Source organism: Mycobacterium sp. (genome assembly GCF_029961025.1).
Lineage (GTDB): Bacteria > Actinomycetota > Actinomycetes > Mycobacteriales > Mycobacteriaceae > Mycobacterium.
In genome coordinates this window covers 1-54,962 of sequence record NZ_JASBVP010000001.1, presented here as the reverse complement: position 1 = coordinate 54,962, position 54,962 = coordinate 1, and the positions used below count along the sequence as shown (strand labels likewise).

60 protein-coding genes, 1 tRNA gene and 3 pseudogenes (1 of these 64 running past the window's edge) are annotated in these 54,962 nt (G+C 68.0%); 37 read left to right on the top strand and 27 right to left on the bottom strand.

The window, feature by feature from the left end:
• Positions 1-196: the 5' end (the start) of a 1,4-dihydroxy-2-naphthoyl-CoA synthase gene (locus QJR12_RS00320; protein ID WP_300574971.1), read on the bottom strand. It extends 719 nt beyond the left edge of the window; 196 of the gene's 915 nt are visible here — the first part of the coding sequence; the start codon lies at positions 194-196; its stop codon lies beyond the left edge, outside the window.
• A gap of 174 nt (positions 197-370) precedes the next feature.
• Between QJR12_RS00320 and QJR12_RS00315 the strand changes: the two genes are divergently transcribed.
• From QJR12_RS00315 to QJR12_RS00275, 9 genes are all read left to right on the top strand, one after another.
• The gene (locus QJR12_RS00315; protein WP_300574969.1) at positions 371-1,084 is read left to right on the top strand and encodes a VIT family protein; all 714 of its coding nucleotides are present in this window, start codon (positions 371-373) and stop codon (positions 1,082-1,084) included.
• 79 nt (positions 1,085-1,163) lie between these two features.
• Positions 1,164-2,144, top strand: coding sequence for an o-succinylbenzoate synthase (locus tag QJR12_RS00310; protein WP_300575144.1), 981 nt, complete (start codon positions 1,164-1,166; stop codon positions 2,142-2,144).
• 107 nt (positions 2,145-2,251) lie between these two features.
• The gene (locus QJR12_RS00305; protein ID WP_300574967.1) at positions 2,252-2,827 is read left to right on the top strand and encodes a DoxX family membrane protein; all 576 of its coding nucleotides are present in this window, start codon (positions 2,252-2,254) and stop codon (positions 2,825-2,827) included.
• Positions 2,824-3,975 carry a methyltransferase domain-containing protein gene (locus QJR12_RS00300; RefSeq protein ID WP_300574965.1) on the top strand — a complete coding sequence of 384 codons (1,152 nt, stop codon included), beginning with the start codon at positions 2,824-2,826 and terminating at the stop codon, positions 3,973-3,975. Before QJR12_RS00305 ends, QJR12_RS00300 begins: the two co-directional genes overlap by 4 nt.
• Before the next feature lie 35 nt (positions 3,976-4,010).
• Entirely contained in the window at positions 4,011-4,799 is a 789-nt protein-coding gene (locus QJR12_RS00295) for an alpha/beta hydrolase (protein ID WP_300574963.1), read from the top strand.
• Positions 4,800-4,864: 65 nt separating this feature from the next.
• Positions 4,865-6,523: a 2-succinyl-5-enolpyruvyl-6-hydroxy-3-cyclohexene-1-carboxylic-acid synthase gene (menD, locus tag QJR12_RS00290; RefSeq protein WP_300574961.1), complete on the top strand. Its 1,659-nt coding sequence runs from the start codon at positions 4,865-4,867 to the stop codon at positions 6,521-6,523.
• 31 nt (positions 6,524-6,554) lie between these two features.
• Positions 6,555-7,034, top strand: coding sequence for a DUF3592 domain-containing protein (locus QJR12_RS00285; protein ID WP_300575142.1), 480 nt, complete (start codon positions 6,555-6,557; stop codon positions 7,032-7,034).
• A gap of 152 nt (positions 7,035-7,186) precedes the next feature.
• Positions 7,187-8,314, top strand: coding sequence for a glycosyltransferase family 1 protein (locus QJR12_RS00280; protein WP_300574959.1), 1,128 nt, complete (start codon positions 7,187-7,189; stop codon positions 8,312-8,314).
• 61 nt (positions 8,315-8,375) lie between these two features.
• Positions 8,376-9,068 carry a demethylmenaquinone methyltransferase gene (locus tag QJR12_RS00275; protein WP_300574957.1) on the top strand — a complete coding sequence of 231 codons (693 nt, stop codon included), beginning with the start codon at positions 8,376-8,378 and terminating at the stop codon, positions 9,066-9,068.
• A gap of 17 nt (positions 9,069-9,085) precedes the next feature.
• Here the strand turns inward: QJR12_RS00275 and QJR12_RS00270 are convergent, their stop codons facing one another.
• Both QJR12_RS00270 and menJ read right to left on the bottom strand, forming a co-directional pair.
• Positions 9,086-9,430, bottom strand: a complete 345-nt coding sequence (locus QJR12_RS00270) for a DUF732 domain-containing protein (protein WP_300574955.1) — start codon at positions 9,428-9,430, stop codon at positions 9,086-9,088.
• 99 nt (positions 9,431-9,529) lie between these two features.
• Positions 9,530-10,756 (bottom strand): menaquinone reductase, encoded by a 1,227-nt coding sequence (gene menJ, locus QJR12_RS00265; RefSeq protein ID WP_300574953.1) that lies wholly within the window; start codon positions 10,754-10,756, stop codon positions 9,530-9,532.
• Positions 10,757-10,771: 15 nt separating this feature from the next.
• Here menJ and grcC1 point away from each other — a divergent pair, with 15 nt between their 5' ends.
• From grcC1 to QJR12_RS00250, 3 genes are all read left to right on the top strand, one after another.
• Entirely contained in the window at positions 10,772-11,779 is a 1,008-nt protein-coding gene (grcC1, locus tag QJR12_RS00260) for a nonaprenyl/(2E,6E)-farnesyl/geranylgeranyl diphosphat synthase (RefSeq protein WP_300574951.1), read from the top strand.
• A 104-nt stretch (positions 11,780-11,883) separates the two neighbouring features.
• Positions 11,884-12,744 carry a zinc metalloprotease HtpX gene (gene htpX, locus QJR12_RS00255; RefSeq protein WP_300575140.1) on the top strand — a complete coding sequence of 287 codons (861 nt, stop codon included), beginning with the start codon at positions 11,884-11,886 and terminating at the stop codon, positions 12,742-12,744.
• A 69-nt stretch (positions 12,745-12,813) separates the two neighbouring features.
• Positions 12,814-13,842: an LLM class flavin-dependent oxidoreductase gene (locus tag QJR12_RS00250; protein WP_300574949.1), complete on the top strand. Its 1,029-nt coding sequence runs from the start codon at positions 12,814-12,816 to the stop codon at positions 13,840-13,842.
• Here the strand turns inward: QJR12_RS00250 and QJR12_RS00245 are convergent.
• From QJR12_RS00245 to QJR12_RS00235, 3 genes are all read right to left on the bottom strand, one after another.
• Positions 13,839-14,864, bottom strand: a complete 1,026-nt coding sequence (locus QJR12_RS00245) for an NAD(P)H-dependent glycerol-3-phosphate dehydrogenase (protein ID WP_300574947.1) — start codon at positions 14,862-14,864, stop codon at positions 13,839-13,841. The two genes, QJR12_RS00250 and QJR12_RS00245, sit on opposite strands and share 4 nt — an antisense overlap.
• A 71-nt stretch (positions 14,865-14,935) precedes the next feature.
• Entirely contained in the window at positions 14,936-16,453 is a 1,518-nt protein-coding gene (locus tag QJR12_RS00240) for an NAD(P)/FAD-dependent oxidoreductase (RefSeq protein ID WP_300574945.1), read from the bottom strand.
• Between the two features lie 146 nt (positions 16,454-16,599).
• A complete protein-coding gene (locus tag QJR12_RS00235; protein ID WP_300574943.1) occupies positions 16,600-17,091 on the bottom strand; it encodes a YajQ family cyclic di-GMP-binding protein in 492 nt (163 codons plus the stop codon).
• A 140-nt stretch (positions 17,092-17,231) separates the two neighbouring features.
• Here QJR12_RS00235 and QJR12_RS00230 point away from each other — a divergent pair, with 140 nt between their 5' ends.
• Positions 17,232-17,864, top strand: a complete 633-nt coding sequence (locus QJR12_RS00230; protein WP_300574941.1) for a cation diffusion facilitator family transporter — start codon at positions 17,232-17,234, stop codon at positions 17,862-17,864.
• A gap of 54 nt (positions 17,865-17,918) precedes the next feature.
• Positions 17,919-18,001 (top strand) — tRNA-Tyr (locus tag QJR12_RS00225).
• 119 nt (positions 18,002-18,120) lie between these two features.
• Here the strand turns inward: QJR12_RS00225 and QJR12_RS00220 are convergent.
• Positions 18,121-18,324: a cold-shock protein gene (locus QJR12_RS00220; RefSeq protein WP_300574939.1), complete on the bottom strand. Its 204-nt coding sequence runs from the start codon at positions 18,322-18,324 to the stop codon at positions 18,121-18,123.
• Between the two features lie 475 nt (positions 18,325-18,799).
• On the opposite strand from QJR12_RS00220, the gene QJR12_RS00215 reads away from it, so the two are divergent.
• Complete coding sequence (locus tag QJR12_RS00215) at positions 18,800-19,444, top strand: DUF5994 family protein (protein WP_300574937.1); 645 nt, start codon at positions 18,800-18,802, stop codon at positions 19,442-19,444.
• A 2-nt stretch (positions 19,445-19,446) separates the two neighbouring features.
• Here the strand turns inward: QJR12_RS00215 and QJR12_RS00210 are convergent, their stop codons facing one another.
• Positions 19,447-20,010: a sigma-70 family RNA polymerase sigma factor gene (locus QJR12_RS00210; RefSeq protein ID WP_300574935.1), complete on the bottom strand. Its 564-nt coding sequence runs from the start codon at positions 20,008-20,010 to the stop codon at positions 19,447-19,449.
• Between the two features lie 257 nt (positions 20,011-20,267).
• On the opposite strand from QJR12_RS00210, the gene QJR12_RS00205 reads away from it, so the two are divergent.
• The 4 genes from QJR12_RS00205 (at position 20,268) to QJR12_RS00190 (ending at position 24,812) form a co-directional block, all read left to right on the top strand.
• The gene (locus QJR12_RS00205) at positions 20,268-21,755 is read left to right on the top strand and encodes a biotin carboxylase (RefSeq protein WP_300574934.1); all 1,488 of its coding nucleotides are present in this window, start codon (positions 20,268-20,270) and stop codon (positions 21,753-21,755) included.
• Positions 21,756-21,833: 78 nt separating this feature from the next.
• Complete coding sequence (galT, locus tag QJR12_RS00200) at positions 21,834-22,934, top strand: galactose-1-phosphate uridylyltransferase (RefSeq protein ID WP_300575138.1); 1,101 nt, start codon at positions 21,834-21,836, stop codon at positions 22,932-22,934.
• Positions 22,931-24,016: a galactokinase gene (locus tag QJR12_RS00195; RefSeq protein ID WP_300574932.1), complete on the top strand. Its 1,086-nt coding sequence runs from the start codon at positions 22,931-22,933 to the stop codon at positions 24,014-24,016. Before galT ends, QJR12_RS00195 begins: the two co-directional genes overlap by 4 nt.
• 49 nt (positions 24,017-24,065) lie before the next feature.
• Positions 24,066-24,812, top strand: coding sequence for a Mut7-C RNAse domain-containing protein (locus tag QJR12_RS00190; RefSeq protein ID WP_300574930.1), 747 nt, complete (start codon positions 24,066-24,068; stop codon positions 24,810-24,812).
• Here QJR12_RS00190 and QJR12_RS00185 read toward each other — a convergent pair.
• Together QJR12_RS00185 and QJR12_RS00180 are read right to left on the bottom strand one after the other, a co-directional pair.
• Positions 24,764-25,411, bottom strand: coding sequence for an RES family NAD+ phosphorylase (locus tag QJR12_RS00185; protein WP_300574929.1), 648 nt, complete (start codon positions 25,409-25,411; stop codon positions 24,764-24,766). The genes QJR12_RS00190 and QJR12_RS00185 overlap by 49 nt on opposite strands.
• Positions 25,404-25,919 carry a hypothetical protein gene (locus tag QJR12_RS00180; protein WP_300574928.1) on the bottom strand — a complete coding sequence of 172 codons (516 nt, stop codon included), beginning with the start codon at positions 25,917-25,919 and terminating at the stop codon, positions 25,404-25,406. Before QJR12_RS00180 ends, QJR12_RS00185 begins: the two co-directional genes overlap by 8 nt.
• Positions 25,920-26,087: 168 nt before the next feature.
• Between QJR12_RS00180 and QJR12_RS00175 the strand changes: the two genes are divergently transcribed.
• Entirely contained in the window at positions 26,088-27,026 is a 939-nt protein-coding gene (locus QJR12_RS00175) for a class I SAM-dependent methyltransferase (protein WP_300574927.1), read from the top strand.
• An 89-nt stretch (positions 27,027-27,115) separates the two neighbouring features.
• Here the strand turns inward: QJR12_RS00175 and QJR12_RS00170 are convergent, their stop codons facing one another.
• Positions 27,116-29,491: a lysylphosphatidylglycerol synthase transmembrane domain-containing protein gene (locus QJR12_RS00170; RefSeq protein ID WP_300574925.1), complete on the bottom strand. Its 2,376-nt coding sequence runs from the start codon at positions 29,489-29,491 to the stop codon at positions 27,116-27,118.
• 141 nt (positions 29,492-29,632) lie between these two features.
• On the opposite strand from QJR12_RS00170, the pseudogene QJR12_RS00165 reads away from it, so the two are divergent.
• The 4 genes and pseudogenes from QJR12_RS00165 to QJR12_RS00150 form a co-directional block, all read left to right on the top strand.
• A pseudogene (locus QJR12_RS00165) lies at positions 29,633-29,731 on the top strand (type II toxin-antitoxin system PemK/MazF family toxin); the annotation flags it as partial.
• 62 nt (positions 29,732-29,793) lie between these two features.
• Positions 29,794-32,409 (top strand): GH92 family glycosyl hydrolase, encoded by a 2,616-nt coding sequence (locus QJR12_RS00160; RefSeq protein WP_300575136.1) that lies wholly within the window; start codon positions 29,794-29,796, stop codon positions 32,407-32,409.
• A gap of 128 nt (positions 32,410-32,537) precedes the next feature.
• Positions 32,538-32,918, top strand: a complete 381-nt coding sequence (locus QJR12_RS00155) for a nucleotidyltransferase domain-containing protein (protein ID WP_300574923.1) — start codon at positions 32,538-32,540, stop codon at positions 32,916-32,918.
• Complete coding sequence (locus QJR12_RS00150; protein WP_300574921.1) at positions 32,908-33,336, top strand: DUF86 domain-containing protein; 429 nt, start codon at positions 32,908-32,910, stop codon at positions 33,334-33,336. The genes QJR12_RS00155 and QJR12_RS00150 overlap by 11 nt, the downstream gene beginning before the upstream one ends.
• A gap of 50 nt (positions 33,337-33,386) precedes the next feature.
• On the opposite strand, the gene QJR12_RS00145 is transcribed toward QJR12_RS00150, so the two are convergent.
• Positions 33,387-34,925 (bottom strand): serine/threonine-protein kinase, encoded by a 1,539-nt coding sequence (locus QJR12_RS00145; protein ID WP_300575134.1) that lies wholly within the window; start codon positions 34,923-34,925, stop codon positions 33,387-33,389.
• A 175-nt stretch (positions 34,926-35,100) separates the two neighbouring features.
• Here QJR12_RS00145 and QJR12_RS00140 point away from each other — a divergent pair, with 175 nt between their 5' ends.
• Together QJR12_RS00140 and QJR12_RS00135 are read left to right on the top strand one after the other, a co-directional pair.
• The gene (locus QJR12_RS00140; protein WP_300574919.1) at positions 35,101-35,583 is read left to right on the top strand and encodes a hypothetical protein; all 483 of its coding nucleotides are present in this window, start codon (positions 35,101-35,103) and stop codon (positions 35,581-35,583) included.
• Between the two features lie 79 nt (positions 35,584-35,662).
• Positions 35,663-36,142 (top strand): DUF309 domain-containing protein, encoded by a 480-nt coding sequence (locus QJR12_RS00135; RefSeq protein ID WP_300574917.1) that lies wholly within the window; start codon positions 35,663-35,665, stop codon positions 36,140-36,142.
• Positions 36,143-37,021: 879 nt separating this feature from the next.
• Here the strand turns inward: QJR12_RS00135 and QJR12_RS00130 are convergent.
• From QJR12_RS00130 to QJR12_RS00110, 5 genes are all read right to left on the bottom strand, one after another.
• Positions 37,022-37,705, bottom strand: coding sequence for an LppA family lipoprotein (locus QJR12_RS00130; RefSeq protein ID WP_300574915.1), 684 nt, complete (start codon positions 37,703-37,705; stop codon positions 37,022-37,024).
• A gap of 21 nt (positions 37,706-37,726) precedes the next feature.
• A complete protein-coding gene (locus tag QJR12_RS00125) occupies positions 37,727-38,407 on the bottom strand; it encodes an LppA family lipoprotein (protein ID WP_300574913.1) in 681 nt (226 codons plus the stop codon).
• Positions 38,404-39,966, bottom strand: a complete 1,563-nt coding sequence (locus QJR12_RS00120; protein ID WP_300574911.1) for an alpha/beta hydrolase — start codon at positions 39,964-39,966, stop codon at positions 38,404-38,406. The genes QJR12_RS00125 and QJR12_RS00120 overlap by 4 nt, the downstream gene beginning before the upstream one ends.
• Before the next feature lie 2 nt (positions 39,967-39,968).
• On the bottom strand, positions 39,969-40,265 hold the full coding sequence (locus QJR12_RS00115) for a hypothetical protein (protein WP_300574909.1): 297 nt from the start codon (positions 40,263-40,265) through the stop codon (positions 39,969-39,971).
• A gap of 260 nt (positions 40,266-40,525) precedes the next feature.
• Positions 40,526-41,794 carry a DEAD/DEAH box helicase gene (locus tag QJR12_RS00110; protein ID WP_300575132.1) on the bottom strand — a complete coding sequence of 423 codons (1,269 nt, stop codon included), beginning with the start codon at positions 41,792-41,794 and terminating at the stop codon, positions 40,526-40,528.
• A gap of 447 nt (positions 41,795-42,241) precedes the next feature.
• On the opposite strand from QJR12_RS00110, the gene QJR12_RS00105 reads away from it, so the two are divergent.
• Entirely contained in the window at positions 42,242-43,789 is a 1,548-nt protein-coding gene (locus QJR12_RS00105; RefSeq protein ID WP_300574907.1) for a molybdopterin-dependent oxidoreductase, read from the top strand.
• A 4-nt stretch (positions 43,790-43,793) separates the two neighbouring features.
• On the opposite strand, the gene QJR12_RS00100 is transcribed toward QJR12_RS00105, so the two are convergent.
• The 3 genes from QJR12_RS00100 to QJR12_RS00090 all read right to left on the bottom strand — a co-directional run bounded on the left by QJR12_RS00100 (position 43,794) and on the right by QJR12_RS00090 (position 45,511).
• Complete coding sequence (locus tag QJR12_RS00100) at positions 43,794-43,994, bottom strand: hypothetical protein (protein ID WP_300574905.1); 201 nt, start codon at positions 43,992-43,994, stop codon at positions 43,794-43,796.
• A 192-nt stretch (positions 43,995-44,186) separates the two neighbouring features.
• Positions 44,187-44,822, bottom strand: a complete 636-nt coding sequence (locus QJR12_RS00095; protein WP_366526277.1) for an RES family NAD+ phosphorylase — start codon at positions 44,820-44,822, stop codon at positions 44,187-44,189.
• A gap of 2 nt (positions 44,823-44,824) precedes the next feature.
• Positions 44,825-45,511: a hypothetical protein gene (locus tag QJR12_RS00090; protein WP_300574901.1), complete on the bottom strand. Its 687-nt coding sequence runs from the start codon at positions 45,509-45,511 to the stop codon at positions 44,825-44,827.
• 86 nt (positions 45,512-45,597) lie between these two features.
• Here QJR12_RS00090 and QJR12_RS00085 point away from each other — a divergent pair, with 86 nt between their 5' ends.
• From QJR12_RS00085 to QJR12_RS00060, 6 genes are all read left to right on the top strand, one after another.
• Positions 45,598-46,419, top strand: coding sequence for a radical SAM protein (locus QJR12_RS00085; RefSeq protein ID WP_300574899.1), 822 nt, complete (start codon positions 45,598-45,600; stop codon positions 46,417-46,419).
• 14 nt (positions 46,420-46,433) lie between these two features.
• Positions 46,434-46,571: a hypothetical protein gene (locus QJR12_RS00080; RefSeq protein WP_300574897.1), complete on the top strand. Its 138-nt coding sequence runs from the start codon at positions 46,434-46,436 to the stop codon at positions 46,569-46,571.
• Positions 46,572-46,605: 34 nt separating this feature from the next.
• The gene (locus QJR12_RS17670) at positions 46,606-47,526 is read left to right on the top strand and encodes a DUF732 domain-containing protein (protein ID WP_366526276.1); all 921 of its coding nucleotides are present in this window, start codon (positions 46,606-46,608) and stop codon (positions 47,524-47,526) included.
• 293 nt (positions 47,527-47,819) lie between these two features.
• The gene (locus tag QJR12_RS00070; protein ID WP_300574893.1) at positions 47,820-48,059 is read left to right on the top strand and encodes a hypothetical protein; all 240 of its coding nucleotides are present in this window, start codon (positions 47,820-47,822) and stop codon (positions 48,057-48,059) included.
• 617 nt (positions 48,060-48,676) lie between these two features.
• Entirely contained in the window at positions 48,677-48,874 is a 198-nt protein-coding gene (locus tag QJR12_RS00065) for a type II toxin-antitoxin system VapB family antitoxin (RefSeq protein ID WP_300574890.1), read from the top strand.
• Positions 48,871-49,269, top strand: a complete 399-nt coding sequence (locus tag QJR12_RS00060) for a PIN domain nuclease (RefSeq protein ID WP_300574888.1) — start codon at positions 48,871-48,873, stop codon at positions 49,267-49,269. Before QJR12_RS00065 ends, QJR12_RS00060 begins: the two co-directional genes overlap by 4 nt.
• A 126-nt stretch (positions 49,270-49,395) precedes the next feature.
• Here QJR12_RS00060 and tpx read toward each other — a convergent pair whose 3' ends face one another.
• Together tpx and QJR12_RS00050 are read right to left on the bottom strand one after the other, a co-directional pair.
• The gene (gene tpx / locus QJR12_RS00055; protein ID WP_300574886.1) at positions 49,396-49,899 is read right to left on the bottom strand and encodes a thiol peroxidase; all 504 of its coding nucleotides are present in this window, start codon (positions 49,897-49,899) and stop codon (positions 49,396-49,398) included.
• A gap of 155 nt (positions 49,900-50,054) precedes the next feature.
• A complete protein-coding gene (locus QJR12_RS00050) occupies positions 50,055-51,113 on the bottom strand; it encodes a hypothetical protein (protein WP_300574884.1) in 1,059 nt (352 codons plus the stop codon).
• Between the two features lie 79 nt (positions 51,114-51,192).
• Between QJR12_RS00050 and QJR12_RS00045 the strand changes: the two are divergent.
• Both QJR12_RS00045 and QJR12_RS00040 read left to right on the top strand, forming a co-directional pair.
• Positions 51,193-51,321: pseudogene (locus tag QJR12_RS00045) on the top strand (antitoxin); the annotation flags it as partial.
• Positions 51,298-51,593, top strand: a pseudogene (locus QJR12_RS00040) (type II toxin-antitoxin system PemK/MazF family toxin). The pseudogenes QJR12_RS00045 and QJR12_RS00040, both read left to right, overlap by 24 nt.
• A gap of 252 nt (positions 51,594-51,845) precedes the next feature.
• On the opposite strand, the gene QJR12_RS00035 reads toward QJR12_RS00040, so the two are convergent.
• The 5 genes from QJR12_RS00035 to QJR12_RS00015 all read right to left on the bottom strand — a co-directional run bounded on the left by QJR12_RS00035 (position 51,846) and on the right by QJR12_RS00015 (position 53,934).
• On the bottom strand, positions 51,846-52,217 hold the full coding sequence (locus QJR12_RS00035; RefSeq protein ID WP_300574882.1) for a PIN domain-containing protein: 372 nt from the start codon (positions 52,215-52,217) through the stop codon (positions 51,846-51,848).
• Positions 52,214-52,408 (bottom strand): type II toxin-antitoxin system VapB family antitoxin, encoded by a 195-nt coding sequence (locus QJR12_RS00030; protein ID WP_163754111.1) that lies wholly within the window; start codon positions 52,406-52,408, stop codon positions 52,214-52,216. Before QJR12_RS00030 ends, QJR12_RS00035 begins: the two co-directional genes overlap by 4 nt.
• Before the next feature lie 206 nt (positions 52,409-52,614).
• Complete coding sequence (locus tag QJR12_RS00025) at positions 52,615-53,028, bottom strand: type II toxin-antitoxin system VapC family toxin (RefSeq protein WP_163754107.1); 414 nt, start codon at positions 53,026-53,028, stop codon at positions 52,615-52,617.
• A complete protein-coding gene (locus QJR12_RS00020; RefSeq protein WP_300574876.1) occupies positions 53,021-53,275 on the bottom strand; it encodes a type II toxin-antitoxin system prevent-host-death family antitoxin in 255 nt (84 codons plus the stop codon). Before QJR12_RS00020 ends, QJR12_RS00025 begins: the two co-directional genes overlap by 8 nt.
• Before the next feature lie 350 nt (positions 53,276-53,625).
• Positions 53,626-53,934 (bottom strand): hypothetical protein, encoded by a 309-nt coding sequence (locus QJR12_RS00015; protein ID WP_300574874.1) that lies wholly within the window; start codon positions 53,932-53,934, stop codon positions 53,626-53,628.
• Between the two features lie 153 nt (positions 53,935-54,087).
• Between QJR12_RS00015 and QJR12_RS00010 the strand changes: the two genes are divergently transcribed.
• Both QJR12_RS00010 and QJR12_RS00005 read left to right on the top strand, forming a co-directional pair.
• Positions 54,088-54,348: a type II toxin-antitoxin system prevent-host-death family antitoxin gene (locus tag QJR12_RS00010; RefSeq protein ID WP_300574873.1), complete on the top strand. Its 261-nt coding sequence runs from the start codon at positions 54,088-54,090 to the stop codon at positions 54,346-54,348.
• A complete protein-coding gene (locus QJR12_RS00005; protein WP_300575130.1) occupies positions 54,345-54,752 on the top strand; it encodes a PIN domain-containing protein in 408 nt (135 codons plus the stop codon). Before QJR12_RS00010 ends, QJR12_RS00005 begins: the two co-directional genes overlap by 4 nt.
• Positions 54,753-54,962 lie beyond the last annotated feature (210 nt).

The window sequence follows — 54,962 nt, the reverse complement described above, 5'->3', positions numbered from 1 at the left end:
CGTGATCCAAAACGCGGTACAGCTCGTCGACGGTGCGCGGACGAAACGCGTTGCGCACTTCCGGCCGGTTGAAGGCGACCCGCACCGTGGCATCGGTGACATGGCGGTGATAGGTGATGTCGGTCAGGTCGGCGAACCCGGCGTCGAAGTCCGAGACCCGCTTCCAGATGCTGGGATCAAAAGGGTTGTCGGTCAAGGCAGCCCCCATCCCGACGGCTCGACGCCAAGAATCCTCATCGGTCGCGGCAACCATCCCGTCCGCACCGGTTCGCTCATCGGCATACCTGGACGTTACCGTCCCCGTCGGGCACCGCTTTGGCAAGGCTAGGTTTGCTGGCGGGTGAGGTTTCCGGTGTCTAGGTTGGGCTGCGTGTCCAGCTTCTCGCACCGGCATGAACCGCATGTGGGGTCGGTCTCCGCCAGGCTGAATTGGCTGCGCGCCGGCGTTTTGGGCGCCAATGACGGCATCGTGTCGACGGCGGGCATCGTGGTCGGGGTCGCCGCGGCGACCGCGGCCCGCGGTCCCGTGCTGACGGCCGGAATCGCGGGGCTGGCCGCGGGAGCGGCGTCGATGGCGCTGGGGGAGTACGTCTCGGTGAGCGCCCAGCGGGACACCGAGCGGGCGCTGCTGCGCCAGGAGCGTCGGGAACTCCACGAGGATCCCGCCGCCGAGCTGGCGGAGCTCGCCGCGCTCTACGAGGCCAAGGGGTTGTCGGCGGCTACCGCGCGCACCGTCGCCGAGGAGCTCACCGATCACGATCCCGTCGCCGCGCACGCCGAGGTCGAGCTGGGTTTCGACCCGTCGGATCTGACCAACCCGTGGCAGGCGGCGCTGTCCTCGGCGGTGTCGTTCGGGGTCGGCGCGCTGCTGCCGCTGATCGCGATCCTGGTCGCACCGACCGGGGTGCGGATCCCGATCACCGTGGCGGCGGTGCTGCTGGCCCTGGGCGCCACCGGTGTGGTGTCGGCGATCCTGGGCGGGGCACCCAAGAATCGTGCGGTGCTGCGCAACCTCATCGGCGGGGGCCTGGCGTTGGCGAGCACCTACCTGATAGGTCATGTGGTCGGTGCCGCGATCACCTGAGCAGGCCGGGGGCTGTCACCCGGGGGCGCCCGGCCCGGTCGACTCCGCACCATCGGTGACCGGCGCTGACGCCGTCCCGGTGACGGGGGGCGCTGAAGGCCCGCGGCCCGCCCTGGATGAGATTCTGGACCGATTGCACGTGGTGGCGCTGCCGATGCGGGTCCGGTTCCGCGGTATCAGCATCCGTGAGGTGGCGTTGCTCCACGGTCCGGCCGGCTGGGGAGAATTCGGCGCCTTCCCCGAGTACGGCCCGCACGAGGCGGCGCCATGGCTGGCCGCCGCGGTGGAGGCGGCGTACCGGCCGCCGCCACCGGCCCGCCGGGCGAGCATCCCCGTCAACGCCACGGTGCCGGCCGTGCCCGCAGCGCAGGTGCCCGCCGTGCTGGCGCGGTTCCCCGGTGCGCGCACCGCCAAGGTCAAGGTCGCCGAACCCGGCCAGGCCCTCGCCGACGATGTCGCCCGCGTGGAGGCGGTGCGTGCCCAGGTTCCCACGGTGCGGGTCGACGCCAACGGCGGCTGGACGGTCGCGCAGGCCGCCGAGGCCGCTGCCGCGCTCACCGCGACCGGCCCGCTGGAATACCTCGAGCAGCCCTGCGCCACCGTTGAGGAACTCGCCGAGCTGCGGCGCCGCGTCGACGTGCCGATCGCCGCGGACGAGAGCATCCGCAAAGCCGCGGACCCCCTGCGGGTCATCCGGGCAGGCGCCGCCGATATCGCGGTCCTGAAAGTCGCTCCGCTGGGCGGAATCTCGGCCCTATTGAAAGTCGCGGCGCAGATCGACATCCCGGTGGTCATCTCCAGCGCGCTGGATTCGGCGGTCGGTATCGCCGCCGGGCTGAGCGCCGCCGCCGCCCTGCCGCAGCTGCGCCACGCCTGCGGCCTGGCCACCGGGGGGCTGTTCGTCGCGGACGTCGCGGATCAGGTGCCCGTCGACGGCTCGCTGCCGGTCGCACCGGTGACCCCGGACCCCGCGCGGTTGCACGCGCTGGCGGCGCCGCCCGAACGACGGCGGTGGTGGACCGAGCGGGTCACGGCCTGCTACCGGTTGCTGGGCTGGTGACCGGCGCTCCCGCGTGGCCGCGGTGATCGTGGCGGGCGCCGACGTAGGTTTGACCGAGGCGGCACGATCACGCGTGAGCGGGCTGACCCCCGAGAAAGGCAGCTGCGATGAGCACACCCACGGGCACCGGCTGGCGGGATTGGGCCGCCGCGGCGGTGCGGATCATGTTCGGGGTCATCTGGGCGGTCGACGCCTGGCTGAAGTGGCAGCCGGGGTTTCGGGCGACGTTTTTGCCGAACATGATCACCACCGCGGGTGCGGAGCCGCACTGGCTGAAGTGGTGGTTCGATTTCGTTGTCGCACTGGAACGCTCCGCGCCGGCACTTTTCGTGTACCTGGGCGCGACGGTGGAGACCCTGCTGGCGATCACGCTGCTCCTCGGGGTCGGCCGGCGCGCCGTCTATGCGGGCGGCGCCCTGTACAGCCTGTCGATATGGTGCACCGCGGACGGTTTCGGCGCGCCGTACGGCCCGGGGGCCACCGACATCGGGCCGGGCATCGTCTACGCGATGGTGTTCCTCACCCTGCTGGTGATGCTCGAGCACGGCCACAGCGGTCGGCTCGCGCTGGATGCCGCGCTGGTTCGCCGCGCCCCCTGGTGGTCCAGACTCTCCGGACCGGTGGGCGTCGGCGCCGGCCCGATGCCGGTGCGGACGATGGCCGGCGTAGCGTCACCGCCATGACGGTACCCAACGACACTCCGGTGGTTTCAGACCGGGAAAGCGCCCGGGCAACCGAGGAAAACACCGATCAGTTCGTGGCCCGCATGGCCGGTGCCATCGACAGCGCCTGCGTGACAGTGCTGGTCAGCATCGGGCACCAAACCGGCCTGTTTGACACCCTGGCCGAACTCCCGCCGGCCACCAGTGCGCAGATCGCCCAAGCCGCCGGGCTCAACGAGCGCTACGTGCGCGAATGGCTGGGTGGCGCGGCCGCCGGCGGGATCGTCGACTACGACCCGGCCCGGGGGACCTACGTGCTGCCCGAGCACCGCGCCGCGGTGCTGACCCGGGCCGCCGGGCCGAAAAACCTGGCCCGGATGGCCCAGATGATTCCGATGATGGGTGAGGTCGAGCAGAAGATCATCACCTGCTTCCGCAACGGCGGCGGGCTGCCCTACACCGAATACCCCCGGTTTCATGCGATGATGGCCGAGCAGAGCGGCGCGGTGTTCGACGCCGTGCTGATCGACGAGATCCTGCCGCTGGCCGACGACCTGCCGCAGCGACTGCGCGCCGGCCTGGACGTGGCCGACTTCGCTTGCGGCAGTGGGCACGCCGTCAACGTGATGGCGCAGGAATTTCCGGCCAGCCGGTTCACCGGGGTGGACTTTTCCGAAGAGGCCGTGGCCGCGGCCGCCGCCGAGGCGACCCGGCTGGGCCTGGCGAACGCCCGGTTCGAGCGGCGCGACCTGGCCGAACTGGATCGCGCCGAAGCCTACGACCTGATCACCGTGTTCGATGCGATCCACGACCAGGCCCAGCCGGCGCGGGTGCTGGCCAACATCCACCGGGCGCTGCGGCCCGGCGGGGTGTTCCTGATGGCCGACATCAAAGCTTCCAGCCGGCTGGAGGACAACATCGGTCTCCCGTTCTCCCCGTTTCTCTACACGATTTCCACGATGCACTGCATGACCGTCTCGCTGGCGCACGGCGGCGCCGGGCTGGGCACGGTGTGGGGACAGCAGTTGGCCCTGTCGATGCTCGAGGAGGCCGGATTCGCCGGGGTGCGTACGGCGGAGGTCGAAGACGATCCGCTTAACATCTACTACATCGCCCACAAGCACAGCGTTCCGCTCCCCGCGGGCCGAAACCGGGCGGCGGGCGGGTAACCGGGGTGGACCGGCCGGCAGTACCCTTCGTCTCCGTGACCGACTTGGCTTACGACGACCGCGGATCCGGCGAGCCCGTGGTTTTTATCGCCGGCAGCGGCGGCATGGGACGCACCTGGCATCTGCATCAGGTCCCGGCGTTTTTGGCCGCCGGATACCGCGCCATCACCTTCGACAATCGCGGGGTGGGCGCCACCGAGAACACCGACGGCTTCACGACGCAGACCATGGTTGCCGACACCGCGACGCTGATCGAGACCCTGGGCGCGGCTCCGGCGCGCATCGTCGCGGCCTCGATGGGCGCGTTCATCGCCCAGGAACTCATGCTCACCCGGCCCGACCTGGTCAGCGCCGCCGTGCTGATAGCGACCCGGGGGCGCCTGGACCGCGCCCGGGAGTTCTTTCACACCGCCGAGGCCGAACTGTGCGACTCCGGAGTTCGGCTGCCGAACTCCTACGATGCGAAAGTCCGTCTGCTGGAAAGCTTTTCACCGAAGACCCTGAACGACGACAGTGCCGTCGCCGACTGGATCGCGATGTTTACCATGTGGCCGAACAAGCTCACCCCGGGCCTGCGCTGCCAGCTCAACGTCACCCCCCGGGACAACCGGCTGTCGGCCTACCGAGCCATTACCGCGCCGGTGCTGGTGATCGGCTTCGCCGACGACGTGATGACCCCGCCGCACCTGAGCCGCGAGGTCGCCGACGCCATACCCAACGGCCGCTACCTGCAGATACCCGACGCCGGGCACCTGGGTTTCGTCGAGCGGCCGGAGGCGGTCAACGCCGCCGCGCTGCAGTTTTTCGCCGACGCGCCGGGGTGAGTCAGCGCGGCTTCCCGGCGACCCGCCGGGGCCGCGCCCTCGCCGGTGTGTGCCACGCTGGGGTGGTGAACCCGTCCACCACCCAGGCCCGTGTCGTCGTCGACGAGCTGATTCGCGGCGGCGTCCGCGATGTGGTGCTCTGCCCGGGCTCGCGCAACGCCCCGCTGGCGTTCGCGCTGCAGGACGCCGACCGTTCGGGGCGGATCCGGCTGCATGTGCGTATCGACGAGCGCACCGCGGGGTATCTGGCCATCGGGCTGGCGATCGGAGCCGGGGCACCGGTGTGCGTGGCGATGACCTCGGGTACCGCGGTGGCCAACCTCGGCCCCGCGGTGGTGGAGGCCAACTACGCCCGGGTGCCGTTGATCGTGCTGTCGGCCAACCGGCCCTACGAGCTGCTCGGCACCGGCGCCAACCAGACCATGGAGCAGCTGGGCTATTTCGGCACCCAGGTCCGGGCCACCATCAGCCTGGGCCTGGCCGAGGACGCGCCGGAGCGCATCGAGGCCCTCAACGCGACGTGGCGCTCGGCCACCTGCCGGGTGTTGGTGGCCGCCACCGGCGCGCGCACCGCTAATGCCGGCCCGGTGCACTTCGACATCCCGCTGCGCGAACCGCTGGTGCCCGACCAGGAACCCGATCCCGCCGGCACCCGCACCCCGGCGGGACGGCCCGGCGGGGCGCCGTGGACCTACACCCCGCCGGTCACCTTCGACCAGCCGCTTCAGATCGACTTGTCCCGGGACACGGTTGTCATCAGCGGACACGGCGCCGGTGCGCACCCCAACCTGGCGGGCCTGCCGACCGTCGCCGAGCCGACGGCACCCCCTGCGGACAATCCGCTGCATCCCTGGGTGCTGCCGCTGCTGCACCCCCAGCAGGTGATCATGCTCGGCCGCCCGACGCTGCACCGCCCGGTGGCGGCCCTGCTGGCCGACCCGTCGGTGCCGGTGTACGCGCTGACGACCGGGCCCCGCTGGCCGGACGTGTCGGGGAACTCGCAGGCCACCGGCACCCGGGCGGTCACCACCGGAACGCCGAACCCGGCGTGGCTGCGCCGCTGCGCGGAACTGCACCGGCATGCGATCACGGCGGTGCGCTCGCAGCTCAGGGCCCACCCGCTGACCACCGGGCTGCACGTGGCCGCGACGGTGGCCGACGCGTTGCGCCCGGGGGACCAGCTGGTGCTGGGCGCGTCCAACCCGATTCGCGACGTCGCGCTGGTCGGGTTGGACACCCACGGCATCGCGGTGCGCTCCAACCGCGGTGTCGCCGGGATCGACGGCACCGTGTCGACCGCCATCGGGGCTGCGCTGGCCTACGAGCGCGCACCCGGGCGCGGCGGCGTCGCGCCCCGTACCATCGCGCTGATCGGCGACTTGACCTTCGTGCACGACAGTTCCGGGCTGCTGATCGGACCCACCGAACCGGTGCCGCAAAACCTGACGATCGTGGTGTCCAACGACAACGGCGGCGGCATCTTCGAACTGCTCGAGCAGGGCGATCCGCGGTTTTCCGACGTGTCTGCCCGGATCTTCGGCACCCCCCACGATGTCGACGTGGGGGCACTGTGCCGCGCTTACCATGTGGACAGCCGCCAGATCGAGATCGACGACCTGGCGGCCGCCCTCGACGAGCCGTGCGCGGGCATGCGGGTACTGGAGGTCAAGGCGGATCGGTCCTCGCTGCGACGGCTGCACGCCGCCATCAGGGCCGCGCTGTGAGGATGCCGTGAGGATTGGCTCGCTAAAAGTATTGTGGCGCATTCTGATTCATGGGCGCATCGACGGCGCTCACGACACCCCCCGCGTCTTGCGCTGGATCCGGGTCGGGGTGCTGATCGCGGTCGCGCTGGTCACCCTGCAAGCGGTGCTGCTGGTGGCCGGGGCGCGGCGCAACGACCTGGCCATCGAGCACAATATGGGTGTCGCGCAAGCCGAAGTGCTCAGTGCCGGGCCGCGGCGCTCCACCATCGAATTCGTCACCCCGGACCGGGTCACCTACCGGCCCGAACTGGGGGTGCTTTACCCCTCCGAATTATCCACCGGGATGCGGATTTACGTGGAGTACGACAAGCGCGACCCCAACCTGGTGCGGGTCCAGCACCGCAACGCCATGCTGGCGATCGTCCCGGCGGTGTCCGTCGCGCTGGTGGGCTGGCTGATCGCCGGACTGGCGCTGGTTGCTTTGGCGGTGGTCGAGAAGCGGCTGGACCGTGAGGTTGACGGTTCTTAGGGTTTCGGCGGCAGCACCAAGGCTGATCGGGCTAGGCAGTAGTCCGGCGACGACCCAAACGACAATAGCTACCTCGTAGTTGGCGCCCGAAGTTCAAAGGCTGTATGCCGGGCGGCAACCTAATCGACAGCCGGCGCTGACACGGTGATGGCGTGCGCGTCGCCATCGTCGCCGAGTCCTTCCTCCCCGATGTCAACGGCGTCAGCAACTCGGTGGTCCGCATTCTCGAGCATCTGCGCCACACCGGGCAGGAAGCCCTGGTTATCGCGCCCGACACCCCTCCGGGTAAGCCTCGCGCCGAGCGGGTGTACGACGGTATCCGGGTGCACCGCACACCGTCGCGGATGTTTCCCAAGGTGACCACGTTGCCGCTCGGTGTGCCCACACCCCGAATCCTGCGAGTGCTGAACGGATTCGGCCCCGACGTGGTGCATCTGGCGTCCCCGGCGCTGCTCGGCTACGGCGGGATGCTGGCGGCACGGCGCCTGGGGGTGCCGACGGTTGCGGTATTCCAAACCGACGTCGCGGGTTTCGCGGCGAGCTACGGCATTGGGCCGCTGTCGCGGGCGGCGTGGGCGTGGCTGCGCCACCTGCACCGGCTTGCCGACCGCACCCTGGCGCCGTCGACGTCGGCAATGGAAAGCCTTGCGGCCCATGGTATCCCACGGGTGTATCGGTGGGCACGCGGTGTCGACGTGGTGCAATTCGCGCCGTCGGCGCGAGACCAGGCGCTCCGGCGCCACTGGTCGCCGCACGGCAAGCCGATCGTCGGCTTCGTGGGCCGGCTGGCACCGGAAAAACATGTCGATCGGCTGGCGGCGCTGGCGGGCGACAGCACCGTCCAGGTCGTCATCGTCGGCGATGGGGTCGACCGCGCCAAGCTGCAATCGACAATGCCCACTGCGGTTTTCACCGGCGCGCTCTACGGCGACGAGCTCGCCGCGGCGTATGCCAGTATGGACGTTTTCGTGCATCCCGGCGAGCACGAGACGTTTTGTCAGGCCGTGCAGGAAGCGCTGGCGTCGGGGCTGCCGGTGATCGCCCCCGACGCCGGCGGACCGCGTGACCTGGTCAGCCCGCGGCGCACCGGATTACTGCTTCCCGTCACCGAGTTCGAGGCGCGGCTGCCCGCCGCGGTCGCCCACCTGCTCGACCGGCGGACACGCTATTCGGTGGCCGCGCGGCGCAGTGTGCTGCATCGCAGCTGGCCCACGATTTGCGAGGAGTTGCTCGGCCACTACGAGGCGGTGCGAGGCGGCCGGCGGGCCGCGGCCGCCTGATGCGTCGGGTATCCGGGACAAGCTCGGGTAGCGTCGGGATAAACCGGGTAGCGTCGGGGTAATGCGCCGCACGACCCTGGACAAGAATCCCCGCGAGGTGGCGTCGATGTTCGACGCCGTCGCACCCCGCTACGACCTGACCAACACCGTGCTGTCGCTGGGCCGTGACCGCTACTGGCGGCGCGCCACCCGGCTGGCGCTGCGGATCAGGCCCGGGGAAAAGGTTCTGGATCTGGCCGCGGGAACCGCCGTGTCGACCGCCGAACTGGCCAAGTCGGGTGCTTGGTGTGTGGCCGTGGACTTCTCGGTCGGCATGCTGGCCGCCGGCACCGCGCGCTACCTGCCGAAAATCGCCGGTGATGCCACCAGGCTGCCGTTCGGCGACGCGGTGTTCGACGCCGTGACCATCAGTTTCGGGCTGCGCAACATCGCCGACCCACACGCGGCGCTGCGCGAGATGGCCCGCGTCACCCGCCCCGGCGGCCGGCTGGTGGTGTGCGAATTTTCCACGCCGACCACCCCTTTCCTCGCCACCGGGTACAAGGAGTACCTAATGCGGGCGCTGCCGGCGGTGGCGCGGGTAGTGTCCAGCAACCCGCAGGCCTATGCGTACCTCGCGGAATCGATCAGGGCCTGGCCCGACCAGGCGACGCTGGCGGGCCTGATGTCGCGGGCCGGCTGGTCCGCGGTGCGCTGGCGCAATCTCACCGGCGGCATCGTCGCCCTGCATGCCGGCTACAAACCGGAACGCTAGCGGCACGGCCGCCGGAATCAGCCCGGATGCGCCCCGGCCTCTTGCAGCCGCGGTGCCAGCGCGGGGCAGTAATGGCCGATAGCCGCGCCGAGGAACTGCAGCGACTGGCCTTCGGTGGTGCCGCGCGGGAGGTTGTGCTGCAGGAACGTCGCCGATTGGTAGGCATTGGCGTCCACGCCGGTGGCCAGCCTCTCGCAGGCGATCTTGGCCAGCCAGGCGTTGTAGTCCTGGGAGCCGTAGATGCCGAACCGGTTGATCTGGTCCTCGAATTGGGTGTCGTAGTCATCGGCGTGCGCCGGCACCGCCAGCACGACCGCTGCGGCGGCGGCGCTGACGACGGCGGCGAGCCTCGTTGGCCTCATGGGCTGGATCGTACCTCCCCAACGGATCCGGGCCGGCCGGCCGCCCGGAACGGCGGGTGCGGGCGAACGGTGGGCGGCGAATCGGCCTAAAGCCGAGCCTCAGCTGAACGGTGGCCGGCGATCCGCCAACCGCGACACCACCCCGCCGGCCCGCCACACCCGCGCGACCCAGTCGACGTCGTCGTCGTTGACCAGGTTGGCCATCACCCGCACGGCGACCCGCATGATCGCGGGGGAGCGGATCGCCACCGGACCGGTCGTGGGCAGGAAGCGCTGCAAGGTCAGCAACACCGCCAGCCGGCGCGCGACCGAGAACGCCCGCCCATAGTGGTGCGCCAGCACCGCCGGCCACGCCCGCGACAGGTCCCCGGAGCCCAGCAGCTCGGCGGCCAGCCGGCCGGCTTCCAGCCCGTAGTCGATGCCCTCGCCGTTGAGAGGGTTGATGCAGGCCGCGGCGTCACCGACCAGCATCCAGTTCGGCCCGGCCACCCCCGACACCGCGCCGCCCATCGGCAGCAGCGCCGACGACATCGCCCGCGGCTGGCCGGTAAATCCCCAGGTGTCGCGGCACAGGTCGGCGTAGTGACACATCAGCGAGCGCAGCCCCAGGTCGGCGCGCCGCTTCGCGGTCGACATCGCGCCCACCCCGATGTTCACCTCGCCGTTGCCCAGCGGGAAAATCCACCCGTAACCGGGCAGCACCACGCCCGCGGGGGAGCGCAGATCCAGTTGAGCCGTCAACCAGGGCTCGTCGCTGCGCGGGGAGGAAAGATACCCTCGCGCGGCAACCCCGTACACCGTGTCCCGATGCCATCGGCGTCCGAGTTTGCGGCCCAACGGGGAGCGGGCGCCGTCGGCCACGACGAGCTCACCGCAGCTCACCCGCGAGCCGTCGGCCAATAGCACCGCGCTTACCCTTCCTTTCGAATCATGTTGGACACCAATTGCTTTCACTCCCAACTGCATCCGCGCTCCGGCCTCTTCGGCGACTCTGCGGATGCGGTCGTCGAACTCGACGCGGGTAACCGCGCTGCCGGTCGACGGGAATGACGGGCCGGGCCAGTCCACCAGCAGCTCGCGGCCGAATCCGCTCATTTTCAAGCCCCGATGACAAATTCGGGCCCGCAGCCACTCGCTGAGGCCCAGCCGATGCAGTTCCACCACCGCGCGGGGGGTCAGCCCGTCACCGCAGGTTTTGTCGCGGGGGAAGCCGGCCGAGTCGATGACCAGCACGTCGCGGCCCGCCCGGGCCGCCCAGGCCGACGCCGCCGACCCGGCCGGACCGGCACCCACCACGACCACGTCGGCTTTGGTGTCCATGGGCACCAGTATGTTGGTCGGGTGAGGACTCCGGCGACGGTGGTGGCGGGCGTGGATTTGGGTGACGCCGTGTTCGCCGCGAACGTACGCGATGGCGTCGCGCGGATCGAGCGGCTGGTGCGGGCCGAACTGCGCGGTTCCGACGACCTGCTGACCGATGCGGTGCTGCACCTGTTCGAGGCCGGCGGCAAACGGTTCCGGCCGTTGTTCACGGTGCTCTCCGCGCAACTCGGCCCGACGCCCGACGCCGGGGAGGTGGCCGTCGCCGGCGCGGTCATCGAGCTGGTGCACCTGGCAACCCTGTATCACGACGACGTGATGGACGAGGCACAGGTGCGCCGCGGCGCGCCCAGCGCCAACGTGCGCTGGGGCAACAATGTCGCGATCCTGGCCGGCGACTATCTGTTCGCGACGGCATCGCGGCTGGTGGCCCGGCTGGGGTCGGAAGCGGTGCGGGTGATCGCCGAAACGTTTGCCCAGCTGGTGACCGGGCAGATCCGCGAGACCCGCGGGCCCGGCGAGGGAGCCGACCCGATCGCGCACTACCTGCAGGTGGTGCACGAAAAGACCGCCTGCCTGATCGAGGCGGCGGGCCGGTTCGGCGCGATGTTTTCCGGCGCCGACGACGAGCAGGTCGAACGGCTGGGCCGCCTCGGCGGCATCATCGGCACCGCGTTTCAGATTTCCGACGACATCATCGACATCGACAGTGACCCCGACGAGTCGGGCAAGCTGCCCGGCACCGACCTGCGTGAGGGGGTGCACACGCTGCCGGTGCTCTATGCGCTGGCCGAAACCGGGCCGGACGCCGACCGGCTACGCGAGTTGCTGGCCGGCCCCATCGGCGCCGATGCCGTGCTGGCCGAGGCGCTGACACTGCTGCGCGCCTCGGCGGGCATGGCCAAGGCCAAAGACACCGTCGCCCGGTACGCGGAGCAGGCCCGCCGGGAACTGGCCGCGCTGCCCGACGTCCCCGGCCGCCATGCCCTGGCAGCCCTGGTGGACTACACCATCAACCGGCACGGTTGAGCACGGTTGAGTTCGTGGATCTCTGCGGTCGGAACCGCGGCGGTCACCCCGCGCGTTTAACCGCCGAGAGCATGTGGGTTCCTGACGAGAAAGGCAAGCACCTGATGACCTGGCATCCGCATCACAACAGTTTGAAGACGTTCGCGCTGCTGGTCGGGATGTCGGCGCTGATCGTGTTCATCGGGGGGCTGTTCGGCCGGACGGCGCTGTGGCTGGCGGTGCTGTTCGCCGTGGGGATGAATGTTTACACCTACTACAACAGCGACAAGCTGGCGCTGCGGGCCATGCACGCCCAGCCGGTTTCCGAAGTGCAGGCCCCGGTGATGTACCGCATTGTGCGGGAGCTGGCCACCGCCGCCCACCAGCCGATGCCGCGGTTATACATCAGCGACACCGCCGCGCCCAACGCGTTCGCCACCGGCCGCAACCCGCGCAACGCCGCGGTGTGTGCCACCACCGGCATCCTGCACATCCTCAACGAGCGCGAACTGCGAGCCGTGCTGGGCCACGAGCTGTCGCACGTCTACAACCGCGACATCCTGATCTCGTGTGTCGCCGGGGCGATGGCTTCGGTGATCACCGGGCTGGCCAACATGGCCATGTGGGCCGGGATGTTCGGTGGCAACCGGCAAGGCGACAACCCGTTCGCGCTGCTGCTGGTTTCGTTGCTGGGCCCGATCGCGGCGACGGTGGTGCGGCTGGCGGTGTCCCGCTCGCGGGAGTACCAGGCCGACGAGTCGGGCGCGGTGCTGACCGGGGACCCACTGGCGCTGGCGTCGGCGCTGCGCAAGATCTCCCAGGGGGTGGAGGCGGCTCCGCTGCCGCCGGAGCCGCAACTGGCCAGCCAGGCGCACCTGATGATCGCCAACCCGTTCCGCGCCGGCGATCGGATCGGCTCGTTGTTCTCGACACACCCGCCGATCGCTGACCGGATTCGCCGGCTCGAGGCGATGGCACGCGGCTGAGGCAGCGCGTTTCGGCAGCACCCCCGGCCTTTCGGCAGCACCTCCGGCCGGCGGGTTCTAATAGGGGCCGTGAGCACGTACGGTGTTGCGATCCTCAGCCCCGACCTCAACGCACTCGCCGCGACCGCGGATGCCGCCGACCGCGCCGGATTCGACGCGGTGTGGGCCTCGGAATTCTATTCCCGCTCCGGAAGCATCTCGATGGCGGCGATGGCGCTGGCCACGCGACGGTGCCGGGTGGGTTCCTCGATCCTCTACGGCATCGGCCGCAGCCCGCTGGTGCTGGCCACCGAGGCCCGCGACCTCGACGAGCTGTCCAACGGGCGGGTGGTGCTCGGAATCGGCAATGGAACCAAGCGGATGATGAGCGACTGGCACGGCGTCGCCGACACCTCCGCGCCGGCGCTGCGGATGGAGGAACTCGTCCCGCTGGTGCGCCGGATCTGGAATTTGCACGAGGGACCGATTCACCATGAGGGTCGCTTCTACCGGATGAACCTGGTGCCCACCGAAGCGGTGAAGCCTCCGCAGCGCAGGATTCCGATCATCACCGCCGGCGTGCGTCCCCGGATGTGCGAAGCCGCCGGGCGGGTCGCCGACGGCCTGGCCGGCCACCCGCTGTTCACCACCACCTATGTCGAAGAGATCGTGAAGCCCGCCATCGCGAAAGGCGCCGAGCACGCCGACCGGGACCCCAAGGACGTCGAGATCATCTCCATGGTGATGTGCTCCATCCACGACGACCCCGAGCTGGCCCGCCGCGAACTCGCCCAGCAGATCGCCTTTTACGCCTCGGTCAAGACCTATGACACGGTGCTTGACGTCAACGGTTTCACCAGGGAAGGCCAAGCGATTCGGGATGCCTTCGCCCGGCGGGACTTTGCCGCGATGTTCGACGCCGTCTCTGATGACATGATCGACACCATGGGGGTGGCCGGCACCGCCGATCAGGTGCGCGACGGGCTGCGCCGCTATGAGGGCGTGCTGGATCACATCATGCTCTACGCCCCATCGATCGGCATCCCCGCCGAACGTGTCCAGGAGAACCTGAATTCCCTGATCACCGAGTGTGCTCCCGGCGTGATGAACCGGCGCTAGAACCCGGTGCCGTGGACTTCGTCTCCCGGGGTCTCGACCATCAGCCCGCGATAGGCCTGCTCGACGGTCGAGCCGTGGTTGATCACGGCGTCGACCTCGCGCGCGATCGGCATGCTGAGCCCGTATTTGTCGGCGAACTCCATGATGACGCCGACGGCCTTGACCCCCTCGGCGACCTGGTTCATCGAGGCGATGATCTCCTCGATCGGTTTGCCCGCGCCGATTTGCTCGCCGACGTAACGGTTGCGGCTGCGCTGGCTGGTGCAGGTGACGATCAGATCACCGATCCCGGCCAGGCCGGCGAAGGTGTCGCGGCGTCCGCCCATAGCCTCACCGAGCTTGGACATCTCGCGGATCGAGCGGGCCATCACCATGGCGCGGGTGTTCTCCCCGATGCCCAGCGAGTAGCCCATGCCGACGGCGATCGCGTAGACGTTCTTCAGCGCGCCGGCCATCTCGACGCCCACCACATCGTCGGTGGTGTACACCCGAAAACGCTTGGTGCGAAACAGTTGCGCAAGCCGCGCGGCCAGGTGCTGATCGGGCATCGCCAGCACCGCGGCGGCCGCATAGCCCTCGGCCACCTCGCGGGCGATCGTCGGCCCGGCCAGGATGCCGGCCGGATGCCCGGGCAGCACCTCCTCGACGATCTGGGTCATCCGCATATTGGTGCCCTGTTCGAGCCCTTTGACCAGTGACACCACCGGCACCCAGGGCCGCAGCTCGGCGGCCAGCTCGGTGAGCACCCGGCGGAACCCGTGCGAGGGCACCCCCATGACGACGACGTCAGCGCAGCGGGCCGCCTCGGAGAAGTCGGTGGTGGCGAGCAGGGTGTCGCTGAGGACGATGTCCTTGCCGAGATAGCGGGTGTTGCGGTGGTTTTCGTTGATGTCGTTGACGGTTTGCTCGGACCGCGCCCACTGCAGGGTGGGGCCGCGGCGGGCGCAGATGGACGCGACGGTGGTGCCCCAAGAGCCCCCACCGAAGACGACGACCTTCGGGACGCGCATCGCGGGTGTCATGGCATCAGAGTATTGCCGGCACCCGGTGTTTACCGGAGGTTTGCGAATAGCGGCACCGTCCGGGAGAAGTTCTACGACGCGGACCGCGCCCGCTCGCCGACCCGGCCGAACACCATCGCCTCGGTGATCCGGTCGAACCGGTAGTCGATGGCGTCGGCGAAGTAATTCTGCCGAACATGCCACGGCCGCCTGGTGCCCGACTTGGGCAGCGCATGCGGCGACCGCAGCACGTAGCCGGCCTGGATGTCCCAGGACGGTTTTTCGGGCATCGGCTCCCCGCCGCGATCCGGGTAGGCATGCGTGTAACCATGAGACTTCATGTACGCCAACAGTTTCGCTGTGGCCCGAGCGGTCATGTCGGCGCGCAGCGTCCACGAGGCGTTGGTGTAGCCCACGCACCAGAACAGGTTGGGCACCCCTTCGAGCATGTGCGCCTTGTAGACGAAGCGGTCCTGCGGTTTGATCTCCGCCCCGTCGAGGCTGAGGGTCACGCCGCCGAGCGCCTGCAGCTGCAGGCCGGTGGCGGTGACGATGATGTCGGCGTCCAGGTGGGTTCCGGATTTCAGGACGATGCCGGTGTCGTCGAAGTAGTCGATGTGGTCGGTGACCACCTCGGCACGGCCCTCGCTGATCGTCCGGTAGAGGTCGGCGTCGGGGATCAGGCACAGCCGTTGGTCCCACGGTCGGTAACGCGGTTTGAAGTGGGTGTCGACGTCGTAGCCTTCGGGCAAATTCTTCACCGCCATCCGGCGCAGCAGCCACTTCATGAAGGCCGGGGTCTTGCGCGCCAAAATCCAGACCACACCCTCTAGCAGCGCATTGAACATCCGAAGGATCGGATGGGCCAGCCTGCGCGGCAACACTTTCCGCAAGACGTCGGCAAATAGGCTATAGCGTGGCGCCGCAATCAGATAGGTGGGCGAGCGCTGCAGCATGGTGACTTTCGCGGCCCGCGCGGCCAGCGACGGGATCAGCGAGATCGCCGTCGCCCCACTGCCGATCACCACCAGTCTTTTGCCCGTGTAGTCCAGGTTCTCCGGCCAGTGCTGGGGGTGCACGACGATTCCCCCGAACCGCTCGATGCCCACGAACTCCGGGGTGTAGCCCTCGTCGTAGTTGTAGTAGCCGGACCCGAAGAACACAAACCGCGAACGATAGCGCTTGGTCGCGCCGTTCTGTTCAGCGCTGATGATCCAGGTGTCGGTGGATGAGTCCCAGTCCGCCGAGCGCACCTGGCTGTTGAACCGGATATGACGGTCGATACCGTACTTCTGAGCGGTGGCAATCAGGTACTCGCGGATGTGGACACCGTCGGCGACGCCCTCTTTGCGGGTCCACGGCTCATAGGGGAAGCACAGCGTGAAGATGCTGCTGTCGGAGCGCACCCCGGGGTAGCGGAACAGATCCCAGGTGCCGCCGATCTGCCCACGGCGCTCCAGGATCACGTAGCCGATGGCGGGATCGCGCTCGGTGATGCGGTAGGCCGCCCCCAATCCGGAGATGCCGGCGCCGATGATGATCAGGTCGAAGTATTCGGTATCCGCCTCGAGCGGCGCGCGCTCCGTGGCTTCCTGGGCTGTCACGGACATCGTGAACCTCGCTTTTTCGAGCGGCAGCGTCGCCTTTACGATAGCAACCCACCGGTTGATTGGGCCAGGCGCGGCGGCGGTCGCCCGGCCTGGGCCGGCCGGTGCGAGGCCCGCCTCGCGGCGCACGATACGGGCGCTGAATCCGTTTAGCGGTAGTTGACGAACTGCAGCGCGACGTCCAGGTCGGCGTTCTTCAGCAGGGCGATAACGGCCTGCAGGTCGTCCTTCTTTTTGCTGGAGACGCGGAGCTCGTCGCCCTGGATCTGGGTCTTGACGCCCTTGGGGCCCTCGTCTCGGATGAGCTTGGTGATCTTTTTGGCGTTTTCGGCGCTGATGCCCTGCCTGAGGGTGCCGGTGACTTTGAAGGCCTTGCCCGATGGAGTGGGCTCACCGGCCTCGAAGGCTTTCAGGCTGACGTCGCGGCGGACCAGCTTCTCTTTGAACACGTCCACCGCGGCCCTGACACGCTCTTCGGTCGTGCTGGTCAGCTCGACGGTCGACTCGCCTTTCCAGGCGATCTTGGTATCGGTGCCGCGGAAGTCGAAGCGGGTGGCCAGCTCCTTGGCCGCCTGGTTGAGAGCGTTGTCGACCTCCTGCCGGTCGACCTTGCTGACGACGTCAAACGAGGAATCCGCCATTGAAACCGTTCCCTGGGACAGAGTTTTCTGGATTTTTCTGGATCTTCACCGACGCCCATTCTTCCCGAGTCCGCGGTGAGGCGTTTCGGAAGGCGGTGCCGATTCTTCGTGAGCATTGGCGGCGGGCATACGATTGGCCGATGTCAAGGCCCAAGCGCCTGGCGCTCGTGCTGGCATTGAACCTGTTTCTGGTCGCCGGCCTGGTCGGAGTGGGGATCGGTGCTCACTCGCTGGGAGTATTAGCGGCCGGCGGCGATTACCTTGCCGACGCGGCGGCGATCGGTCTTTCGCTGTTTGCTATCTGGTTATCACGCCGACCGCCGACTCCTCGGCGGCCGGGCGGCTATCGCAACGCGACCGATGTGGCCGCCCTGGTGAACGGCGGTTGGCTACTGGTGCTGAGCGCGGTGATCATCGCGACCGCGATCCGGCGTCTGCTGGCCGGCGCACCCGAAATCGTGGCACTGCCGGTGCTGATTGCGAGCGCTGTCGCCGCAGTGGTGATGCTGGCCGGCGTCCTGATCCTCGGCGGCGGCGTCGACCGTGAGGACGGTGGCGAAGACCTCAATATGAAGGCGATCATGCTGGACACGGCGGCCGATGCCGCCGCTGCCGGTGGGGTGGCGATCAGCGGTGCCGTCATCCTGGCGGCCGGCGGCTGGTTTTGGCTGGATCCCGTTGTGGCTCTGGTTATCGCGGCGGTAGTCGGCTATCACGCGGTGAACTTGCTGCGCAAAGTCCTCACCGCGCTCCGGCCCCAGCCCGACCCATAGCCCGGGTCATGGCCGTGTGTGCCCGGTCAGCCCGATCGTTGTACCCTGCTAAACGGCAGGTTGCCCGAGCGGCCAATGGGAGCGGACTGTAAATCCGTCGGCGTACGCCTACGCAGGTTCGAATCCTGCACCTGCCACCGGACTGATCGCGTGCGAGATGCCGTCGAGAACGTCGACACGACACGGGTTGCGGTCATCTCAACGCAGGTGGGCTGGCAGGACACTGCCTGCCAGCCCACAAGTCGCGAAAAGATCGCTAAACGAGTGTCACTCCCACCGCCTGGGGCCCCTTGGTCCCGTGGCCGACGTCAAATTGAACCCGCTGGTTCTCCTCCAGCGACCGCAAACCGGTCCCACGGATTTCCGTGTAGTGCACGAACACATCTTTTGTGCCGTCGTCAGGAGCGATAAAACCGAAGCCTCTCTCGCTGTTAAACCATTTCACAGTTCCCTGTGCCATACTTTTCAACTTCTCTCATTCAGAATGGATGTACGAAAAACATCCTGATGCAGTGTAGCACGAACAAAAAGACGCGCCCGCGCCCCGAGCGTGGGTGGCAATTATTGTCCACAATTTATTGTCCACTATTGTGGACGCTGGGCGCCTTGCGGTTTCCCGGCGAGTTTTCTCCTATTTTCCGGTTTGCAGGGAAGCCGTCTGAATAATGAGCGTGGGTGCGCGGTGGTCGCTTCGTGCTCGGTGAATCGACGGGGTGCACTGCGGGTGGCCCCCGCTCGCGGCTCGGCCCGCCGTGACGGTATCCACGCGACCCGCAGGGGTGTAGCGTCGACGGTGAACGTTTCGTAGCCAGCGGTGATCCTCGGACGTGCTGTCGGACGATAACAACCATCTGCACCCGGATTTGGTTGTCGAGCCCACTCATGCACCGAGTCAACCTCGAAGTGAAGGAATCGTCTATGGATCACCGAAAGTCATGCGCTTTTCGCCTTGGGGAGAAACCGATTTCATCGACCGCAGCCTCGAAATCCGGTGGGTGTACCCGTTTTCCGCGCTGCGAACCGGCCGGTGCCGCCGCGGGGATTTCAGCGCCATGAACAGCGCGGCTCACGGCCGGCGCTTGGCCAGCCCGGTGCGCCTCACCCTGGCGAGTGAACTGGGCGAGCGGCTTGACGGAGCGTGGTGGCCGCGCACCGGCTCGATAGCCCGCGAGCTTCCCGAACTGATCGACGCCCTGTCCACACGATTGGGTCGGATCATCGATATCAGCGTCAACTGGTCACCGCTGGAGGGTTCGCCGGACCTGGACTCGCTGAATCGCCCGCGAATGGCGGATCCTTGCAGGGCGGCGGGCCGCCAGCGCTTGATGCTGATCACCGGCAGCCGGGCTTCGGCGAATCTCCTGGTGGTGCCGTGCCGAACCTCCAGCGCGCTGGCGGTGATGGTGTTGCGCCTAGCCGCCGCGTTCACGATCGAGCCGGCGGACCGGAGCACCCAGGCCTTTCGGACCGCCGGTGAGATTGTGCGCATCGCGCGTGCCGAAAGTGCCCGGTGTGCGCTACGCCCACGTGGACCAGGATTGGCGCGCGTTGTCGCCGCGGATTCAGCCGAAGGCGAGTAATCTCAGCCGGCTTCGGCGCAGACGTCGCGGGCCTGCAGGAGTTCCTCGCGGGCCCGGGCCACGCGGGAGCGGATGGTGCCCACCTGACACCCCATGACGTCGGCGGCTTCCGCGTAGGACATCCCGATCACCTGGGTGAGCACCAGCGCCTCGCGCTGCTCCGGGCACAACGCATCCAGCAGCAGGTTCAGCTCGACGATGTCCTCGTGGCCGCAGGAGCGCCGGGCCGCCGCCCGGTCGGCGGCGGCCGCCCAGTCCGCATGCGGGGAGATCCGCGGGCGCGCCATTTCCCGGCGGGTGTGATCGATGCTGACCCGGCGGGCGATCGCCAGCAGCCAGGTGCGCGCGCTGGACTGGCCGCTGAACCTGGGCAGGCTGGTGATCGCGCGCAGGTAGGTTTCCTGGGCGAGGTCTTCGGCGGTGTCGGCGCCGGACAGATGCGCCAGAAAACGCCACAGGTCGTGCTGCGTCGCGCGCACGAATTCCGCCAGCGCGTCCCGGTCACCACGCCCGGCCGCCAGCGCCAGCTCGGTGGTCTGGCAATCGGGGATCTCTGGGGTGCTCACAGCAGCAGCCTAAACCGAAATACCGCTGGTGAAACCGCCACAACCCGGAAATACTCATGGTATTCATTCGATATTCGCGTGGGTTCACGCAGTGGATACCACCGCCGTGCCCCGGATACTTCGACACCACTACCGGTAGGGCAGAATCGGGGCATGAATCCCCGCCGTTGCACCCGGGTGGCGCCGGTCGGCGCGCCCCCACCGGTCTCGCAGTCCGCGCACGGCAATCCGATACGGATATCGCCGGGGCCGGTGTGATGGCGCCCGGACCACGCCGTCCCTTAAACGGACTCTCGGACGTGCGTGCGTTCTTTCACACCAACGTCACGCCGCTGTACTTCATCTCGCCGACCCCGTTCAACCTGCTCGGCATCGACCGCTGGGTACGAAACTTCTTCTACCTGACCTACTTTGATTCCTTCGAGGGCGAACATTCGCGGGTGTTTGTGCCCCGGCGGCGCGACCGCGTGGATTTCGAGTCCATGGGTGAGGTGTGCAACCACCTGCTGCGTGATCCCGAGACACTCGAATTCATCGCCAGCCGGGGGCCGGGAGGCAAGGCCTGCTTTGTGATGCTCGACGAGCAGACCCAGGCGCTGGCACGCCAGGCGGGCCTCGAGGTGATGCATCCGCCGGCGGAGCTACGCCATCGGCTTGACTCCAAGATCGTCATGACCCGCCTGGCCGATGAGGCGGGGGTACCCAGTGTGCCGCACGCGATCGGACGGGCCGGCTCCTACGACGAGCTGCTGGCGCTCGCGCGCCATGCCGGGTTGGGAGAGGATCTGGTCGTCGAGGCCGCTTATGGCAACGCGGGCAGCGGGACGTTTTTTATCCGCAATCGGGGCGACTGGGACCGCTACGCCGCTGCCCTGACCGGCCAGCAGGAAAGTCAGCGGGACAATCCGCAGGAAATCAAGGTCATGACGCGCATCCGCAACGTCGAGGTGTGCATCGAGGGAGTCGTGACCCGCTACGGAACCGTGATCGGCCCCGCGATGACGAGTCTCGTCGGCTACCCGGAGCTGACACCGTACCCGGGCGCCTGGTGCGGCAACGATATCTGGCGCGGGGCGCTGCCGCCGGAGCAGACGCATGCCGCGCGCGAGATGGTGCGAAAGCTCGGTGACGTTCTCGACCGCCAGGGCTACCGCGGCTACTTCGAGGTGGACCTTCTTCACGACCTGGATTCCGGCCGGCTCTACCTCGGCGAGGTCAACCCCCGCCTGAGCGGTGCCAGCCCGATGACCAACCTGACGACCGAGGCCTACGCCGACATACCCCTGTTCCTCTTTCACCTGCTCGAGTACCTCGACGTGGAGTACCGGCTCGACATCGACGAGATCAACTCGCGCTGGGAGCGGGGCTACGGGGAGGACGAGGTCTGGGGCCAAGTGATAATCGCGGAGACCTCACCGGATATCGAGCTCTTCACCGCGACGCCGCGCACCGGCGTGTGGCGCATCGACGACGACGGTCGGGTCTGCTTCGCCCGCTCCGCCAACGACTGGGCCACGCTGATCGACGGGTCCGAGGCCTTCTACCTGCGGGTCGCGGCTCCCGGCGACTTGCGCTGCGCGGGCGCCCAGCTCGGTGTGCTCGTCACCCGCGGGCACTTGCAGACCGACGACTACCAGCTCACCGAGCGCTGCCGGCGCTGGGTCGCCGGCTTTAGGGCGAAGTTCGCCTCGACTCCGCTGACGCCGGCCACGCCCATCGTCTCACGGCTGGTCGCGCGGGCATGAGATCCCCGGGTCACCGCCGGTGCCCGGGAACGCGCGGCCAGGTCGACGTCGAGCACGCCGCGGCCCGCCGGTCGGTTACTGTTCGACATCGTGACGGCGCCGACCCGGGTGAAGCTGGCCGACGGCCGTGACCTGCTGTTCTTCGCGTTACCCGGCCGCACGCCGGCCCCGGTGGCCGACCGCCGGCGGCTGCCGGCGCGGGAGGCGCGGGATCCGGGCCGATCGCAGTTGCGGTTCGACCGCTCGACCGGGCAGTGGGTGATCATCGCGGCGCTGCGCCAGGACCGCACCTACAAACCGCCGCCGGATCAGTGCCCGCTGTGTCCGGGTCCGACCGGGTTGACCAGTGAGGTGCCGGCGCCCGACTACGACGTCGTCGTCTTCGAAAACCGGTTCCCCAGCCTGTCGGATGCGGGTCGGGGGACGCTGGCGCCCCCGGCGGGCTTCGCGGCCGCGCCGGCTCACGGCCGCTGCGAGGTGATCTGCTTCTGCAGCGAGCACGACGGTTCGTTCGCCGACCTGGATCCGCGGCACGCCCGGCTGGTGGTGGAGGCGTGGCGGCATCGCACCGCCGAGCTGATGACCGCGCCGGGGATCGAGCAGGTGTTCTGCTTCGAGAATCGCGGCGAGGAGATCGGGGTGACGCTGACCCATCCGCACGGTCAGATCTACGGTTACCCGTATCTGACCCCGCGCACCGCGGCGATGCTGCATCAAGCCCGGAAGCATCGACTCAGCCACGGCAGCAACCTCTTTGCAGACCTGCTTGCCCATGAGCTCGCTGACGGCGTCCGGGTGATCGCCCGCAACGAGCTGTTCACCGCGTTCGTCCCGTTCGCCGCGCGCTGGCCGGTGGAGGTGCATATCTACCCGAACAGGTTCGTGCACAACCTCGTCGAGCTCGACACCGCCGAGCTGGAGGGGTTCGCCGGGATCTACCTCGATGTGCTGCGACGGTTCGATCGGATGTACTCGACTCCGCTGCCGTATATTTCAGCGCTGCACCAGTTCACCACCTCGGATACCCAGCGAGACGGCTACTTTCACGTTGAGCTGATGTCGATCCGGCGTAGCGCCACCAAGCTTAAGTATCTCGCGGCCTCCGAGTCGGCGATGGACGCGTTCATCAGTGACGTGACGCCCGAAAACGTGGCGCAGCGGCTGCGGGAACTCGGATGACGATCCGCTACGGCGCGCCGGGGCGGATCAACCTCGTCGGCGAGCATACCGACTACAACCTGGGTTTGGCGCTGCCGATCGCGCTGCCGCAACGCACCGTGGTGACCTTCGAGCCCGGGGACACCGACGCGATCACGGTGTGCAGCGACCGCCTGCCCGGATCGGCGCGGATTCCGCTGAGCACCGTTCCCGGTGAGGTGACCGGCTGGGCCGGCTACGTGGCGGGGGTGGTGTGGGCGCTGCGGGGTCGCGGATACCCGCTGCCCGGCGGCGCGATGTCGGTCACCAGCGGCATCGAGATCGGATCGGGCCTGGCGTCGTCGGCGGCGTTGACGTGCGCGGCCCTGGGTGCGATCACCTCCGCCGCCGGTATCCGCATCGAGCGTCTCGAGCAGGCGCGGGTTGCGCAGCGTGCCGAAAATGACTACGTCGGCGCCCCAACGGGTTTGCTCGACCAGCTGGCCTCGCTGTTCGGGGAGCCGTCGACGGCCCTGCTGATCGACTTTCGCGACGTCAGTGTGCGACCGGTGCGCTTCGACCCGGACGCCTACGGTGTGGCGCTGCTGCTGATCGACACCCGCGAGCGGCATAGCCACGCCGGCGGCGAGTACGCGGCCCGCCGCTGGGCGTGCGAGCACGCCGCGACCGAGTTGCACGCGCCTTCGCTGCGCGACATCGAGGATCTGTCGTCGCTGCAGGCGATCACCGACCCGGTCGCGGCCCGCCGTGCCCGCCATGTGCTGACCGAGAACCGTCGGGTGCTCGATTTCGTTGCGGCGCTGAGCGATGCGGATTTCGCCGAGGCCGGTCGCATCCTGACCGCGTCGCACGCTTCCATGCGTGACGACTTCGAAATCACCACGGCGTCCATCGATCTGATCGTCGACACCGCGGTTCGCGCCGGGGCGCTGGGCGCCCGGATGACCGGCGGCGGCTTCGGCGGCTGCGTGATCGCGTTGGCGCCGGAGGCGCGGGTGCGGTCCGTCGGCGAAGCGGTGCGCCGGGCGGTGCGCGCCGCGGGCCATGCGCGACCGGTGATCACCCGCACCCATGCCGCGCCGGGTGCGGCCGTCTGCGGGTGACGCGGATAACCACGTTGCGCGCGGCGACCCGCACGCGAGAGCATGGGGAATGAGCGGCTACGTCGATGTGCGGGCCTACGCCGAACTGAACGACTTCCTCGACCCGGAGTCGCGCGGTGTGACGGTACGCCGTCCGTTCCGGCCCCACCAAACGGTCAAGGACGTCCTGGAGGCCATGGGCATTCCGCACATCGAGGTCGACCTCATCCTGGTGGAGGGCGAACCGGTGGACTTCGCGCACCGGCCCAATCCCGGTGAGCGCATCGCCGCCTACCCGATGTTCGAGGCCCTCGACATCGGCTTGACGGCCAGGCTGCGGCCGGTCCCGCTGCGCGATCCGCGCTTTGTCGTCGATGTCAACCTCGGCCGGCTGGCGCGACTGCTTCGCGTGCTGGGATTCGACGTGTGGTGGTCAAGCGACGCCGATGACCAGACGCTGACCGACATCAGCCTGGGCCAGCAGCGGATCCTGTTGACCCGGGACCGCGGCCTGCTAAAACGCCGCGCGATCACCCATGGCCTTTTCGTGCACTCCGATGAACCCGAGGAGCAGACGCGTGAGGTGATCCGGCGCCTGGATTTGCGCGAGCGGCTGGCACCGCTAACCCGCTGCGTGCGCTGCAACGGCGGGTTGGCCGCGGTCACCAAAGACGCGGTGATCCACGACCTGCAGCCGTTGACCCGCCGCTACTACCACGACTTCAGCCGCTGTACCGGATGCGGGCAGATCTACTGGCCGGGGTCTCATCAGGCACGGTTGGTCGCACTCATCGACCGGCTCCGCGGGATCCCCTGAACCACGGTGAAGCCGTGGCGCAGCACAAGATTGCTGAGAATATCGGCACGCTCGTCGAGCGCCCAGGACTCGACGGCGAACGCCTCCGCAGCGAAAAAGGCGACGTTGACCGAGGTTTCGGGGGTGGTGCGGGACCGGTAGACGATGGCGTCGAGGTCGGGCCACCACCGCCTGACCGCGTCGGCCAGCCGCTGACACGTCGTCCACACCTCGGGGTGCATCCCGGTGCTGATCTGGTCGTCGACGCGCAGCGCGTCGAGGTTGCGCTCGGTTCGCAGGTCCAGTACCCGAAGGTGCCGGGCGGCGACGAGCCGGACCAGGCGGTGGGCGGCGTGGTCGGCGGGGATCACCAGGCCGGTGGCCCGGTAGCGCTCCCGGAACGCGCCCACGAGGCTGCTGGCGCCGTAGCGGGCGCGAAACGCACCGGAGGCGGGGTCGAAGCGGTGACGCGGCGTGGGGAACCCCTCCCAGGTCCAGTCGGCAGGCGCGGACGCGTCCAGTCGCCAGATCTCGGTCCCGGCACGAACGCGCCGACGGCGGAGCCCGGTGGGCCGAGCGCCGGGAAGGGGCGCCAGATAGCCGCCGGGAAGCTCAGGCACCGAGGTCCGCGAGCATCCGCCAGGCCGTGGCCGCGGCCTTGGTGTTGCGCAGCGCCTCGGCGATCGACGCGCCACCGAGCTCGTCGTGCCTGATGCGCATGATGCGATCGGCGGCCAGCGGATCCGCGGTGAAGCGGGCCAGCAATTCGAGGATCCGGGGCAGATCCGGGCGCAGCCGGCCGTCGTCGAATTGCCATGCGGGAAACCACGTCCGGTTGCCCACCGGCCCGCCCAGGAGCTTGCCCCGGCTGCGCAACCGGTGCACCGCTTGCGGTGTGCCGAGACCCAGCAGCGCTTGGACCGCCGGGGTGGGCAGCGAGCCTTCGACGAATTCCTGCACGACGGCGGCACGGCGCCGGTCGTTCAGCGCGTGGGCGGCGATCCGCTCGAGTGTTCCCTGCGGCACCGTCGGGGCCTCCAGGAGCGCGCCGAGGACTTGGGCAAACGGCCGGTCGCGATGCGCACGCTCCGCGATTTGGCGGGCGAGCGGCGCGGCGGCGGTGGGCATGGTTGCAGGCTAGCACTCTTCGGCAGGATCGAAACAATTGAAACAGCCACACCGGCGACGGGCCGCGCTACCGTGGTGGGTGCGGGCCCGCGGCACCCGCAAGAGTTCGGCGTAGCCTCCAGGTCGACGGGCAGATCGACGGAATGGGTGAGTAGGTGAGGAGTGATGGTGGCCAGGACCGACAACGACAGCTGGGAGATCACCGAAAGCGTGGGCGCGACCGCACTGGGAGTGGCGGCGGCTCGGGCGGCGGAAACCGAGAGCGAGAACCCGCTGATCACCGATCCGTTCGCGCGGGTGTTCCTCGACGCCGCGGGGGACGGCTTCTGGAACTGGTTCTGGGGTCGCGAGTTGCCCCCTGAAGTCCTTGAGGCCGAACCCGATCTGGTGCTGCGAAGGCGGTCGATGGTCGACTACATGGCTTGCCGGACAGCCTTTTTCGACGAGTTTTTCCTTGACGCCGGCAACGCGGGTATACGCCAAGTGGTGATCCTGGCCGCGGGCCTGGACTCGCGGGCCTGGCGGTTGCCGTGGCTCGGCGGCACCACCGTCTACGAACTGGACCAACCCAAGGTGCTGGAGTTCAAATCGTCGACACTGCGCGAACACGGTGTGCAGCCCAGATGTCATCTCGTCGACGTCCCGGTGGACCTGCGCCAAGATTGGCCGACGGCGTTGCAGCAGGCCGGCTTCGATGTCGTAGCCCCCAGCGCTTGGTCGGTGGAGGGGCTGCTGCCGTTTTTGCCGGCCGCGGCCCAGGATTTGCTGTTCGAGCGGGCGCGGGCACTGGCCGCCACCGGCAGCCGCATCGCGGTCGAGGCACCCGGACCCGACTTCAACAACCCGCAGGCCCGCGCCAGGTGGCGTGAGCAGATGCAGCGCATCCGTGACATCATGGCCCGGCTGGGCGAGCGGCGGGACATCCCCGACGTTCAGGAGCTGTGGTACCTCGAGGACCGCGGCGACGTGGGCGACTGGTTCCGCCGCCACGGCTGGGAGGTCTCGGTGGTGGCGGCCGAGGAGCTGATGGCCCGCTATGGGCGTCCGCCCGCAGACATCGACGATGCGGTGCCGCACAGCTTGTTCGTGACGGCGCGGCGCCCGTAGCGGCGCCGCTACTGCGTCGGCATCATCGGTCTGCGCGAGGAGGATGTTCGGTTTGCCCGCCTCTGAGCGATTTCGCTACCGGGGAGCCGTTAGATCATGTCGTTCTTCGTCAGCCACCGCATGACGGGCCAACCGACGAAGACCGGTAACCAGCAGGTGAGCACCCGATACAGCAACACCGACGGCACACCGACGGCCGCGGGCACGCCGAAGGCGGCGAGCCCACCGATCAGCGCCGCTTCCACGGCCCCGACGCCACCCGGGGTGGGGGCGGCCGAGGCGAGAGTCCCACCGACCATCGTCACCACGGTGACGGTGACGAACGTCGCCCTCCCACCGAACGCCTCGACACTGGCCCACAACGCCAGGGCCGCACCCAGAGTGGTTCCGGCGCAGCCGAGCACGATCAGCGCCAGCCGCTTGGGTTCGCGCGCCAGCTCGAGAAGGTCGCCGGTCACCTCCTTCAGCTGTGGGCGCACCGCGGTCGCGAGCCAGCGCCGCAGCCTGGGCACGAACAAAAACGCACCGACGACGCCCAGCGCCACGCCCGCGATCAGGTAGAGCATGGTGGCATTCGGCACGAAGTGCGACAGATCGGTGCCCGCGCCCGCGGCCGCGCTGAAGACGATCAGCAACGCGACGTGCACGATCACCTGAACCGACTGCTGCAGCGCCACCGCCGTGGTGGCGCGCACGGTGTTGAGACCGCCCTTTTGCAGGAACCGTGTGCTAAGCGCCAACCCGCCGACACCGGCGGGGGTGGTGGTCGCAGCAAATGTGTTGGCCACCTGCATGATTGACAGGTTCTTGAAGCTCACCAGCCCGTCGGCGCTGGCCCACAACGCACCGGCCGCGCCGACATACGTCATCCCCGAGACCGCCAGGCCCAACAGGGCCCACCACCAGTTGGCCCTGCTCAGCTCGGCGAAGAACGTCGGCACGGTGCTGATGAACGGGTAGGCGACGTAGACCAGCGCAACCAACAGCACCAGTTGAATGACCTGGCCACGGCTGAACCGGGTGATCGTTTCGGCGCGAATCTGATCGGTACCGGTCTGGCGCATCACCTCGGCGCGGCCCTCGGCGATCACCGCGCCCGGGTTGGGAACCGAGGCGCGGATCCGCGCCGGCACAGCGGATTTGGTGAGTCTGCGCGACGCGGTCAGCACCGCGTCTTTGCCGAACGTGTCGATCGCGGCGCCCACCGCGGACTGTGCGCCATATAGCGCCGACGTCGTCACCAGCAGTTGGGCGATGTCGGATTGTAATTGGGCGTCGGTGGCGCCGTATTCGGCGCTGCCGAAACCACCGAACAGCACCGCGCCGTCGGCCACCGTGATGTGTGTGCCGCGCAGGTCGCCATGGGCGATTTGGTGATCGTGCAGGCATCGCAGTGCTTCCCACACCCGCGCGACCGGTGTCGTCGTGGCGCATCGGCTGATCGGGAGTCCACGCACGGGTGTGTGCGCGTATAACATCCAGCCCCGATCGAGCGCGCTGACGGCGATCGTCGCGGTGTTGGCGATGCCCAGGCTCCCGACGGCGATGGTGATCAAGGCGCGATGCTCCACGGCGCGGCGCATCGAGGCCTGCAGGGGGGCGGTCTCGGTGTCCCGCAGCCGCAGCTTGGCCCAGAGTTGGCGCAGGGCACGGCCACTGCGTTGATGCGGGCCGTACAGCTCGATCACCGCGGTGAACCCGGAATCCGGGGATTCGGCGGCAAGGACCAGCGGACCGGTCCCGGCCGGGCGAAGCACCGTGAGCGCGGACACGCGAAACCCGCGCGCGGCCATCGCGCGCACCGCGCCGTGCAGCGGCACCTCCAGGGCGGGGGTCCCGACGACCAGCACCACCAGGGCGCCGACGAACCAGCCCACCGCCAGCCCCAGCAGTGAGCGGGCCGGAACCACCGCGCTGACCAGCAGGTGGATCGGCACGAAACCCAACAGCAATGCCCACCACCAGTGCCTCCAGCGCGCGGGCAGCCAGGGTCCCGAGACGGTGAGCACCGCAGCGAGCATCGCGATCCAGCGCGGATCGTCGAGGAACTGGGAGGGCAACGTGTCGAGGTGCTGTGAGAGGTCGAAATGCCATTGGGGAGCCGCGATGTGGGTTCCGCTGATCGACAGCGCCACGATGGCGATGAGCCCCGCGGCGCCATAGGCGCCCAGCAGTTTCCATTGCCGGGCGGCGATCAGGCCGATCAGGATCACGAACGGCAACGCCACTATCGCGATGCCGTATACCAGGTACACCAGCTCGGCTTGTGCGGGGGGCAGCACCCCGACGATCTGCGAGATGGATTTCTCCAGGCCGACCCACTGCGGGCGGGTGATCAGGGAGCCGGTGATCACGAGCCCGAAAAACGCCGCCGCTGAGACGAGCCGGAGAATGTCGTTGGTGCGCCGGGCCGGTGGTTGGAGCAAGCTGCCGGTCACGGCGACCTCGCGCCCGTCAACTCGCATGCTCCACGATCCTTCGGCTCGGCCAAGCGCCGCGCCGGCGCTCGCCGACAACTTAACCGGATACCCGGCCGTCGGGCGCGGCGGAAACGGAACCCGTGACGTCAGACGAATTACCATCACTGTATGACAATGATCAGCCCTGACCGCATCGGCGCGGTCGTCGTCGCGGCGGTGAGCCGGACCCCCCGGGGGCTGAAGCTGACCGCACCCGAGGATCGGGTGCCAAGTGATTGCGTCGTCAAAAGCAGCGGATGCTAAGACGCGCCGGAGCACGTGGCGGGCTCGCGGTACTGGTAGCGGTGATGCTCGTCGGCGCGATGGTGATGACCGCTCCGCCCACGGCCTACGAGAGTGAGCCGGCGTTCGTCGTGAACCCTGTCGACCACGTCAACACCCTGATCGGCACCGGCAGGGGAGGCCCGACCGTGGGGGAGATCAACAACTTCCCCGGAGCCTCAATGCCATTCGGCATGGTGCAGTACTCACCTGACACCACCGACACCTACGCCGGCTACAACTACCACAAAGATCGCGTCACCGGGTTCAGCATGACCCACGCCTCGGTGGGCTGTGCGGCCTTCGGCGACATCTCGATGCTGCCCACCACCGCCGCGATCGGCACGCACCCCTGGGACGCCACCGAGAAAATCGCCCACGACGACACCGAGGTGGGTGTGCCGGGCTACTACACGGTGCGGTTTCCCGACACCGGGGTGAGCGCGGAGCTCACCGCCACCACCCGCACTGGCGTCGGGCGGTTCCACTACCCGCACAACGCTCGTCCTGCCCGGCTGCTGGTTCGGGCCGGCGGGTCGCTGGCGGGGAACTCCGCCGCGACCCTGCAGATCGGTGCCGACAACACCACGATCACCGGAGCGGCGACCAGCGGCGGATTTTGCGGCAAGAAGAACGCCTACACGGTGTATTTCGCGATGAAGTTCAACCGTCCGTTCACCTCCTACGGCACCTGGGACGGGTTCTGGGTGTATCCCGCTGGCCGCGTTGCGTTTTCGAGTGACAGCGGCGGTTACGTGGAGTTCCCGTCCGGCTCGGTGATCGAGGTGCGCACCGCGCTGTCCTACGTCGGAGTGGACGGGGCGCGAGCCAACCTCGCCGCCGAGGGCGGGGCAAGCTTCGACGACGTGCGCGCCGCGGCGACGCGGGAATGGAACGCCGCGTTGTCGCGCATCGCCGTGGCCGGCGCCAATAGCGATGACGTGGCGACGTTCTACACCGCCTTGTACCATTCGCTGCTGCACCCCAACACCTTCAACGACGTCGACGGTCGCTACATCGGATTCGACGGAGTCATCCACACGGTGACCGCGGGGCACGCCCAATACACCAACTTCTCCGACTGGGACACCTACCGGGGTGTCGCCGCCCTGCACGGGTTGCTGTTTCCGGAGCGTGCCAGCGACATGGCCCAATCGCTGGTGAACGACGCGGAGCAAAGCGGCTCTTTTCCGCGGTGGGCGCTGGCCAATGCCGCGACCGCCGAGATGACCGGAGACAGCGTGGTACCGCTGATCGTAAATCTCTACACGTTCGGGGCCAAGGACTTTGACGTCCACACGGCACTGCGTTACATGGTCGGCGCGGCAACCCACGGCGGTGCCGGGCGGGACGGTTACGTGGAGCGCCCGGGAATCGCCACCTACCTGCAGCGAGGCTACCTTCCGGTGACGTCCGAGTCGTGCGTCGACGGCTCCGTCCCCGGTGCCTCGATCACGCTGGAGTGGTCGGTTGACGATTTCGCGATTTCGCGATTCGCCGACGCGCTGGGTGATTCCGCGACAGCCGCCGAATTCCAGCGCCGGGCGCAGTATTGGCAGAACCTGTTCAACCCCACCACCCGTTACATCTCGCCCCGCAACGTCTACGGCTTCTTTCCCCGCGGACCCGGCTTCGTCGAGCCCCCGCCGTTCTGCTTCGGCCAGCCCGGCTTCGACGAGGGCAACGCCGCGCAGTACGTGTGGTGGGTGCCGCAGAATATCACGGGCCTGGTGACCGCCCTGGGCGGCCGCAAGGCGGTGGCCGAGCGGCTCGACGGCTTCACAAAGGAACTCAACGCGGGCCCGGACAAGCCCTACCTGTGGATCGGCAACGAGCCGGGCTTCGGGGTGCCGTGGCTGTACAACTACGTCGGTCAGCCGTGGAAAACCCAGGACCTGGTCGACCGGGTGCGCAGCAGCCTGTTCGGGCCGACACCCGACGGGGAGCCGGGCAATGACGACCTGGGCGCGCTGTCCAGCTGGTATGTCTGGGCCGCGCTCGGCCTGTATCCCAGCACCCCGGGAACGGCGATCCTCACGGTGCACACACCGCTATTCGACCGCATCGTGATCGCGCTGCCCGCAGGGAGATTCATTCGCATCTCCGCGTCCCGAGTCTCGGCACCCAACCGCCTGAAGTACATCAACGGCCTCAGTGTCGATGGGCGGCCCACCGAGCGAACATATCTCCCGGAGTCGATCACCCGCACCGGCGGCGAGCTGGTGTTCGCGCTCTCCGCCACTCCCGACAACGGCTGGGGCACTGTGGAATCCGCATCACCGCCGGCATTCGGTGAGGGTGGCTCGGCGGTGACCGTCAACGTCGTCCCCGACATCGTCGCGGTCGCGCCGGGAACCACGGCGACCGTGACCGTCGATGCGCAACGGATGATCGGCGGCGGCGCCCCCGACTACACCGTCACCGGTACCTCCTACGGTGCGGGGATCGCGGTGGCACCGGTATCGGGACGCTTCGCCGCCGACGGTTCGGCCACCGCGACGGTGGCGATCAGCGTGGCCCAGTCCGTGCTCGACGGGTATTACCCGGTCGTTCTCACCACGGCCGCCGGCAAGGGGACCCGGACGTTCATGCTGCTGGTCGCGGTCGGCCAGGCCGGCGCCGAGCAATGGCCGCGGGCCTAAGCCGGACCGTCTTCGCCTGGCGCGGTGAGCGGCTGCGGACACCGACACCCGTCGACCCATAAAGTCGCCGGGCACCGGCAAATCCGGGCTGTGTGCGGCCTACTCGGATAATTGCGACAATTGCGCACATGAACGACGCCCCGACGCGAATCGACCAGGCCGTCGAGGCGCTGCGGCGTCACGGCGCGGTCTTCGCCTACCTGCACGGCAGCCGGGCCAACAACACGGCACGGGCGACGTCTGACATCGACATAGCCGCCTACTTCGGCGGGCACCCACCGCAGGCTTTCGAGGTTCTTTTGCCCGCAGGTGTCGACCTGCTCGTCTTAAACGATGCTCCCCTCGAACTCGCGGGCAGAGTTGCGCTGCACGGCAGGCTGTTATTCGAGACCGACCGCGCAAGGCGGGTGGTCTGGGAAGCGACGACGCGCAAGATCTACCTGGACGAGCTGCCGAGACTCACCCAGGCCCATAGGGAGTTCGCCGAAGCGGTGCGCCGTGGTCGATGAGACTCGAATCCTTCGACTGCTGCGCGGTATCAGCGACGACCTGGAAATTCTGAGTCGCGAATCCGCGGCCGATGAGGCCCGCCGGGCGGACCCGATATGGCTGCGCGGCGTCAAGTACACCTTTGTCACTGCGATCGAGGCTTGCATCGACGTCGCACAGCACATCTGCTCGGCCAAAGGTTGGGGGCCACCTGCCGACAACGGCGACGCGATGCGACTGCTCGGAAGTCACGATGTCCTCACGGACGACATCGCGGAGGCGCTGCGCAAAGCCGTCGGATTTCGAAATGTTCTTGTGCACGAATATATCCAGGTGTCAGACGGCATTGTCATCGCGCGCCTTCATGACCTCGGCGATTTGCAGGGTTTCGTCGAGCAAATCGCCGCATTCATCACCGAACCGCTTGAGCGTCGGTAGTGAGGCGTGGTCAGCGATACCGCCGAGCTGTTCGCCGCCACGGCTTTTCGTCAGTTCAAGGCGGTGCTTCCCGCGATCGGGAGGGTCGTGCTGACAACCTTGGCCAGGCAGTGGTCACGGTCAAAATCCCGGTGTTTGCACCACGCCAGGGCACCGGAGGAGTCGGGGAAGGTGATGCCGACGATCGTGACCCAAAAGTCGGGTGCGGAAAAGGTCGACCAGTCGCCCGACCACAGCAGCCGCACTCCGGGATATTCCTCGCGCAGGGCCAGATGCTCCTGCAGGATCCTTGCGTTATCCCACACGACGCCGTCGTCGACAACCCCCGGGCGTTTGGAACTGAGTTGCGGCACCCAGTGATCGGCGAGTTCGGCGCTGACGAACGGGCGGTCCGCACGCGCGAGCTGGCGCAGCCGTTGCCGGGCCGCCTCCTCGGGATCCACCGGTGCCGACGGTAGCGCGCTCGGCGTCGAGGTCGGCGGTGGGGACGGCGGTTGGTAGCCGGGTTCGGCGGCGGGGGAGGTTGTCTCGGTGGGGTATGCGGGCCCCGGCTTTTGGTGGGCCAGAAAACCGGCGCCGACGCCGATACCGCTCAGCAGCAGCACCGATGCCACCACGACAATCACCGGCGCCGGCCATCGCGACCGGCGTTCGGGCGCACGTCCGGGACGCACCAGGGGCGGTCCGGCTACCGGGCCGGCCGGTCGGGTCGGCGCGCCGGCAGGGCCGGCGGCGGGCAATACGCCGCCGGGTCCGGGCGGCACCCGGGTGTGCAACGGGTTTCGGGTGTTGGCGTGCAGCGCGCGCTGGGCGGCGCGCCCCAGGGCGCCCGCGCTACCGTAGCGGTCGCCGGGTTCCTTGGCCATGCCCCGGGCGATGACGTCGTCAAACGACGCGGGAACGCGGGGATTGATGATGCTGGGGCGCGGCGGCGGCGCGGTGAGCTGAGCCGCCATGACCTGCTCGAGGCCGTGAGCCGGAAACGGGGTCTGCCCCGTCAGCGCCTGGTGCAGCACGGCGGCCAGGGAATAGACATCCGCTGCGGGCGTCGTCGGCCGGTCGCTGAACCGTTCGGGGGCCATGTAGTCGAAACTGCCGATGTGATAGCCGACCATCGTAAGACGGGTGTCGCCTTGGGCCTCGGCGATGCCGAAGTCGACCAGGTAGGCGAAATCAGCGGGTGTCACGATGATGTTCTGCGGCTTCACGTCGCGATGAATCAGCCCCTCGGCATGCGCGGCATCCAATGCCGCGGCGACCTGGGTGATGATGGCCACGGCCCGATCCGGCTGCAGGGGGCCATCTTTGAGCAACTCGTGCAGCGTTTGGCCCGTCACCAGGCGCATGTCGATGTAGAGGCTGCCGTCGATCTCTCCCCAGTCGTGGATCGGGATCACATGCGGCTCTTGCAGGATCGCCGCCGCGTGCGACTCACGCTGAAACCGGGTGCGGAACTGTTCGTCGTGCGAGTGCTGCTCGGCGAGGATTTTCAGGGCGACGGTTCTGCCCTTTTCGGTGTCGTAGGCCTCATAGACCTCGCCCATCCCGCCCCTGCCGAGTAAGCGGGTCAGCCGATACTTGCCGAACATGCGGCCGCCGCGGGCATTGGCCGTGGTCACCTGCGCCTCCTTCGATACGACGCAGTATCCCCCGCGGCGCCGACACCCGTGCGGCGTTTGGAGCACCCGGGTCGATCACGGACCGGTGCCGATTGAGGACCGTGACGCGGCACCGCGTCGGGGTCGGCAGGGGAAAGATGGGGGGATGTCGACGACGGCGGGTCGAGGGGTGCCGGAGCCGTCGCGTCGCGCGACGGCACGGCCGCGCACCGCGGGTCGGCCCGTGGCCCTGGTGGTTGCGGCGGCCGGTCTTCTGGTTGCGCCGGGCGGCGCGTGCGGTGCCCACACCCCCGGCGGCGCGGACCAAACCCGCCACCCCGGCGGCGCGGCGATCCTCAATGCCACGACCGCCGCGGAACTCGTCGCCGCCTTCACCGCCGCCGGGCTCGCGGTCCCGAACGCCCACGATGTCGGGCCGCAGAAATGCCCGCAGATCGGCTGTGTTGACGCCGTGGACACCGACACCGTGTCGATCCTGAAGTTTCCGAGCACCGGCCAAGCCGAACTGTATGCGGCCGCGATTCCGCGGATGTTCCAGGTGGAGGACGTGGTGCTGGTGTTCTCGCCGGCTGTGTCCCCCGGGGCGAGGCAAGCCTACGAGCAGGTGGCAAACCGCACCCTCCGGTGACACGCACCCGCTCCTCGGCCGCCGGCGCGACCCGCCAGCGGATCTCCGCTCAGGTTGCTCAGGTTGCCATGATGAGTGCATGGCCAACCGTGATCGCGACCGCTTCGGCCGTCCCCGAAGCGCACGCCCGCGCGACTCCCTAGGCCGACCGCTTGCCCACGGCAGTGTGGGTGTTCCGCCGATCCCGGAGGGCCTCGAGCTGGCGCCGGCCGAAACCCTCGCCTATGCCCAGGAGCTGCTCGACCGGGGCTTGGCGTTCAACGCCCACGAGGTGCTTGAGGCCGCGTGGAAGCACCGCCCGGCCGACGAGCGGATGCTGTGGCAGGGCCTGACCCAACTCGCGGTTGGCATCACCCACGTCCAACGCGGCAACGTCAAGGGTGCGGTGAGCCTGCTGCGCAGCGCCTCAACCCGCCTCGCCCAGGACGAGCGCCCGGCACCCTACGGCGTCGATGTCGCCGGGTTGGCGCAGTTCGCGGATGCGTTGATCGACGACCTGACGACGGGCGTCGCCGTCACGTCGGAGCGGCTGCGGCCACGTCTCGTCTGCCCCTCCTAAGCGGTTACCTGGATTGGCGCGCTCGCAGCCACCGATCTTGCGTTGCAACCCCCGCAGCAGGCCTATCGCCTCGGTATCGCAGAACCTGGCCATGATCGCGAAATCAAGCCCCGACCCGATCAGATCGCTGGCAAACGTGACTTCAGTCAAAAACAGCACCCGTGCCCAATCCAAATCCGTCAGCGGCTGACCGTCGGAGACGGCGCGCTCAAGACGCCCTGTGAGCCCCCCGAACTCATCCCACGTCGAGCACCCCGGCACATGAAACGGAAATGGCATTCCGGCCAAAGCCTGTCATCGAGCCGATCGCACTACTTTGTCGGGTGGGGATGTGCCGCTCCCGCGGCATCGGCCCGGGCAAGATTGAACGAGCCTCAAAAGACAACTACCGCAATAAATATCAGGCAACTTTGATCCCGCGAGATCGTGGACTGCTGACAGGGTAGTCGCACAATCAGGACGATGTGCAAGGCGGCACCGGTGTCGCGGTTGCCGCCCCGGCTGGGGCAGTGCACGGTTGTGGCGCCCGAGGCCGGTGGATGCGGGTGGGCCCGCGGGTCACCGGGTGCGTCTGGCCTCGTAAACAGCGGGCGAATTACTTTTCATCGCAATTCATTTTCTTATTTTCGCCGTACAACAAAGTTGTGGGCGAGATCATCACCAGCACCACCGGCGTGCACACGCAAACGCCCATGTACCGGTTATGAGTCCCGCCCAGTGTCACCCGCTCGTCGGTGCTTCATTTTGCGCTCAGATCTGCGTGCCAGGCTGAAAGGAATCGCGGAAGGCGTGAACGGATTTCACGATGCGGCGGTCACTACAATTCGCTAATCGCGCCGGCCCTCAACGGCTCACCCGTTTCCTGCGATGTGGAATCGCTTAGGGGGACGGTGTGGGCGAGTCGGGCGCGGTGGTGGTCGGCGGGGGCAGCCGACCGGGCGGCGAGTCAAGCACCCGCTGCAAAAGGAAACAGGCGCCATGGATCTCCAGTGCGGCGAATTTGATCTGCCCCAGGCTGAAGTCGTAGCCGTTGCCCGACACGGTGTAGTCGCGTTTGGACGCCTCATTGAACAGCGAGGACTGGTCGGTGGCGCCGTACTTGGCGGCTTCCTCACGCACGATGCCGGCGGCGGTGGTGAACTCGTTCGCTGTGAACGTGCGCCCGAACATGATGCCGTCCGCGATGGGGCGACGCGCGATGTCGGCCTCGAGTCTGTCACACGGCAACCCGGCCCGGGCGGACTCGATCAAGTTGGGGTCGTCGTCGAATTTCCAGGTCTGCCCCGGCACGGCGGCGCTGATCCGCTCGCCGATCACGCGGGCGGTGTTGTTGAGGCGCTGGCGCGCGGCCTCGTAGGAGCCCTTGGCGCGCATGCTGTCGATCAGCGTGATCTCCTGCTGCTCGGTCAGGTGCTGGGTCTCATAGGGGTTGCTCAACTCCTTGCCAGCCTTTCTTGCCTTCTCATACAGCGCGCAGCCGCCCGTCAACAGCCCTATCAGGGCGACAGCGAGGACCGGGGCGAGGGCCGCAGCCGCCCGCGCACGCACCGACCGGGCTCTCACCAGCTCACCGCTTCCGGTCGCTTAGGGGGATGGTGTGGGCGCGTCGGGCGCGGTGGTCGTCGGCGGGGGCAGCCGACCGGGCGGCGAGTCAAGCGCCCGCTGCAAAAGGAAACAGTCGCCCTCGACGTTTAGCGTGGCGAAATTGATCTGCCCCAGGTTGAAGTCGTAGCCGTTGCCCGACACGGTGTAGTCGCGTTTGGACGCCTCGTTGAACAGCGAGGACTGGTCGGTGGCGCCGTACTTGGCGGCTTCCTTACGCACGATGCCGGCGGCGGTGGTGAACTCGTTCGCTGTGAACGTGCGCCCGAATCTGACCGTGTCAGCGATGGGACGACGCGCAATGTCGGCCTCGAGTTTGTCACACAGCCCGCCTTGCTGAGCGGACTCCAGCTCATTGGGGTCGTCGTCGAATTTCCAGGTCTGGCCGGGCACGGCGGCGCTGATCCGCTCGCCGATCACCCGGGCGGTGTTGTTGATGCGCTGGCGCGCGGCCTCGTAGGAGCCCTTGGCGCGCATGCTGTCGATCAGCGCGATCTTTTGCTGCTCGGTCAGGTGCTGGGTTTCATAGGGGTTGCTCAACTCCTTGACTGCCTTTCTTGCCTTCTCATACAGCGCGCAGCCACCCAACAGCCCTATCAGGGCGACAGCGAGGACCGGGGCGAGGGCCGCAGCCGCCCGCGCACGCACCGACCGGGCCCTCATTGGTGGGGTTGCACCTGCACGGTGAGGTCGGGCCGGTTCAACAGCACCGCCGCCAGGTTGAAACCCGTCATCTGGTGCATCGGGTCGTGAGGGTATCCGCCGTGCCCATGGGAGGCGCTCTCGTAGATATTCTCACCGCCCAGGTGCACCCAGCCCGCCTCGGTCTGCAGGTGCGTGAATCGGTAGCGCGGCACGGGCGGGCCGTCGATGATGTCGTTGGGGTCGGCGCCCCACCCGTGCAGCGGCGCGGTGGCCGCGATGAGCCGGATCGGGTCGTCGGGGGCGGTCATGACGAAAAAGTTGTGGTCGGTCATGCCCAGCTTGGCCGGGGAGGTCGCCTCAAAGCCCGGCGAACCGTACATCACCGCGTTGGTCACCGCCGAGCTGGCGCCGTCTTTCAGCGCGATACCCGAGACCAGCGACCCGTAAGAGTGCCCGAACAACGCCGTGGTGTGATTCGGGTTGTGCGACGCCGAATTCAGGTTCGCCAGGAACGACTCCAGCCTAAGCGCCCCGGCGTGCGCCAAATCGGCGAAGGGGGTGTCCCCCGAGACCAGCGTCGGCGGGGGCTGATATCCGGTCCACGCGATCGTCGAGACACTTGGGTATTTTTCGCCGACTTTACCCGCGATACCCTGCGCTTCCCGTCGCAGCCCATAGGCTTCCTGCGTCATGGTGGCGAGGGCTTCCCGGGTGGTGCCCGACACCCCGGGCACGGTCACCGACACATGGTCGGCGGTGAACGGGTCGCCGATGGCGACAGCCGCCGGGATCATCTGCGAGGGGTCGTCGGGGCGGGCCAGATACAGCAGGTGCGAGTCGGGCACCTGAAGTGCCGAGCGGATGCCCGCGATGTCGGCCAACCGGTCGGTTTTGATTTGGCCGTCGGGCAGCGCCCGGTATTCCCGCTCGAGTTGGTCGAGCAGGCCGCGGCTGGCCTTGTCGATGGCGGTGATGTCACCCGAGGACATGTCCGTCGCGCCGGACGCCGGGCCTGCGTGCTGGTCCCCGCCGGTGCCGGGCACGTCTTCGGGGAAGCCGAACTCGGCAAGCCCGGCCGACGCCGCGATGACCTGCTCACCGACCTCCCGGTCGGCGGCCACCAGCAGCGCCACCCGGTGGCGGATGTCGGCCCGCAGCACCGCGGCCTGTTGCGCCCGGGCCGCGCGCTGCTGCTCGCTGCCGCCGCGGCGGGTGTCGGTGACGCTATAGTCCTCACCGACCTCGAAGCCCTCGCGCTCCGCCTCATTGACCTTTTCCAGCGCGTACTTCTTGGCCGCCCTGATGCGCTCCGCGCCACGGCGGGCCGTGTCCGCGGTCTCCCGCAGCTGATCAGCCGCCCCGTCCACCCGCGTCTTGGCGATCGCCGCGCGCTCGACGGTGGTGTCGCGGAAGGCGCCCTTCCAGCCGGGCGCCGACAGCACCGTGTAGGCCTCAGAAAAGCACGCCTCGCAGCGCTCTGCCTTCGCCTCCAAATCCGCGGCAAGCGAGAGCAGGGGGGAGACCGACCAGAACCGCACCCCCGCAAGCGGCGGCAGACCACCCGACACCGCGGGCACGCCTACCCCGCCTTCGGGTCCACTGCGCGCAGCTTAGCGGCGGACAGCGCCTCGTTGGCCAGCATCCGGTCGGTGTAGCCGCTGACCCCGCTGGCGGCGGCCCGCAGCCAGTCCGCCATCGCCGTCGTGGCATGGTAAGCCGCCAATCGGGCGGTGTGCGCCGCCGCCGCGCTCGCTTGTCCGGTGGGCAGTTGACCCGACGGGCTCTCGCCGCAGCTGCCCACCTCGGCGGCCAACGCCTCGCACCGCGACGCCCGCCACCGCAGTTCGGCAGGGTCGAAAGCCAGCAGCGCGGGCATGGGGCAAGCCTAGCGGGAAACCCGGCTCGGGTGTCACCGGTGACGGTACCCGGTGGTGTCCGCTCGGGCCGGCGACTGGGTACGCAATACTCTCGACCTCGACGAAGCCGCGCAGATAGAACGCCACCCACGCCACGGTGGCGTTCAGGTTCCGGTGCTAATCGACCTGCGGTGGCCCCCTTTACATCGGTTTGAGGACGCGACCGACGCCACGGCCGAATCTAGTTCGGCCACAGGGGATAGCTTTGCGACATCTCGGGTTACTTGCGCCGCTGCGGCCCCCGTGCGGATCGGCGCCCCCGCGCCCTGCCGGCCGCGGCGCGTGACCCCGGAGCGGCCTTGGGGGCGGGCGCCTGGTAGGCCGCGGCCTCGCCGACCAGCTTGGTGACCGGCTCACAGTGGGCGGTCACCTGTTGCGGGCAGACGTCGATGCCGGCCTTGCGCATCAGCGCCGAAAGGTCTTTGCGTTGCTCGGGTAGCACCACGGTGACGACGTCGCCGGCGCTGCCGGCGCGCGCGGTGCGCCCGGAGCGGTGCAGATAGGCTTTGGGCTCGGCCGGGGGGTCTACGTGCACCACCAGCTCCACCCCGTCGACGTGCACGCCGCGCGCGGCGATGTCGGTGGCCACCAGCACGCGTGCCGTGCCGGCGCTGAACGCGGCGAGGTTGCGGTTCCGCGCGGGCTGAGACAGGTTGCCGTGCAGGTCAACCGACGGGACCCCGGCCTCGGTGAGCTGACGCGCCAGGGTGCGCGCCCGATGCTTGGTGCGCATGAACAGGATGCGCCGGCCGGTACCGGAAGCCAGCCGGTGTACCAGCTCCTTTTTGGCGTCGGCGCTGGCGACGTGAAAGACGTGGTGGGTCATCGCGGTCGTCGGCAGGTGGTCCTCGTCGGCGCAGTGCGACACCGCGTCGCTGCGCAGGAATCGCTTGACCAGCGTGTCGACGTCGCCATCGAGCGTCGCGGAAAACAGCAGCCGCTGGCCGGCCGCCGGGGTGGCGGCCAGGATGCGGGTCACGCCCGGTAGAAAACCCAGATCCGCCATGTGATCGGCTTCGTCGATCACGGTGATCCGCACCGCGTCCAGGCCGATCAGGCGTTGCCTCATCAGGTCTTCCAACCGTCCCGGACAGGCGACGACGATGTCGATTCCCGCCTTGAGCGCGGCCACCTGACGGGTTTGCGGCACCCCGCCGAAGATCGTGCCAACTTTCAGGCCGGAGGTGGTCGCCAGCGGGGCGAGCACGGCGGTGATTTGGCTCGCCAACTCGCGGGTGGGCGCCAACACCAGGCCGCGCGGCCGCGAGGGCCGGCGCTTACCCGAGGCCAGCCGGGCGACCAGCGGGATGGCAAAGGCCAGGGTCTTGCCGCTGCCCGTTTTGCCGCGCCCGAGCACGTCGCGGCCGGCGAGGGCGTCGGGCAGGGTGTCGGCCTGGATCGGAAACGGGGTGGTGATCCCCTGTGCGGCGAGCACGGCGATCAGCGGTTCGGGGACGCCGAGAGCGTCGAAAGTTCTTCGGGTGGTCATGTTTTGGTGCCTCTCAGGCATCGGGTGTGCCCCATCGGCGCGACGGCCTCGACGTGCGACGGTGAGCACAAGGTGGCGAGATTGCCGGTGGGCAAAATCGAGTCGCCGTGAGAAAAAGCTCGCGCTTGGATGCGCGAACCATCAGGACCCGGTGGATGCCGGTGGATGACGGGGTGTTCCACGACGTGTCGGTGCCTGCGGTTGCCGGCACCGACGTTGCCAACAGCCTAACCGACGAACCGCTCACCGGCCTCACAAGGTGACAGTCGTCACTTCCCTGGCAGCTGCTTCCTGCGCAGCTTCCGGCGCGCGAGTCTCGATCGCCGCGCACCGGGGTAATCGCCGGCGACGTGGCGTCGCGAGCATGACGCCCGGCAGGTCAGTATCACCGGTTTGCCGGCACGGCAAGGCATTTGGGGTACCTAGGCTGAGAGTAGAGTAACTCAGATGGCTGTCTCCCCGCCGGAGGGGCGGATGATTGCCGGGGTCGCCGCCGGGTCCGTCGCGCTCGGGGTGACCCAGCTGGTGGGCATCCCGTTCGGTGCGCGGGCCGATGCGCGTGCTGCGATCGGCTCTGTGGTCGTCGACCTGACACCGGGGCCCGTCAAGGAGTGGGCGATTTCAACCCTGGGCTCTCTGGACAAACTCTTCCTGGCCGTCGTCGTGCTCGTGGTGATCGCCGCCATCGCGGCGATCGCCGGGACCCTCGAGACTCAGCGCCGCCCGCTCGGCAGCGCCGTGATCGCCGCCGCGGGCGTGCTCGGATGCCTCGCGGTGCTGTCGCGGCCGGGTGCGACGGCACTCGACACGATCCCCACCGTCGCGGGCGCCGCCTGCGGCGTGGCGGCGCTACGCTTGCTCACCCGTCGGTTCCGGCCCGGCCTGGGAAACCCGGAAGACGGCGCCGACCACGACGAGCCGGATGCCGGCAGGCGCAGGTTGGTCATGTTCGGATTGCTCGGATTCGGGGTGGTAAGTGGCGTGCTGGGTGCGGTCATCACGCGGCTGACGCATTCGGTGGCCGCTGACCGCAACAGCTTCACGCTTCCCCGACCGCGCACATCGGCGCCGCCCATACCTGCCGACGTGCAACCGAAGGGCGTTGCGCTGCCGAGCTTTGTCACCGCCAGCGTCGACTTTTACCGGGTGGACACCGCGCTCAGTGTTCCCCAACTCAGCCGCCGCGACTGGCGGCTGCGCATCCACGGCATGGTGAACCGCGAAGCCACTTACAGCTTCGATGACCTCGCCGGCTTCGACGTCGTCGAAACGGTGATAACGTTGACCTGTGTGTCGAATCCCATTGGTGGAAACCTGATTTCGACCGGTGTCTGGACCGGCTACCGGGTGGCCGACCTGCTGGCGGCGGCCGGTGTGCACCCGGACGCCGACATGTTGCTCTCGACGTCGATCGACGGGTTCACCGTCGGCACACCGGTGGAGGCGCTCACCGATGGCCGTGACGCGCTGCTGGCCGTCGGCCTCAACGGTCAGCCGCTGCCGATCGAGCATGGCTACCCGGCCCGGCTGGTAGTACCCGGGCTCTACGGGTACGTGTCGGCCACCAAGTGGGTCGTCGAGATGGAGCTGGCCCGCTTCGACAGAGCAAAGGCGTACTGGACGCGGCAGGGCTGGGCGCCGCGCGGGCCCATCAAGACCGAGTCGCGGATCGACGTGCCGAAAAGGGGTCAGAAGGTGCCGACGGGGCCCGTGGTGTTCGGCGGTGTCGCGTGGGCACAAAATCGTGGCGTGCGGGCCGTGCAGGTCCGCATCGACGATGGGGTGTGGCAGCCCGCGCAACTGGGCGCGAGCTATTCCAACGAGACGTGGCGGTTGTGGAGCTTCCCCTGGCAGGCGAAAAGCCCTGGGAAACACACCATCACCGTGCGCGCCACCGACAACACCGGAGCTGTCCAGACTGCAGATCGGGTTGGTACTTTCCCCGACGGCGCCACCGGCTGGCACACGGTGGACTTCGCCGTGGTGCAGACCTGAAGCACTATTTCGACGAGAGTTTCCGCCAACCGAATACCGCAATCACGATGCCGATCAGCGCCGTGATGGGACCAATGATGGACCAGGTGGTGGTGTTGCTCATCGGGCTACCGCCAAGCACTCCGAATCCCTGCAGCGCCCAGATCAGACCGAACACTGCGACGATCAACCCGACCGCGAATGTAGCGACGAAAGTCCTTCTCATGTAGGGATCCTACGTGCCGGAGCGGTTCTCGCGCCCTGACCCGGCAGACCGCGCAGGCGGCAACGACGCGGGGCCGGTGCCACCCGGGCGTGTATCCGCCCGGTCACGTGTCCTGGGATCGTCAATTGGAAGGTCGCGCCCCGGGCGATGGGTGGTGCCGGGATGCTCTCATCGACTGTCCGCCTTGCCTATTCAGCCGATGACGGTGATCCCGCAGTCATCGGCCAGCTGCTGAATCTCGTCGAACCCCGCGCCCGCGTAGAGCGGCAGCGGCGCATTGTCCGGGTCGGCTTCCAGTTCCTCCCAGCGGTTGACACGGTCTCCCCACAGCATCAAAGCGAACGAGTCGTTGAACTGGCGGGAGCGCCAGATCAGGCCGTCGCAGTCGGCATGGTCGTGCAGTGCCTGCCCCCACGCGGCGGTACGAGGGTACTGCCGCGAGCCGCTCTCGATCAGCTCGCCATGGGTCGCCTGCAAGCGGCGAAGGCCGGCGCCGTGGAGCTCGACCAGCCGCAGGGGCCGGTTGGGGATTACCGTCGAGCGCACCATCGGAATCAGCGCCTTGCGCTGAACCCGCCGCCCACCGCCTCGTACCGGCACGTCGTGAAACACGGTCTCCGACAGCGCGCCCGCTGGCAAATCGGCCCCATAAAGCGTCGGCACAATCTCGCCGCCGCTCATCACCGGGCGGAAGCGCCGGGACACCTTTGAGGTGTTGAATTCGGTTGCGTCCATCGATATGTGGTGACAGCGGACGATCGGTCCACCGGCGGGCCAGGTGTGCACGCGCGGATCCGGCAGCGGATCCGGCACGTCGGGGACGCGCATCCCTATACGTCTGCCTCTTCAAATGTGTGTTGCGCGGCGTCGACGATCTGGTCCGGCGCGCGGGTCAGCAGGTCGACCGGACGCTGATCGTCAAGCCAGCCACTGGCCGTGGTGAACCACAGGGCAATCTCCCAGCCATCCAGGCCGTAGGGCTCGAATGCCTCGAGCACACGGGCAATGACGGGCCTCGGGCGTCCATCCGTGCCGAACTGGAAGCTCGGATACAGCCGGGTGCCCCGGTGGTTGACGGCGAAGATCTTCCGGGCGGCCAGCCAGCGTGACGCCGTGGCCGAGCGATTACTCGCAGCCGAACCGGCTAAGTCGGCGACGTGGTCGCTGTCATAGAGGCCGAACTCATCGATCAGCTCTTGGCGGGCCTCGGCATTGCGTTGTGCTTGGCGCGCCGCCGCGGGCGACACGGTGCCGCCGGGAACCAGCATCGCGTCGATCAGGCGTTCCGTCAGCAGTTCGTTCTGAGCCAGCATGCGCGTGATCCGCCTGACTCGGGTGGCGACGGAATGGTCGGCGGCAATCGCCACAACCTCTTGGCGTTCCGCGCGGATTTGCTTGATCGCCGCGGCGAGATCTGAGGCCGTGGCGGGCGCCGATTCCGGGACAACAAGCCCCTTGACCGCAGCGCCGCCCCCAAGGCCATCAGTGAAATCGATGATCTCGATGTTTTTTCTCACGAGGATCATCGTAACTCAGCTGTTCGAACGTTACAGAAACCAATCCGCTGCATGGCCGCGTAAGCTCCGAGCTTGAGAGTTGAGCCATGGAAAGCGTCCCACCGCGCCCTGCGTATCTCGGCCTCGGCGTCGACGAGATCTCTCGGCGGGCTGTGCAGGCCCGGGTTCTGCTCGGTCCCGACCGGTGCCGGGTCTGCCCGCGGCTGTGCCGGGTTGACCGGCTGCATGACGTCAAAGGCCTGTGTCAGATCGGGCGCACGGCTGTTGTTGCGTCGCACTTCGCGCACTTCGGCGAGGAGAACTGCCTGCGGGGGTGGAACGGCTCAGGCACGATCTTCTTCTCCGGCTGCAACCTGCGCTGCGTGTTCTGCCAGAACCACGACATCTCCTGGGAGGTTCGCGGGGAGCGGGTTACCCCGCAGCGGCTAGCGCAGATGATGTTGGAGCTGCAAGACAATGGCTGCCACAACATCAACTTCGTAACGCCCGAACATGTGGTGCCGCAGATCCTCGAGGCGCTGCCGCACGCGATCGACGCCGGGCTGCGGCTGCCGATCGTGTACAACACCAGTTCGTATGACAGCCTGGACAGCCTGGCCCTGATGGACGGGATTGTCGACATCTACATGCCCGACGCCAAGGTGTGGAGCCGTGAGCGGGCCCGCCGCTTCCTGCGCATGCCGGATTATCCGGAGGTGATGCGCGCAACCATCCCGGAGATGGGCCGGCAGGTGGGGAAGCTCGTCCTCGACCACGACGGGCTGGCGGTTCGCGGTTTGCTGGTGCGCCATTTGGTCATGCCCGGGATGTTCGGTGAGACGGCAGAGATTCTGCGGTGGATCGCCGACGTGCTCGGACCCGACACGTACGTCGACCTGATGGCCCAGAGTACTACCCGGCCGGCCTAGTCGGGCGTGGCGACGTGCGGGATCCCTACCCGGAGATCAACCGGCATCTGCGGCGAGACGAGTACGTGCGTGCGGTGAAGCTCGCCGACGAACTGGGCCTGCGCCGGTTGGACCGGCGCAGCGTGGCGTCCGGCTACCTACTGGCGACGTGAGTGATCCGGCGGGTCGCACAGCGCCACGCTGTGGATGCTGGCTTTGTCGAGCTGCGGGTCCACAGCGCACCTGCTGGAGAAGCTCCGGGATACCTTCGAATCCTGTTGGAAGAACGGCAAATTCGAGCTATACTATCCAACGGCTTATGAAGGCCGGCGGCTGACGTGCTGGACATCGCCGCTGGCGGAAGGCAACTCCGCTCATCCGATCAGTTGCAGGCGGTGCTTCCTTCGATGGGGCCTTCGACGCATCGTGTGCGGCCGAGGAGACCGGCTTGTCGGACACCGGGAGCACACTAGAGCCATGAGCGACGACTGCACCGTTGTCGGCGCGACAGCGGCGCTAGACCGGGCAGCCACAGGCGTTGCGTACGCCTGGGGCGAGGAACCTTACCCAGGCGATGACACAACATGGCAGGAGGACAGGTGGCCCGTCAGGGCCGCCTACCTGCTCATTGCCGCTACCATCGCGGCCGTAGCCATCGCCGCGGCATCCATCGCCGGAATGTTGGTGCTGATACCCCCGCCACAGCCCGGCAGCCACTACACCATCGCGCCCAGCCCTGTTCAGGCACCGCTCCCGAGGGCCGCGCCACCGTCGAAAGCCGCCGCGCCACGGAAGACAGCGCCGCCGCCCGTGCAGGCAGCACCACCGGCAGCGCTGGCACCGAGCGCGCCGCAGCCCAAGCAACCTCGAGCGCCAGCGCGCTCCGTCCCACACGAGCAAGGTGGGTTCACACCGGCAGAGGACCAGGCGTTCTTGCAGAGTCTGGAGCCGCCTGGCTATACCTTCGTGAATCCCGCGCAGGTGATCGCGTGGGGGCACCACTATTGCCGCCTCTTGCAGCAAGGCGAAAGCGTCCAGGCGGCCGACCGCGAGATGACGACCCTGATCGGCGCCGACGCCACCCAGTTGGACGCCAGCGCGCAAGTGGCTTACCCCACGTGCTACTGAAAAGCTTCCGCAAGATTTTGCGGAAGCTGATCACCGTGAGCGCGGGTCATTCCGCTGGATACCGGATCGGTGTCGCGTGCCAAGGCGGCGGCGGTGGGACGTCGGGACGGAACTGGCGCTGCCGCAACCATCGCTCTCGGCGAAGCCGGCGCACCGTAAAAACACCAAAGCCCCGAGATGACGCTGCGCCAGAGGCCACATTGGCCGCCACCGCCGAAGCGGAATTCCTCAACCACAAATAGATCGGCGTCCACGGTGTCGACATCGCAATCACCCCCGCCGACATCCTTGACATGACTCAACTTTCCCAGCGCACCGACCGGGTCCTGCCCAATCGGGTCTGCCTGCTGCCGCCGCTGAAAGCCGCGACAAGGGCAACGGGTCTGCCCTGTCGGCATTTCGCCACCGATGCCACCCATGCCGCCGAACTACGTGACCAGCACGCCAAGACCACCGCCCTAAGCGCGCTGCGCGGCGACCACTACCGGCGCCGCGCCGCGGTCCGTGGATCCGTGAACGGTTGCGCGAGTTGAACTCCCGAGACGCCATCCTCGAGCGACTCGCTATCGACGAAGCCACACGTAGCGCCGCGGTCGCCGGCGCCGGCACCGCTAAAAGACTCCCGCTTCAAGTCATCGCCACCCGCGGAGCCCATGATTGCGCCCTGCGCAACGCTGACCCCGCCCAAACCCATGACCGTCACCCAAGCCTCGCTGGACGCCCTGACCGCCCACACTCGCAAACGCCGCGAAGCCGTCCCCCTGCTTTGGCCAGCACCGCATGGGTCTGGGCTTTCAGGCCAGATCGAGCGCGACCAGCTCGGCTCGGCAACGCACCCGGGTCGTTGACGATCCGTACCGCTGGGAGCTGCTCACCGGACTCGGATTGACGCACGATCACCGACCGCTGGCAATGCCGATCGGCCCCCACGAACCGTCCATCCTCCTACTCGCTCATCGGTGCATCCCGTGGTTCGTGGAAGTAACGCCCCCAGTATCCGCCGGCAACGTCACGAGGAGCGGAGGCCCCGCCCCCTTCATCCCATCAAAACACGCCTGACGTGCCTGACGTCGCCGGGCGCGTCAGCGGGTCAAGCGGGGAGGTCGGTGGCAGGAATGATCTACACAAGAGCTGGTGTAGCTTTACGTGTATGCGGACGAACATCGACATCGATGACGACGTCTTGCGCGAAGCGCAGCGTCTGGTCGGCACCCGCACCAAGCGCGAGACGGTGGACCTGGCGCTGCGTGAACTCGTCGCCCGGCATCGCCAGATCGGCGTGCTGGACCTGCGCGGGAAGGTGCACTGGGACGGCGACCTGGCCGAGAGTCGACGCGGCCGGCCGTGATCGTCGTTGACACGAGTGTGTGGATCGACGTCTTGAACGACACCCCCGCCCCGCAGGCCCAGCGTTGTGTGCAGCTCATTGAATCGGGACAACCCATCGGGCTCACCGACGTCATCCTGACCGAGGTTCTGCAGGGGCTGCGGTCGGATCGGGAGGCGGCGCTGGTGGAGCGGCATCTGCGCGCCTTCCCGATCCTTCGCCTGCAGGATCTTGATGATTTCGTGCTCGCGGCCAGGCTGTATCGCGCGGCGCGACGCGCCGGCGTCACCGTTCGCAAGACGCTCGACTGCTTGATCGCCGCTCCCTGCGTGCGTACCGGTGCCCCGATGTTGCATGCCGACGAGGACTTCGACCGCCTCGCCACATGCACACCGCTTCGGATCTGGACGGGCTGACGGCATACGTCATGCTGTCGCGAAATACAAACGCCGAGTGGGAGTTTCTGGCGTAGCCGAGGTCAGCCAGCGCTCGCTCCCCGGATGACGCGCCCTGGATGGAACAGCTTGTGCGGGGCTGGGGATTTACACCGACGAGCTCAGTGCGGCCAGTGCCGCATCGTAGTTGGGCTCGGCGGCGATTTCGGGCACCAACTCTGTGTATGCGACCTTACCGTCCGCGCCGATCACCACCACGGCCCGCGCCAGCAGCCCGGCCATCGGACCGTCGACCATGGTGACACCGTAGTCCTCGCCGAAGCTGTCACGGAACGCCGATGCCGCCGTGACGTTCTCGATGCCCTCCGCGCCGCAGAACCGTTGCTGCGCAAAGGGTAGGTCTTTCGACACGCACAGCACGGACAGACCACTTCCGGCCGCGCGTTCGTTGAAGGTCCGCACGCTGGTCGCGCAGACGGGTGTGTCGATGGACGGAAAGATGTTGAGCAAGACGGGTTTACCGTGAAACTGTGCGCTGCTGACCGCGCCGAGGTCGGTGCCCGTCAGGGTGAAGCCGGGAGCCGGGGATCCCGCGGCCGGTAGCTCGCCAACCGTATTGACCGGATTTCCACGCAACGTTATCTGTGCCATGCGGATAGTCTGCCAAAAGCCGGCGGCCGCCGTGGACCGGGTGTCGGTCGGCGGCGCACGCCCGGCGACAGCGCATCACCAATCCGCTGCCTGGCCGCGTAGGCGGTGGCGTCTGGCCGATCCACGCCCACGCGGGCTAACGCTGGCGTCGCCGGTCAGTTGTACGCGGTGCTGCCCGGCACCGGGTGCGTTGCGCTGATCAGCTTGGCGACGCAGTGGTCGCGGTCAAAACCGTGGCTTCTGCACCACGCCAGCGCACCCGACGCGTCGGGGTAGGTGATGCCGACGACGGTGACCCAATAATCCGGCGCGGAGAATGTCGACCAGTCGCCCGACCACAGCAGTCGGACATCGCGATACTGCTCGCGCAGGTCAAGATGCTCCTGCAGGATCATTGCGTTATTCCACACCACGCCCTCGTCGACGACCCCTGGGCGCTTGGAACTGAGTTGCGGCACCCAATGATCGGCAAGTTCGGCGGCGACAAAGGGGCGGTCCGAGCGCGCGCGTTGGCGCAGCCGTTGCAGAGCGGCCGCCTCGGGATCCGCCGGCGGCGACTCGGGGGTGGACGTGGGCGCTGCTGGCGCCGAAGGCATTTCGGTGGTGATGGCGGGTTCAGGAGCGGCGGAGGACGGCTGGGTGGGGTAGGCGGTCGTGGGTGCACCGCTGGGTTCGGGTCCGGACTTTTGGTTGGCGAGAAGACCGATGACGACGCCAACGCCACCCAAGAGCAGCGCCGAGGCAACTGCGACAACGATCAATAGCGTTCGCGTCCCCGAGCCGCCGCGCATCGCCCCGGCAGGCGCGGCAACCGTGGGAGCCGTTGCAGGACCGCCTGGTTGCGCGCCGAACCATCCAGGACCCACATTGCCGGGGGCCGGCATCGTATCGGTCTGAGACGGCGTGTGTCCGTTTCCTTTCAGTGCGCGTTGGGCGGCGCGCCCCAGCGCGCCCGCGATTTCGCCCCAGTCATGGATCGGAATGACGTGTGGCTCTTGTAGAATCGCCGCGGCGTGTGACTCACGCTGAAAGCGCGTGCGGAACCGTTCGTCCTGCGAGTACTGCTCGGCAAGGATTTTCAGGGCAACGGTTCTGCCCTTGTCGGTGTCGTAGGCCTCGTAGACCTCACCCATCCCGCCCCCGCCCAGCAACCGGCTCAGGCTGTACTTGCCGAATCTGCGGCCAACCCGCGAACTGGCCGTAGTCACCTGCATCTCCTTCGACAGGAGGCAGTATGCATCGTGGCACCGACATCCGTGCCGGGTTTGCCGCGGCAGCGGGCCGTGGTGTTAGTGGCATACTCATGGCATGAGCCGCATACGGCTGCGCACGACGGTGGATGCCGAACTCCTTGACAGTGCACGGCGCCTGCGGTCGGGAATCACCGACGCCGCCCTCATCGATGAGGCCCTCGCGGCATTGCGCCGCCCAGTCGTTGTGCTGTCCCGTGACGCGGCGATCCCTCGGCTCCGGCTGCCCTCGTCGCGCCTTGCACCACGACCATCCGGGGACTCGCCAGCGAGGTCGTCCTGGAACCGGATTCCGACCCGATCCCGCGCCACTGTGCGGTCAACCTGGACTCGGTGGAAAACGTCTCGGTCGCGGTCTTGGTCAGCCGCCTTGGCCGGCTTGCCGACGCCCGGATGCGCGAGATCTGCGCAGCCCTCGAGATCGCGGTCGATTGCGCCGGCTGATCCACAAAGCAGCCGCATTCGGTCATCCTCGCGAAGTCCAGGCCTGGCCCGATTAGGTCGCTGGCACACGTGACTTCAGTCAAAAACAGCACTCGCGCCCAATCCAGATCCGTCATCGGCTCACCGTCGACGACGGCACGCTCAAGACGGAGGGGCAGTTCGCCGAACTCCTCCCACGTCGATAACGCCAGCAAAGGGTGGCGCCCACTGGCTAAGGACCACCCACCGACGCCGTGAGCGGCGTTCACTCGCTTAGGCCGTCGGCTTCGCGCTAAGTCTGAGCTGTGCGGCGACTGTCGCGAGCCGCTTGTCGCCTGTCCACAGGCGGGCTCCTGCGGTTAGGAGCGTCGCGGCCAGTAGGTGCGCATCGACGTAACCGATGCCGATCCCGAATAGCTGCCGGCTTTCGACCAGGTTCAGCACCTCGGCGTCGGTTGCGGTCTGTGCGTGCGGAAGGTTGTGGAGCAGCCCGAGAATCTCGCTGCGACGAGACAATTGGCCGAGTGCGAGTTCGCCGATGACCCACGGGTGGGTAAGCACGTGTCCGTCCTGCAGGAGGGTGGCAAGCTGTGGGTCGCCGACGCGCAGGTGCTTAACCCAAATCGACGTGTCGACGAGGATCACCGTGTTGTCTGCCGCCTCGGGACGGCTTCCAGCGTGGGTTCGCTGCCCGCCAGTTTGGCTAGACGTCGGGCGCTTTCGCGCTCGATCAGTGCTCGCAGGGCCTCACGAACCAACGCGCTCTTTTCGGTGGTTCCCGTCAAGCGCTGCGCTTCTCGGACGAGGTCATCATCCAAGGCGATCGTCGTCCGCATCCCTACCTCCAGGCACGTTTTTCAGCATCGGATGATGACAATACACGTGCTTTGGCGCGCGCCGCAACGCGGCTCGCACCAGTGCCGGACGGTGATTCCAACCCAGTCGAAACACCGCGTCGCGGCACCGCGCGGTGGTGAACACCAACTCCGAGTCGGCGGCTGACAGCGAATTGGCGCTCGCCGAAGTCGCGAGCACGCGGCAATCAGATGCCGACGATGGTCAGCACGCGTTCGAGCCCCTGGAAGTCATCGACGTTGCGTGTGTACAGCGGCAGGTTGGTGGCCACGGCGGTGGCGGCGATCAACAGATCGACGGCTCGGGGACCACGTGCCTTTCGACCCGTCGCGGCGATCGCGGCGTAGACGCGTCCATAGGCCCTCGCCGAGTCGCTGTCAAACGGCAGTGGATCGAAGTTGGCCTCGGCTCGCTGTAGGCGATCCTGACGTCGTGCGCGCTCGCCGGCATCGGCCGTTGCGTGCGGACCGGCGGCGAGCTCAGCCATAGTAAGGGCGCTGATGGCCAGTTCCCTGGGGAGCTGCTCGGCGTCGAGGTGATCCAGATCGATCACGACGGAGGTGTCGATGAGTCCCCGCGCCGCACGCGCAGCCTCAGCCACGAGGCGCGATCTCCTGGCTGGCTGCCCGATCGAGATCTTGTCGGAACCGGTCGAAGTCCACCGCCGGAGCGCCCCTGAACGCGGCGACAGCCGCTTCGGCGGCGACGAATCGATGCCGGCGCAGCGGGCACAGCTCGCCGACCGGGACGCCGTTCCTGGTCACGACGAACGACTCGCCTTGATCAAGCTGGCGCATGATCTCGCCGCTGTTATTACGCAGCTCCCGCTGGGTGATCTGCTTGGCCACAACGCTACTGTAGCACTAGTGCTACAGGTCGAACATCTCAGCCGCCTCCGGATCGGCGTCGCACGTCAGCACCGCCCGCTCCAGCACCGCCGCGTACCTCGCCGAATCCCTCGGGCGCGCAGTGGCCGCCGCATATCACTCCCGCTCCAACCGCTCCACCAGACTCACGGCCCGCATCCTTCCGCATCGTTACGACGCACACCAGCGCGAGGTAACTGCCACATGCCGTCACGTGTGGGATTGGGCTCAGGAGCTCTCGTACAGTCGCAACTTTCACATGGCCCCGCAGCTTCGGCCGGTGCGTGCTCGCGTTGTCGCGCCGGCATAAGGATGTCGGCACCGAAGGTGGGTTACCAGCACCTCGGGCTTGGATCACCAAGCGCCTCGCGTGCGACGAACTCGTCGAGCACCTTTCGGGACCGCTTCGAAACGCTCATGCCGCGGGCCTTGGCGATCGCCCGAAGCCTGTCGCGCGTGTGCTCTGACACCCGCACTTGCACGACCGGTGAGTGCTTCTGATCCCCGGAGAGTGACTTGCCGCGGCCGCGGGCCAGGATCTGCTGTTCGAGCGCATCCAGACGCTGACCGCCACCGGCAGCCGGCTCGCCGTCGAGGCGCCCGGCCCCGACTTCAATAACCCCGAGGCCCGGGAGCGGCACCGATCGATGATGCAGCGCCGCCGCGATGCTGGCCCGCTACCAGCGCCGCCCGCCGCAGCGCATTGGGGACGGTGCGCCGCGGAGTTTGTTCGTGTCGGCGCGGCGGTCGGGAGCGTAGCGAACCCGATGCTACGAACGTAGTACGTTTGTGGCATGTCCGAAGTGGCTTCCCGTGACTTGCGCAACGATACGGCGGGGGTGCTTCGCCGCGTGCAAGCCGGAGAAGACATCACCGTCACGGTCGAGGGCCGCCCCGTCGCACTGCTTACCGCGGCTGGGCTTCCGCGTCGGCGCTGGTTGGCCAAAACCGAGTTTCTGGCCCGGTTGCACCGCGCGCAAGCGGATCCAGGTTTGCGCGACGACCTCGCGTTACTCGCCGGCGACACCACCGACGATCTCGGTCCTGTTCGATAAGCGAGACGCCGCCAGCGGGGTTGCTCGACGCATCGGTGTTCCTCGCCTCCGAAACGGGCCGTCAACTCGAGGAGTTGCTGATCCCCACCGAGGTCGCGACTACTGTGATCACGCTTGCCGAACTCACCGTCGGCGTGCTGGCCGCACGCACTTCCGATAGCCGGGCGCAGCAACTCGCGACCCTCGAATCCGTTGCGGACATGGAAACGCTGCCGGTCGATGAGGAAGCGGCGCGCATGTGGGCGCGGCTACGCATCCATCTGGCCGAGACTGGCCACCGAGTCCGGATCAACGACCTGTGGACCGCAGCCATCGCTGCTTCGCGAGCGCTGCCCGTCGTCACCCCTTACGACGACTTTGCCAACCTCGACGGCGCGGCCGGTCTCACGATCATCAAGGTCTGAGCGACAGCCTGGCCGCGCAGCGGACGGGTGCTTAGGGCAATTCGCGATACCAGCGCGGCACCCGGTGCAGTACACCTGTGCGACAGGGGCTTTCAGCGCCCCGTGGGTAGCCGGCTGACCTGTCTCGTAGGGTCGGTGTGTGCTGATCGGGTTGCTGCTGGCTCTGGGCTGCTCGGTGTGCTACGGCACGGCGACGGTGTTGCAGGCTGT

Bases quoted from the DNA above. Each gene is read 5' to 3' on its own strand.
- QJR12_RS00305 (WP_300574967.1), top strand. From the start codon at position 2,252: ATGAGCACACCCACGGGCACCGGCTGGCGGGATTGGGCCGCCGCGGCG.
- QJR12_RS00300 (WP_300574965.1), top strand. From the start codon at position 2,824: ATGACGGTACCCAACGACACTCCGGTGGTTTCAGACCGGGAAAGCGCC.
- QJR12_RS00275 (WP_300574957.1), top strand. From the start codon at position 8,376: ATGCGCCGCACGACCCTGGACAAGAATCCCCGCGAGGTGGCGTCGATG.
- QJR12_RS00270 (WP_300574955.1), bottom strand. From the start codon at position 9,430: ATGAGGCCAACGAGGCTCGCCGCCGTCGTCAGCGCCGCCGCCGCAGCG.
- htpX (WP_300575140.1), top strand. From the start codon at position 11,884: ATGACCTGGCATCCGCATCACAACAGTTTGAAGACGTTCGCGCTGCTG.
- QJR12_RS00245 (WP_300574947.1), bottom strand. From the start codon at position 14,864: ATGACACCCGCGATGCGCGTCCCGAAGGTCGTCGTCTTCGGTGGGGGC.
- QJR12_RS00240 (WP_300574945.1), bottom strand. From the start codon at position 16,453: ATGTCCGTGACAGCCCAGGAAGCCACGGAGCGCGCGCCGCTCGAGGCG.
- QJR12_RS00235 (WP_300574943.1), bottom strand. From the start codon at position 17,091: ATGGCGGATTCCTCGTTTGACGTCGTCAGCAAGGTCGACCGGCAGGAG.
- QJR12_RS00230 (WP_300574941.1), top strand. From the start codon at position 17,232: ATGTCAAGGCCCAAGCGCCTGGCGCTCGTGCTGGCATTGAACCTGTTT.
- QJR12_RS00220 (WP_300574939.1), bottom strand. From the start codon at position 18,324: ATGGCACAGGGAACTGTGAAATGGTTTAACAGCGAGAGAGGCTTCGGT.
- QJR12_RS00215 (WP_300574937.1), top strand. From the start codon at position 18,800: ATGCGCTTTTCGCCTTGGGGAGAAACCGATTTCATCGACCGCAGCCTC.
- QJR12_RS00205 (WP_300574934.1), top strand. From the start codon at position 20,268: ATGGCGCCCGGACCACGCCGTCCCTTAAACGGACTCTCGGACGTGCGT.
- QJR12_RS00195 (WP_300574932.1), top strand. From the start codon at position 22,931: ATGACGATCCGCTACGGCGCGCCGGGGCGGATCAACCTCGTCGGCGAG.
- QJR12_RS00190 (WP_300574930.1), top strand. From the start codon at position 24,066: ATGAGCGGCTACGTCGATGTGCGGGCCTACGCCGAACTGAACGACTTC.
- QJR12_RS00180 (WP_300574928.1), bottom strand. From the start codon at position 25,919: ATGCCCACCGCCGCCGCGCCGCTCGCCCGCCAAATCGCGGAGCGTGCG.
- QJR12_RS00170 (WP_300574925.1), bottom strand. From the start codon at position 29,491: ATGCGAGTTGACGGGCGCGAGGTCGCCGTGACCGGCAGCTTGCTCCAA.
- QJR12_RS00160 (WP_300575136.1), top strand. From the start codon at position 29,794: ATGCTCGTCGGCGCGATGGTGATGACCGCTCCGCCCACGGCCTACGAG.
- QJR12_RS00155 (WP_300574923.1), top strand. From the start codon at position 32,538: ATGAACGACGCCCCGACGCGAATCGACCAGGCCGTCGAGGCGCTGCGG.
- QJR12_RS00145 (WP_300575134.1), bottom strand. From the start codon at position 34,925: ATGTTCGGCAAGTATCGGCTGACCCGCTTACTCGGCAGGGGCGGGATG.
- QJR12_RS00140 (WP_300574919.1), top strand. From the start codon at position 35,101: ATGTCGACGACGGCGGGTCGAGGGGTGCCGGAGCCGTCGCGTCGCGCG.
- QJR12_RS00135 (WP_300574917.1), top strand. From the start codon at position 35,663: ATGGCCAACCGTGATCGCGACCGCTTCGGCCGTCCCCGAAGCGCACGC.
- QJR12_RS00125 (WP_300574913.1), bottom strand. From the start codon at position 38,407: ATGAGGGCCCGGTCGGTGCGTGCGCGGGCGGCTGCGGCCCTCGCCCCG.
- QJR12_RS00115 (WP_300574909.1), bottom strand. From the start codon at position 40,265: ATGCCCGCGCTGCTGGCTTTCGACCCTGCCGAACTGCGGTGGCGGGCG.
- QJR12_RS00110 (WP_300575132.1), bottom strand. From the start codon at position 41,794: ATGACCACCCGAAGAACTTTCGACGCTCTCGGCGTCCCCGAACCGCTG.
- QJR12_RS00105 (WP_300574907.1), top strand. From the start codon at position 42,242: ATGGCTGTCTCCCCGCCGGAGGGGCGGATGATTGCCGGGGTCGCCGCC.
- QJR12_RS00100 (WP_300574905.1), bottom strand. From the start codon at position 43,994: ATGAGAAGGACTTTCGTCGCTACATTCGCGGTCGGGTTGATCGTCGCA.
- QJR12_RS00095 (WP_366526277.1), bottom strand. From the start codon at position 44,822: ATGCGCGTCCCCGACGTGCCGGATCCGCTGCCGGATCCGCGCGTGCAC.
- QJR12_RS00085 (WP_300574899.1), top strand. From the start codon at position 45,598: ATGGAAAGCGTCCCACCGCGCCCTGCGTATCTCGGCCTCGGCGTCGAC.
- QJR12_RS17670 (WP_366526276.1), top strand. From the start codon at position 46,606: ATGCTGGCTTTGTCGAGCTGCGGGTCCACAGCGCACCTGCTGGAGAAG.
- QJR12_RS00070 (WP_300574893.1), top strand. From the start codon at position 47,820: ATGACTCAACTTTCCCAGCGCACCGACCGGGTCCTGCCCAATCGGGTC.
- QJR12_RS00065 (WP_300574890.1), top strand. From the start codon at position 48,677: ATGCGGACGAACATCGACATCGATGACGACGTCTTGCGCGAAGCGCAG.
- tpx (WP_300574886.1), bottom strand. From the start codon at position 49,899: ATGGCACAGATAACGTTGCGTGGAAATCCGGTCAATACGGTTGGCGAG.
- QJR12_RS00050 (WP_300574884.1), bottom strand. From the start codon at position 51,113: ATGCAGGTGACTACGGCCAGTTCGCGGGTTGGCCGCAGATTCGGCAAG.
- QJR12_RS00030 (WP_163754111.1), bottom strand. From the start codon at position 52,408: ATGCGGACGACGATCGCCTTGGATGATGACCTCGTCCGAGAAGCGCAG.
- QJR12_RS00010 (WP_300574873.1), top strand. From the start codon at position 54,088: ATGTCCGAAGTGGCTTCCCGTGACTTGCGCAACGATACGGCGGGGGTG.